Raw genomic sequence first — 56,906 nt, 5'->3', positions numbered from 1 at the left:
ACGGGCGGCGGCCACCCCCTCGCCCTCGCGCACCGCGCGCGCGAACCGCTCCCGCGTGGGTTCGTCGATCCCCGCCGCGTCGTTGAGCATCGCCACACTCGCCCGTTCCCCGGCGGAGTCGCGTCCCAGGTACACCACGCCCAGACGCGACTCGTGCAGTCGGCCCAACAGCCGGTAACCGCCGAGCTGACGTGGATCGACGTCGTTCAGGCCCCTCGTGGGCGCCGTCATGGCTCTTCCCCTCTCCGACACTCCGCGGCCGGCCACCCGTCCGCGCCACGGCCCGTTCCCGTCCCAGTCTCGCGTCGTCTACCGGCCCAAGAGCACCTCAACGGGTAGTGTCGCCACAGGTGATCCACAACCTACTCCTTACGGGCGTCCACGCACGGGGACGCCGCGTCCGGGAAGGACGGGACATGGCACAGACCCCACCCGGGAACGGCCCCGCCGCCGCGCCGGGACCGGAGAGCGCTCCGGGCGAGCCGACCCGGCTTCTGCGCGCCGCGCTGCACGAGGTGTCCACGGTGATCGTGGGCCAGGAGGGCATGGTGGAACGCTCCCTCATCGCCCTGGTCGCGCAGGGGCACTGCCTGATCGAGGGCGTGCCCGGCATCGCCAAGACACTGGCCGTGTCCACCCTGGCCAAGGTGACCGGCGGGTCGTTCTCCCGTATCCAGTTCACCCCGGACCTGGTGCCCTCCGACATCGTGGGCACGCGCATCTACCACCCCTCCACCGAGAGGTTCGACGTCGAGCTGGGGCCGGTCTTCGCCAACTTCGTGCTCGCCGACGAGATCAACCGCGCCCCCGCCAAGGTGCAGTCGGCGCTGCTGGAGGTCATGGCCGAGCGCCAGGTCTCGATCGGTGGCACCACCCACCCCCTGCCCGCGCCCTTCATCGTCATCGCCACCCAGAACCCGGTGGAGTCCGAGGGGGTGTACCCGCTGCCCGAAGCGCAGCGGGACCGCTTCCTCATGAAGGTCAACGTCCACCACCCCAAGGCGCACGAGGAGATGGAGATCCTGCGCCGGATGAGCTCGGCCCCGCCCACCGCCCACCAGGTCCTGGACCCGGTCACGTTGGGCGAGCTCCAGGCCGACGCCGAGCGGGTCCATGTGCACCAGCTCATCGCCGACTACGTCGTACGCCTGGTCATGGCCACCCGGGAGCCGGAGAACCACCAGATGCCCGACCTGCGCGAGGCCCTGGAGGTGGGCGCCAGCCCCCGTGCCACCCTGGGCCTGGTCGCCGCCGCGCGGGCGCTGGCCCTGCTTCGGGGGCGCGACTACGTCCTGCCCGACGACGTACGGGTCCTGGCGCACGACGTCATCGCCCACCGCCTGGTCCTGACCTTCGACGCGCTGGCCGACGGGGTCACCCCCGCCCAGGTGGTCGACCGCATCCTGTCCACCGTGCCCGCCCCCAGGGTCATCTGGGACGAGCCGCCCTCGGGTGAGACCGCCTCCTTCGCGGCGCGGACGTGATCGCGTGAACACGCGCTCCATCGGTACCGATCCCCGGCTGCGCGCCGCGCTGCGCCGGCTGGACCTGCGTATCGTGCAGCGTCTGGACGGGCTGCTGCACGGCGAACACCTGGGCCTGCGGCTGGGGCCGGGCTCGGAGGCGGCCGAGGCCAGGCTGTACATGCCGGGCGAGGACGACGTGCGCCACATGGACTGGGCGGTGACCGCGCGCACCGACACCCCCCACGTGCGCGACGTGGTCGCCGACCGCGAGCTGGAGAGCTGGACCCTGTTGGACCTGTCGCCGAGCATGCACTTCGGTACGGGGATACGGTCCAAGCGGGAGGTCGCGGTGGGCGCCCTGGTGGCGACCAACCTGCTCACGCAGCGGGTCGGCGACCGGTTCGGGGCGCACTTCCTGCACCAGGGGCAGGTGCGGCGCTGGCCCGCGCGGTCGGGCAAGGAGGCCCTGCTGTCGCTGCTGGCGACGGTCGCGGCCGCCCCGGAGGGGGACGTGTTCGCCCCGGGAACCGACCGCGCCACCCTGGCGGACGCCGTGTCCGACCTGGTGCGCACCCGGCGCCGACGCGGTCTGCGGGTGGTGGTCTCCGACTTCCTGGACACACCGGCCTTCGGCGGGGAGGTGCCGTGGGAGCGGCCCCTGCGTCAGCTGGGTTCCCGCCACCAGGTCCTGGTGGTGGAGGTGGTGGACCCCCGCGAGCTGGAGGTGCCGGAGGTGGGTGACGTGCCCCTGCGTGATCCGGCCACCGGGCGGGTACGTGACGTGCGTCTGACCCGTGCGGTCCGTGAACGGTACCGTCGGGCGGCCGCGTCGCAAAGGGCCGCCGTTCGGGGGGCGCTGCGCCGGTGCGGGGTGCACCACCTGGTGCTGCGCACGGACCGGGACTGGGTCCTGGACACCGCCCGGTTCGTGATCGACCAGCGCCGGACCGCGCACCGGCTGGCCCGGCGCACACCGGTGGTTCCGCGGTGAGCGGTCGTGGCGGACTCCACGCCGGGGGCGCCGGAGCGGGCGCGGGAGGGTCCCGCGCCGGTACGGGCAGGGGGGACGTGGAGCGGTCATGACCTTTCTCGAACCGCAGCGGCTGTGGTGGCTGCTGGTCCTGGTGCTGCTCGTGGGCGCCTACGTGTTCGCCCAGCGACAGCGCCGCGAGTACACGGTGCGCTTCACCAACCTGGAACTGTTGGACCAGGTGGCGCCGCACCGGCCGGACGTGCGCCGACACGTGCCCGCCGTGCTCTTCACGTTGGTGTTGGGGGTGTTGATCGCGGCGATGGCGGTGCCCGCGATGCCGGTGGAGGCCCCCCGGGAGCGGGCGACGATCATGGTGGCGGTGGACGTTTCGCTGTCGATGGCCGCGAACGACATCGAGCCGGACCGGCTGAGCGCGGCCAAGGAGTCGGCCCAGGGGTTCGTGGAGACGCTGCCGGACCGGTTCAACGTGGGGCTGGTGTCGTTCTCCTCGACGGCGACGGTGGTGACGGCGCCCACGCAGGACCACGCGGCGGTCACGAGTTCGATCGAGGGCCTGCGGTTGGGTCCGGGGACGGCGATCGGTGAGGGGGTGTTCGCCTCGTTGGAGGCGATCCGCACCTTCGACGAGGACGCGGAGGAGGACCCGCCGCCCGCGGCGATCGTGCTGTTGTCGGACGGGGAGAACACCAGTGGGCGGGACATCCTCCAGGCGTCGTCCGAGGCGGCCGAGGAGGAGGTCCCGGTGTCAACGATCGCCTTCGGCAGCGGTGCGGCGATGATCGAGATCGACGGCTACCAGGTGCCCGCCGACATCGACAAGGAGGCCCTGGAGGGGCTGGCGCAGGACACCGGGGGGCACTTCTACGAGGCCGAGAGCGAGACGGAGCTGAACGAGGTGTACGAGGACATCGGGTCCTCGCTGGGTACGGAGACGGTGCATGAGGAGATCGTCACTCGGTTCGTGATGGTCGCCATCGTGCTGGCGATGGCGACGGCATTGACCTCGCTGCTGTGGTTCCAACGTCTTCCCTGACCGGAGGCGCTCCAATCGCACATGCGAGTGATGTTGGTCACATCCCTTTAGGTGGGGTTTGCACCTTTTCCTCTTCGGCAACGGGTTAGCGTTGGCATGTTTTGTCATGCCCACCCACTTCGAGGAACGATGCCGAACACACCCGCTCTCCCGGCCGCGATCTGTTTCGACCTGGATGACACACTCATCGACGACGTCGCCGCCTCGTCCGTGGGTCTGCGCACGGTCATGGAACGACTCGGCCACCCGGACTTCGGTTCGGCCCGCGCCCTGTGGGACACCCAGACCGAGATCTCCTTCGGCGCCTACCTGCGCGGTGAACTCACCCTGGACGAGCAGCGCCGCGAGCGCGTCCGGGCCCTGGCCCTCCAGGCGGGCCACTCCGACCTCGCCGACCAGCACTGCGACGAGCTCTACCGCATGTACCTGGACGCCCACCGCAGCGCCTGGCAGGTCTACCCCGACACCTTCCCGGTCCTGAGCGCCCTCTCCTCGGCCGGGTACCGCCTGGCCGTGCTCACCAACGGCATGGAGTCCCTCCAGCACGCCAAGCTCCAGGCCCTGGAACTGACCCCGTACTTCCACGCCGTGGTCTGCGCCGACTCCGTGGGCGCGGGCAAGCCCGATCCCCGCATCTTCCACGCGACCGCCCAACGCCTGGGCGTGGAGCCCGGCGCCTGCTGGCACGTGGGAGACCAGATCCAGTCCGACGCCGTCGGAGCGATCGCCTCCGGCATGCGGCCCGTGATCGTGGACCGCCAGGCCCGTAAGCCCGTCGAGGGCGTCACCACCCTCCCCGACCTCGACGGCCTCCTGCGCATGGTGGGGCTTCCCAGCAGCGTGGCCGCGACGGGCCTGCTGTGACCTCCATCGACGACTGGATGGCCCGCAGGGTCACCGTCCACCTCATCACCTCAGGACCGGCCGGACCGGTCCTGAAGGGTGCGCGCGTGCTCTTCGGCCAGGACCCCCAGGACGTGGCCCGGGGCCTGGGCGGCCTGCCCGAGGACGTCCCGCTGGTGGCCCTCGACGTGCTCACCGAGACCGTGAGCCTGCCGCGCGGGCGCGCCCTGCACGTGGACCGGATCGTGTTCGCGGAGCCCCAGCTGGTCGCGGCCTGGCCCTCGGTCGTCCCCACGGAGGGGCTCACGCCCCCGGCCCCCGCGCTGGCCGTCGAGGAGGAGCCCGCCCCAGAGGGCTCCCGCCCGCGGTTGCGCCGCTTCGCCTCCTACGGGATCGTCACCGACCCGGCCGGGCGCGTCCTGCTCAGCCTGATCGCCGACGGCTACCCTGCCGCCGGCACCTGGCACCTGCCGGGCGGCGGTGTGGACACCGGTGAGGACGTGCGCGCCGCACTGCGCCGCGAGGTGCTGGAGGAGTCCGGCCAGGCCGCCGTGGTCGGCGAGCTGATCACCGTGGCCAGCCACCGCCGGGCGCAGAGCACCGGAACCGACGTCTACGCGGTCTGGGTGTTCTCCCACGTACACGTGGCCGAGCCCACCACGCCCCGGGTGGTCGAGGTGGCGGGCTCCACGGCCGACTGCGCCTGGTTCACCCCGGCCGAGCTGACGGAGCTGTCGCTGTCCACGACCGCGCGACGCGGTCTGGAGTTCCTGGTGCGGCACCGGCGCCGCGGCTGAGCCGACCGGTACGCTCCGAGCGGGCCGGGCCGGTGTCGGGCCCGGCGCCCGGCGTCCCCTGCTCGCGGGGCCCCTCCTCGCGGAACCTCGCTAGACGAGGACGTGGCGGCGCAGCCACCACAGACCGGCGCCCACGCCCAGGACGACCACCCCGACACCGACCACGGGCAGGGGCAGGCTGGTCGCCAGGACCACGCACCCGACCAGCCCGCCGACCGGGGCGATCAGCGGCGGCCGGTTCTCGTCGGGGCCCAGCCGCAGTGCCGAGGCGTTGGTGATGGCGTAGTAGACGAGCACGCCGAAGGCGGAGAAGGCGATGGCGCCCCGCAGGTCGGCGACCAGCACCAGGGCGATCACCACGACGGCCACCACCGCCTCCGCCCGGTGCGGGACCCCGTGGCGCTCGCTCATCGCGGCCAGCGGCCGCGGCAGGTGCCCGTCCGAGGCCATCGCGGCGGTGGTGTGCGAGATCCCCATCAGCAGCGGGAGCAGGGCGCCGAGGCTGGCCACGGCCGCACCGGCCACCACGAACGGCACGAGCATCGGGAACCCGGCGACCTGGACGGCGTCGGCCATCGGCGCCTGGCTGTTGGTGAGCTTCTCCCGGCCCAGCACGATGAGCAGGCCGGTACCGATCAGCAGGTACAGGACCAGCACCGTGCCCAGGGAGAGCGTGATGGCCCGGGGGATGGTGGTTCCGGGGTCGCGGACCTGACCGCCGAGTGTGGCGATGCGGGCGTACCCGGCGAAGGCGAAGAAGATCATCCCCGCCGCGCCCAGGACGCCGAAGGAGCCCGGCCAGGGCCCCAGCCCGTCCACCTGCGCGACCGCGGCCAGGCGCCCGCTCATGAGCATGGCGACGAACACCGCGACCAGGACGGCCAGCACCAGCAGGAGCAGCACCTTGATCACCAGGGTGGAGCGGCGCACCCCCCGGTAGTTCACGGCCGCCAGGACGACCACGGCGGCCACCGCGACCGGCTTCTGCCACTCGGGCAGCGTGTAGGCGGCGAAGGTCATCGCCATGGCGGCGCAGGAGGCGATCTTGCCGACCACGAACGACCAGCCCGCCAGGTAGCCCCACAGGTCGCCCAGGCGTTCGCGCCCGTAGACGTAGGTCCCGCCGTTCTCGGGGTGGCGGGCGGCCAGGCGCGCCGAGGAGACCGCGTTGCAGTAGGCGACCAGTCCGGCGATGAGGACGGCGACGGGCAGCCAGGCTCCGGCGCCCAGAGCGGCGGGGGCGAAGACCGTGAAGACACCGGCGCCGAGCATCGCCGCGGCGCCGATGGCGGCCGCGTCGACGGTTCCCAGCGTCCGGGCGGGTCTGGCCTGCGGTCCGGAAGAGGTGGCCAACGGGGTCTCCTTGGGTGGGTGTCTCCGGTCGTCGACCGGCGGGCGCGCCTGGCCCCCTCCTGGTCCGCGGGGGTGCGCGGCCGGTGCCGGCGGACCACGGAGGGCGGGACGAGGGGCGTGCCCGACTTCCGAGTGTGCCCGATACCGGTGACCGAAGGGCGCGAACCCCCGGTCCGGGGCGGCCGGTTCCGGACCCGCCGGGGAGCGCCCCCGCCTCGGCGCGGGCACGGGCAGGGGCCCCCGGTCTCGCTCGGGGACCCCTGCCACCGCGCGGTTTCCGCTCGCTCGGCGGGACCGTGGTCAGATCGGACGCCAGGGCGTCCCCGTGTTGTCGTTGATGTCCTCGGCCGCTACCTGGCGCAGTTGACGTGAGAGGTCTGACAGTGCTCTGGAGACGGCCAGTTCCTCGCCGATCTCCGGCACGTCCAGGTCGGTCGGGTGTTTGCGGGCCATCCCGTGGCCGCGCAGGGCCGTGCCGTCGTCGGCGACCAGCCCGACCTCCGCCCAGGTACGGGCGGCGTCGCCCTCGCTCTCCTCGGCGACGAGCACGTCGACGTTCCACCGTTTCATCGTCTGCATGGCATCCGCTCCCTCTCCGCCCGGTCGCGGTCCGGGCTGCCGTTCGATGTGCGCGTCGGGTCCCGGATGCACCAGAGCCTCGTGCCCCGGTTCGGTACCGTTCCAGTGCACCTGGTAGGGCGGCGACCCCTCCGCACCCCGGACCCGGGTGACCACCCCCGTGCGCCGGTGGGTGTCGGCCTTCGGGCTCTCGACGACCAGTCGGTCTCCTACCTCTGCTCGCATGGGTTCCCCCACAAACCTCGCTTGTCTCCATCTTCGGCGCTGAATCGGCTCCCGGAGGAGGGTTGGCCCATTCGTTCCCGGTGGTATGCGAGGTTTTTGCCGTCCCTTCACCGGTCCCGTGCCTGGTAGCGTCACGGCGTGGCCCAGCACTACTTCGACTCCGATCCGGGCGCCGCCAGTCGGCCCTCCTCCACCGACCTGGTCCTGCCCGACCTCCACCTGCGCCTGCGCACCGACCGCGGGGTGTTCTCGCCCGACAGGGTGGACCTGGGTACCCGGGTCCTGCTGGAGACCGTTCCGCCCCCGCCCTCGGAGGGGCGCCTGCTCGACCTGGGCTGCGGGTACGGCCCCGTCTCCCTCACCCTTGCCTCGCGCGCCCCGGGGGCGCACGTGCTGGGGGTGGACGTCAACGCGCGGGCGGTGGGCCTGGCCCGGCGCAACGCCGACGACCACGGCCTGGGCAACGCCTGGTTCGGGGTGGTGGAGCCGGGGGGCGAGCTGGCCCCGGAGCAGGGTGAGGGCCGCTCCCCCTCGGCCGGGGACCTGCTCGGGCCCTTCGACGCGATCTGGTCCAACCCGCCGATCCGGGTGGGCAAGGACGTCCTGCACTCGATGCTGCGCACCTGGCTGGGCCGGCTCACCCCCGAGGGCGTGGCGCACCTGGTGGTCCAGCGCCACCTGGGTTCGGACTCCCTCCAGAAGTGGCTGGACGCCCAGGGGCTGCCGGCGGAGCGCGTGGCCTCCCGGGCCGGTTTCCGTGTCCTGGCCGTGCGCCGCGCCTCCTGACCCCCGTGACCCCGGTGTGCGTCGCGCCGTGCCCGGACCGCCCGGCGGCCGCGGGCCCCGGAGCCGTCCGAGGCGCGCCCCTTGTCCGAACTCGCCATCATGTGTCCCGGGTCACGCGTGCGCGCGCGACCCCCGACCGGTAATCTGTACCGACCACGCCGGACCGCCCGGCCCACACCTCGAGGAACACACCGCAGTTGAGCACGCAGTTGCGTCCCACGGACGTCAAACGCCTGAACCGCCAGTGGCGCAGGCGCACCGAGGGGCGTCTGGCCCTTCTCGTCGAGTCGGTCACCCAGCCGTACAACCTCGGCTCGATCCTGCGCACGTGCGCGACCTTCGGCGTGGACCAGCTCTGGCTCACCGGTAACAGCGCGGACCCCGACGACCCCAAGGTCGGCAAGACCGCCCTGGGCACCGGCGCGAAGGTCCCGCACACCCGCCTGTCGGGCACCGCCGAGGCCCTGGCGGCCGCGCGTGCGGACGGCTACCGGGTCGTGGCCGTGGAGCTGGCCAAGGGCGCCGTGCCCCTGCACGCCGCGCCGCTGGAGCCGGACGTGTGCCTGGCCGTGGGCGCCGAGGACCACGGTTGCTCCCCCGCCCTGTTGACCGGGGCCGACGCCGTCACCTACATTCCGCAGATCGGCCGGGTCGGATCGCTCAACGTGGCCGTGGCCACGTCGATCGCCCTCGCCGAGGCGCGCCGCCGCGAGTGGGCCGCCTTCGACGACGAGGCCAACGCGCCCGTCGGAGGCTGAGCCCCCCCCCGAGGGGAATCTTTTCCCCTCGCCGGACGTCCCTCCTGTGAACCACAGACCACTTCATTCACACCCGACGCGCACAGGCGCAGAGAGAGGAACAGTGGACCCGTCCCGAAGTACCAGCAGCATCCCTCAGGGATGCTGTGACCCAGACGCCGACGAGCCCCCTTCTGTGAAGGGCGCGCACCTTCGTAGGAACCCCGCCCACGGGCGGACCCAGGCGGTGTGTGCCCGATGATCAGCACCGTCCTCAGTATCGCCTTCGGTGCCCTGGTGGTCTTCCTGATCACCGTGGCGACGGGATACTTCGTCGCCCAGGAGTTCGGCTACATGGCCGTGGACCGTTCGCGGCTCAAGTCGCGGGCCGCGGCCGGTGACACCGGCGCCAAACGCGCCCTGGCCATCACGAACCGAACGTCCTTCATGCTCTCCGGTGCCCAGCTGGGCATCACCGTCACCACCCTGCTGGTCGGCTACGTCGCCGAACCGATGATCGGCCGCGGCGTCGGTGAGCTTCTCGGCGGCGCGGGTGTCCCGGTCGGCACCGGACTCGCGATCGGCCTCTTCCTGGCCCTGCTGTTCTCCACCGTCGTCCAGATGGTGTTCGGCGAGCTCTTCGCCAAGAACCTGGCCATCGCCCGCCCCGAACCGGTGGCCCGCTGGCTGGCCCTGTCCACGGGGATCTACCTGAAGGTCTTCGGACCGGTGATCTGGCTGTTCGACCAGGCCGCGATCTGGTTGCTCAAGCTGGTGAACATCACTCCGGTGGAGGACGTCCAGCACGCGGCGACCCCGCGCGACCTGGAGCGCATCATCGCCGAGTCGCGTGAGACCGGCGACCTGCCCGCCGAGGTGTCCACGCTGTTGGACCGCACCCTCGACTTCCACGACCGCACCGCCGGGCACGCGATGATCCCGCGTCCCGAGGTGACCACCGTGGAGGAGGGGGAGCCGGTCAGCCGCGTGGTGGAGCTGATGGCCTCCGACCACTCCCGATTCCCGGTCCTGGGCGAGGGCGTGGACGACATCGTGGGCGTGATCTGCCTGCGCGACGTGCTCGCGCTGGGCGACCGCGACCTGTCGGACGTGCGGGTCAGCGAGGTGGCGCGGCCGACCGTCATGGTCCCGGCCTCGCTTCCGCTGCCGGGCGTGCTCGACCAGCTGCGCGAGGCGGGCGAGGAGTTCGCCTGCGTGGTGGACGAGTACGGCGGTCTGGCCGGTGTGATCACCACCGAGGACCTCGCGGAGGAGCTGGTGGGCGAGATCGCCGACGAGCACACCCCGGAGGAGGAGGCACCCGCCCACCTGGACGGGGAGAACGGCTACATCGTGCCGGGCGCCCTGCACATCGACGAGGTGGAGCGGCTGATCGGCCATGACCTGCCCGAGGGCGACTACGAGACCATAGGCGGTCTGGTCATCCACGAGCTGCACCGGCTTCCGCAGGTCGGCGACCGGGTGGAGCTGTCGCTGCCCCGCCCCGCCAGTGCCCATGACGGTGACCCGGACATGGCGCTGACGCTGACCGTGAACGCGGTGCAGCGGCACGTTCCCAACACGGTGGAGCTGCGGTTGCGTGAGGTGGTCGAGGACGGCGCACGGGAGGTGCGGGCATGAGCGACATGAACGTGTGGTGGGCCATGGGTCTGACCGTGGTGTTCATCGCGCTGAGCGGTTTCTTCGTGGCGATCGAGTTCGCCCTGGTGGCGGCGCGCCGCTACCGGCTGGAGGAGGCCGCGCACACCAGCGCCTCGGCGCGCGCGGCGCTCAAGAGCGCCCGTGACCTGTCGTTGCTGCTGGCCGGTTCGCAGTTGGGGATCACCCTGGCCACGCTGGCCCTGGGCGCGATCTCCAAGCCGGCGTTCCACCACATGCTGGAGCCGCTGTTCAGCGGTCTTCCGGACTCGGTGGCGTACGTGCTCTCGTTCACGTTCTCGCTGATCATCGTGACGTTCCTGCACCTGGTGATCGGTGAGATGGCGCCGAAGTCGTGGGCGATCTCGCATCCGGAGAAGTCGGCGACGATGCTGGCGATCCCGATGCGGGCGTTCATGTGGCTGACCCGTCCGCTGATCGTGATGCTGAACGGCATGGCCAACTGGGTCCTGCACCGTTTCGGTGTGCAGGCGGTGGACGAGCTGGTGAGCGGGCACAACCCGGAGGACGTGCGCGAGCTGGTGGAGCACTCGGCGAAGGCCGGTGCCCTGGACTCCGAGCGCCGTGACCAGCTGGCCACGGCCCTCGAGGTCAACTCCCAGCCGCTGGACGAGCACTTCACGCCGCGCGAGGAGATCGCGTGGGTGGCGCCGGACGCGGGTGTGGAGGAGATCAAGCGGGTCTCGCGCGAGTCCACGCACCTGCGGCTGGTGGTGATGGAGTCGGACGAGCCGGTCGGTGTGCTGCACGTGCGTGAGGCGCTGACCAGGCCGGACGGGACCACCGCCGCCGACCTCATGCGCCCGGTGCTGACGCTGTCGGTGGGCACCCCGATGTACGCGGCGATGGGCATCATGCGTGACAGCCGTAGCCACCTGGCGCTCGTCGAGGACGAGGGCGCGGTGGTGGGGCTGGTGACGCTCCAGGACATCCTGGACCGCCTGCTGCTGCTGGACACGGCGGCCTGACCCGAGGGTCGGGAAGAACACGGCGGGGGCCGGTCACGGACGTGACCGGCCCCCGCTGCGTGTGTTCGAGGTTCTGCCGTGGGCCTCAGGCGGTCTTCGTGGTGAGGGTGACCTCGATGTTGCCGCGGGTGGCACGGGAGTAGGGGCACATCTGGTGGGCGGCCTCGACCAGCTTCTCGGCCTCGGCCCGCTCCAGGCCGGGGAGGGTGACGACGAGCTCGACGGCGATGTCCAGGCCCTCCTCGGACTTGCCGAGGCTCACCTGGGCGTCGATGCTGGAGCCGTCGACCGTGGTCTTGGCCTGGCGGGCGACGTTCTTGAGGGCGCCGTGGAAGCAGGCGGCGTAGCCGACGGCGAAGAGCTGCTCGGGGTTGGTGCCGGGGCCGTCGTCGCCGCCCACGCCCGCGGGCACGGAGAGGTCGACGCTCAGGCGGCCGTCGTCGGTCGCGCCCGAGCCCTTGCGGCCCTCGCCGGTGACGCTGGCGTTGGCGGTGTAGAGAACGTTGTAGGCCATGTCGGTCCCTCTCTGTGGCCCGGCGCGGCGCCGGGCCCGCGGTGTCATGGTGGGTGATGGGGGTGCGTCCGGCGTCCGGGTCAGGGGAGCCCTGCCGGGCGGCCCGTGGCCGCGGACACCGAGCGCGTGACGTGGTCGAGCAGCTCCCGGAGTTCCTCGACCCTGTCCGCCGGAAGGTCGGTGGCGCACAGGATCTGTTCGGGGACGCCTCCGGCCCGCTCTCGCAGGCGGCCGCCCTCGTCGGTGACGCTGACGCGCACGATGCGCTCGTCCTCGGGTCCGCGCCTGCGGGTGAGGAGTCCGGCGCCCTCCATCCTGCGCAGCAGGGGGGAGAGGGTGCCCGAGTCCAGGCTCAGCGCCAGACCGAGTTCCTTGACCGGAAGGGTGCCGCGTTCCCACAGCACGAGCATCACCAGGTACTGCGGGTAGGTGAGCCCCAGGTCGGCGAGCACCTCCCGGTAGAGGCCGGTCAGGGCCCGGGAGGCCGTGTACAGGGAGAAGCACAGCTGCCGGTCCAGGGCGAGGGGGTCTCCCCCGTCGTCGACGCTCATGGTGCTCCTCCCCTCGACGTCGCGACCACCGTAACAGAATTTGGTTGTGCACAACAGTGTTGTGCACAACCATTGAGGGCGGGATGGGCCGCTCCCGCGTAGGGCTCCCCCACGGGCGGGGCCCCGCCCGTGGGGGAGCCCCGCGTACGGTGCTCCTAGAGGAAGCGCACGCCCTGCGCCAGAGGCAGCTCGCCGCCGTAGTTCACGGTGTTGGTCGCGCGGCGCATGTACGCCTTCCAGGAGTCCGAGCCCGACTCGCGACCGCCGCCGGTGTCCTTCTCCCCGCCGAAGGCGCCGCCGATCTCGGCTCCCGACGTGCCGATGTTGACGTTGACGATGCCGCAGTCGGACCCGGCCGCCGAGAGGAAGCGCTCCGCCTCCGCCTGGTCCTGGGTGAAGATCGCCGAGGACAGCCCCTGCGGGACGCCGTTGTGCAGCTCCACCGCCTCCTCCAGGGTGCGGTAGGTGAGCACGTACAGGATCGGCGCGAAGGTCTCCGTGCGCACCACGTCGGTCTGGGCGGGCATCCGCACCACGGCGGGCTCCACGTAGTAGGCGTCGGGGGCGTCCTTGTCCAGCCTCCGCTCACCGCCCACCAGCACCTCGCCGCCGTCGGACCGCGCCCGCTCCAGGGCCTCGCGCATGGCCGTGTGCCCCCGCTCCCCCACCAGCGGGCCCACCAGGGTGTCCTCGGAGTAGGGGTCGCCGATCCGCTCACGCAGCTGCTGGTAGCCGTCCACGACGCGCTCGACCACCCCGTCGACCACGTCCTCGTGCACGATCAGGCGGCGCAGCGTGGTGCAGCGCTGCCCGGCCGTACCGGCCGCCGCGAACACGCTCCCGCGCACCACCAGGTCCAGGTCGGCGGAGGGCGTCACCACCGCCGCGTTGTTGCCGCCCAGTTCCAGCAGGTACCGACCCATCCGCGCCGCCACCTTCGGCGCCACGGTCCGGCCCATCGCGGTCGACCCCGTGGCCGACACCAGCGCCACCCGCGCGTCGTTCACCAGGACGTCGCCGACCTCGGCCCCGCCCAGGACCACCCGGTGCACGTCGGAGGGCGCGCCGACGTCGGCCGCCGCCCGCATGAGGAGGCCGTGGCAGCCCAGAGCGGTCAGCGGGGTGAGCTCGGACGGCTTCCACACCACCGTGTCACCGCACACCAGGGCCACGCAGGTGTTCCAGGACCACACCGCGACGGGGAAGTTGAAGGCGGTGATGACACCGACCACGCCCAACGGGTGCCAGGTCTCCATCAGGCGGTGGCCCGGGCGCTCCGAGGGCATGGTGCGCCCGTACAGCTGCCGTGACAGGCCCACGGCGAAGTCGCAGACGTCGATCATCTCCTGGACCTCGCCCAGGGCCTCGGAGCGGATCTTGCCCGCCTCCAGGGTGACCAGCTCGGCCAGGTCGGCCTTGTGCTCGCGCAGGAGCTCGCCGAGGCGGTGGACGAGCCGCCCGCGTACCGGGGCGGGGGTGTCGCGCCAGGCGCGGGTGAAGGAACCGTGCACCTCGGCCACCGCGCTCTCGGCGGAGGCGGGGGTGTCGAACTCGATCGGGAAGAGGGTCCCGCCGGTGATCGGCGTACGGGCCCGACCGGGCGCCCCGAGGGGTTCGGGCAGGCGGGTCACGCCGCACCGTTCCAGCGCGGTCCGGGCGCGTTCGGCGAGGACCTCGGTGTCGGGGAGGGCACCAGTGTGCATGTGTGTTCTCTCTCCGTTGAGAGGGGAGGCGGTCATCACACACCTTGCCAACTCCGGGCCCGGCGGTCCACCCCCGGGTGCCCCGCACGGGGGCGTGGCGTACGGCCCGAACACCCGCCCGACCGGGAGAGCGACCCCTTCCGGCCCGGCCCCTCGAGCCCGTACGGATCGTCGTGGGAGACCGTTAGACTCGCGGGGCCCGTTCTCCCCGCCCCCGACCCAGACGGCTGGCCCGTGCACCACGACACCACCCACGAAGAGGCCCGCGCCGACCTTCCCGAGCCCCGCCAGATCCTGGCCCGCTCGGGTTTCGGCGCCGCCGACCCCCTGTTCGCCGCCGACCTGCGTGCGAGCACCGACCTCACCCAGGCCCGGGAGGTGGTCGCCTCCCACGCCTCACGGCTGTGGACCGAGTCCGCGCGCACCGGCCCCGACCCCGTCGACGACCGCCCCCTGTACTGGGCGCGTCTGGTCCTGCGTTCCCGGCTGCGGGCGTGGGAGCCCTCCTTCCCGCTGGGCGCGGACGACCGAGCCGGGCTGCTGCACCTGTTCGAGACCGCCTCCCGGGGCATCACCGACCTCGACTTCCCCCCGGGGGACCGCTGGGTCCGCGTGGTGGTCACCGGCTTCGACCCCTTCCACCTGGACACCGACCCGGAGTGCTCCAACCCCTCGGGAGCGGCAGCCCTGGACCTACACGGGTGGACCTTCCCGGTGGGTGACCGCACGGCCGTCGTGCGCTGCGCGGTCTTCCCGGTCCGCTGGGCGGACTTCGACGCCGGGATCGTGGAGGAGGCGCTGGCCGACCAGTACGGGACCGCCGACGCCGTGATCACGCTGAGCCGGGGCCGCGACCGGTTCGACCTGGAGGTCTGGAACGGCGTGTGGCGCGGAGGCGGCGTGGACAACCTCGGGGTGTCGCGTACCGGTCGCGCGCCGGTGGCCGGGTCCGACGTGCCGGAGTGGACCCGCACCTCCCTGCCCCTGGAGCGGATCGTCGCCGACACGGACGGGCCGCACGCGATGGTGGCCAACACCGAGGTCACCGAGGTTCCCGAGGGCGGCGCCGCGCCGGTGACACGCCCGGACGGTCCCAGCCCGGGTTCGGCGTCGCGTCAGGGCGGCGGTGGCGACTACCTGTCCAACGAGATCGCCTACCGCAACACGCTGCTGCGGGACCGGGCGGGCTCGCGTGTGGCGGCCGGACACGTCCACCTGCCGCGCACCCGACGGCCGGACGAGCACGCCGACACGCTGGCCCGTACACGCGCTCTGGTGGCCGTGGTGGCCTCCGAGGCGTTGTCGGCACCGCCTCCCGAAGACGACCCGGGAGACCCCGGGGGGCTGTGAGGTACGGCGGGAGCGGGGGGTCGGAGTGGCCCGAAGGGCCGTGGTGACACGCCCGGACGAGGGGCGACTTCGTAAAACTCACCTTCCGGCCACAGTCGGGCATTTCATCGCTCTGAGAGCACGCGCCATTACTCTGTGTCCGCCTGTCGGATGTGTGGCTCCGATAAGGTCCCCCACGTGGCTGACACCTCTCTGCGACGAAAACTCACTGTCAGTGCGGCTCTGGGCCTGCTACTCGTCCCGGGCTGCTCCGCGGAACAGGACCTGCCCTACGCCGAGGCGATCCAGCTCTCTCCGGACACCCTGGAGGGACTGGCCACGCGCACGGTGGCGGTTCAGGTCGACCACAGCGCGGTGAGCTACCGCTATCCGATCCTGGGCGAGTCCCACCCGCTGACCACGGAGGTCCGCACCAGGATGGCCGAGCGGCAGACCGCGTTCCTTGAGGAGCTGCCGGACCACGGCAGACCAGAACTGGTTCAGGACGTCGAACTCCTGGCCGCCTCCGAGGACGTGATCGGCGTCCGCACGTCCGCCGTCACGTCGGGCGTGCGCGAAGGCGGCACCGAGACCTCGACGCTCTGGTACGACTCCGCCTCCGGAGAGGTCCTGCCCTGGACCTCCCTGTTCAGGGACGAGAGTGCCCTGGAGGCGGCGCACCTGGCTGTGGCACGGGTGCTGCGCGACGGGTACCAGCTTTCCGCCGAACAGCTGCCCGGGCTCCTGGGGAAGATCGCCCAGCGCGCCGAGGCCGACCCGGACTCGGTGTCGGCGGGGGCCTCCGGGTCGGAGCGGGAGCCCGACCAGGACACCGGGGCCGAGGCGGACGGTACCGGTGCTCGGGACGCCGAGGCGCGGGAGGATGCCGACGCGGAGGCGCCCACTCCCGGCGACGCCGACCTGGCCGACCCCGAACAGGCCTGGGAGGCGGCCGAACGCTGGGCCGAGTCCCCGCTGGCCGACCTGGCCTTCAGTACGGCGGGGGGCCTGGCCGTACGGATGGACCCGGCCGATGTCCCGAACGCGGGACGGAGCGGCGAGGTCCTGTTGCCGGTGGAACCGGAGGAGGCCGAGGAGGTCCTCTCCGAACTGGGCTACCACGCACGCGGCGCGGCCGTGGGGTCCAACGCGGACCCCGGGGACTTCCCGTTCGACGGCACCCTGACGGCCGAGGGCAACACCCTGGACTGCGAGCGCCTCAAATGCGTGGCGCTGACCTTCGACGACGGGCCGGGAGAGTACACCGAGGAACTCCTGGACCACCTGGGCGAGTACGACGCCCGGGCCACGTTCTACGTGCTGGGCTCGCTCGTGGGCGAGTTCCCCGAGGTGGTGGAGCGCACGCACGCCGAGGGACACGAGATGGGCAACCACACCTGGAAGCACGACGACCTCACCACGCTGTCGGCCGACGGGGTGGCCAAGGACCTGGAGCGCACCGACCAGGCGGTCCAGGAGGTGACCGGAGAGGCCCCGCCCACCCTGCGTCCGCCCTACGGCGCGATGAACGGAACCGTCAGCGACGCGACGGAGCATCCCATCATCCTGTGGGACGTGGACACCATGGACTGGCAGAGCCGGGACACCTCGGCGGTGGCCGAGCACGCGCTGAGCGAGACCAAGCAGGGCAGCGTGGTCCTGTTCCATGACATCCACCAGTCGAGCGTGGACGCCATCCCGGACGTGCTGGAGGGGCTGCACGACCAGGGGTTCCACTTCGTGACGGTCAGCGAGATCTTCGGTGACGGGCTCAGGCCCGGCGAGACGCACACCGACGCGCGGGTGGAGTGACCCGCCAACGCCTCACGGGCCCCGGTCGCCGCGGCGGCCGGGGCCCGTCCGGGTCCCGCTCAGAGCAGCCGGCGCAGGATGCGCTCCTTCGCCTGGCTGACCGGCGCGTAGGCCACCCGCATCGTGTCCATGAGCAGCGACTTGTCCAGCACCGACTTGGTGTGCGAGAAGGTGTCGATGGAGGCCGCCGAATGGTAGGCGCCCATCCCGCTCTCCCCCACCCCGCCGAAGGGAAGGTCCGGCACGGCCAGGTGCGCGATCGGCAGACCGAACCCCAGCGCTCCCGAAGAGGTCTCGGTGGTCAGGCGGCGCTTGGTGGTGTCGGAGTCGGTGAACGCGTACAGGGCCAGCGGCTTGTCCCGTTCGTTGACGAACCGGATCGCGGCGTCGAGGTCGGGGACCCGCACGACCGGCAGGATCGGGCCGAAGATCTCCTCCGCCATCACCGGCGTGTCCGGTTCCACGTCGCCGAGCACCGTCGGGGCGATGTAGAGCTCCTCGCGGTCGGTCCGCCCGCCCGCGACCACCTTGCCGCTGTCCAGCAACGCGCTGAGCCGGTCGAAGTGGCGCTCGTTGACGATGCGTCCGTAGTCGGCGCTCGTCGCCGGATCGGTGCCGAACATCTCGGTGACGGCGGCGGCAAGTTCGCGCTGGAGCGGCTCGGCGGTGTCCCCGACGGCCAGCACGTAGTCGGGGGCCACGCAGGTCTGCCCCGCGTTGGTGAACTTGCCCCAGGCCAGCCGTCGGGCCGTGGTGGCCAGGTCCACTCCGGGGTCGACGATCGCCGGGCTCTTGCCGCCCAGCTCCAGGGTGACGGGGGTCAGGTGCCGCACCGCGGCCGCCATGACGATCCGGGCCACGGCCGCGTTGCCGGTGTAGAAGATGTGGTCGAAGCGTTCCGCCAGGAGCGCGGTGCTCTCGGGCACGCCCCCCTCGACCACCGCGACCGCCGAGGTGTCGAGGTAGCGCGGGAGGAGGTCGGCCAGCGCGGCCGACGTCGCGGGGGCGAGTTCGGACGGCTTGAGCACCGCGGCGTTGCCCGCCGCGATCGCGCCGACCAGCGGGGCCAGGGAGAGGTTGACGGGGTAGTTCCACGGGCTGACGACCAGGACCACGCCCAGGGGTTCCCGGACGCGCCGGGCCCGGGCCGGGGCCAGCGCCACCGGCACGGACACCCGCTGGGGGCGCAGCCACGAGGCCAGGTGTCTGAGGGTGTGGTCGATCTCGTTGACCACGAACCCGATCTCGGTGGTGTGCGCCTCGACCGGGGGCTTTCCCAGGTCGGAGCGGAGCGCCTTCTCCAGGGTGGGGCGCTCCTCCGTGAGCATGCGCCGCAGCGCGCGCAGCTGCGCGCGGCGCCAGGAGAGCGGCTTGGTGCGGCCGCTGTCGAAGGTGGCACGCAGCCCGGCCACGATCTGGGGGATCTCGGAGGTGAGCGTGAGCGATTCGGAGGCGTTGGTGTGAGCCATGGCCCCAGAGTAAACGAAAACGTTTCGTTTCCAAGTGTCCGATCACCTACGATTTGAGCCATGACGACGGACCATCTGCCGGAGACGTCCGCCGGGGGCGCCCCACGGGGCCGCCCCCGCGACGCGAGCCGGGACCGCGCGCTGATGGACGCCACCCTCGCCGAGCTACAGCTGCACGGTTACAGCGGCCTGACCACCGCTGCCGTCGCACGCCGCGCGGGGGTCTCCACCGCCACCCTGTACCGACGCTGGCGCTCCAAGGAGGACCTGGTGGTCGGTGCCGCCAGGGCCTGGGCGGAGAACCTCGGCCCCGACCACGACCACGGCGACCTCACCGCCGACCTCGGGGCCCTGCTCCGGGACAAGGCCTCCGCCCTGGAGGGCCCCTCCGGGCGGCTGCTCCGCGCGGTCCTCGGCGAGGCCGCCCACAACCAGGCACTGGCCGACGTGCTCTTCGACGCCTTCGTGGTCCCTCTCCAGGAACGCGTACTGGCCGTCCTCGACCGGGCGGTGGAGCGCGGGGAGATTCCCCTGGTGGAGGACCCGCTGGTGGTCGCGGAACTGGTCATCGGCCCGATGGTCAGCCACACCTTCCTGGTCCCACCCGGGAGCGGCGGCGGGGCCGCCGCCACCCCCGGAGCCGACATCGCCGAACGCCTGCTCCCCTACCTACTCCGGGCCCTGGGCGTCCGCGCCGCCTGAGCGCCGTGGGTCGGGGAGGCGGTCAGCCCACGGCCCCGCGCACCGGGTCGGCCAGAGGATCACCGCACCCGCGTGGGACACGGACGTGCTGGCCCGCCTAACGGCGCATGACCCGGCGTGCCAGCGCGTTCCCCACCACCTGCAACGACTGAACGAAGACGACGACCACGACCACCGCCAGCCAGGTCACCTCGGGCCGGAACCGGTTGTAGCCCTCCACGATGGCGAAGTTGCCGATCCCACCGCCCCCGATGATGCCCGCCAGCGCGGACATATCGGTGATCGCGATGACCACGAACGTGTAGCCGAGCACGAGCGGCCCCAGCGCTTCGGGCAGCAGTACCGTGAGGACCACGCGTATCCGCGAGGCGCCCATGGACCGGGCCGCCTCGATCACGCCCGGGTCGACCGACACCAGGTTCTGCTCGACGATCCTCGCGATCGCGAAGCTGGAGGCGCAGACCATCACGAAGACGACCGCGTCGTTGCCGATGCCGCTGCCCACCACCTGGATGGTGACCGGTTGCAGGGCGGCGATGAGGATGACGAACGGGACGGGACGGACCAGGTTCACCAGGACGTTGGTCAGGTGCCACACCGGCCGGTTGGCGTACAGCCCGCCCTCGCGCGTGGTGTAGAGCGCCAGACCGATCACCAGGCCGAGCAGGCCGCCGATCAGGAACGCCCAGCCGACCATGTACAGCGTGTCGAGCATCGCCCGGACCAGCGCGGGACCGTAGTACTCCCAGTCCAGACCACGGTAGGCCTCGACCATCAGTCCACCTCCTGGACGGGACCGGCCGCGGCCAGCGCCTCGATGAACCGCCGGGCCGCGGCGTCGGGCCCGCCGACCGCCAGGGTGACCAGGCCGTAGGACGCGTCCTTCGTGGTGCTCATCCCGCCGTGCACGATCTCGAAACTCGCCCCCAGACCTTCGGCGCGCCCGAGCACGGACCCGACCGCGCCCGGGTCGCCCAACGACACCGTGACCAGCCTCCCCGAGGTCGTCCTCCTGATCCGCGCCACGTCCTCGGGCGTGGGCCGCCCCTTCAGCGCGCGGGACACGAAGCCGGTCGCCTCACCGGCGCGCGGGTCCGAGAAGAGCGCGTGGACCGTTCCGGTCTCGACGACGCGGCCCCGGTCCATCACGGCCACCCGGTCGGCGATGGCACGGATGACCTCCATCTCGTGGGTGATGGCCACGATGGTCACGCCCAGTTCCTCGTTGGCGCGCCGCAGCAGGGCCAGGACCTCCCCGGTGGTGGAGGGGTCCAGGGCCGAGGTGGACTCGTCGGCTAGCAGGATGTCCGGCTCCGCGGCCAGGGCGCGGGCGATGCCGACCCGCTGTTTCTGCCCTCCGGAGAGCTGCTCGGGGTACTGGTCGGCCTTGTCCGTGAGGCCGACGAACTCCAGGAGTTCGGCGACCCTGCCCCCGCGCCGCCGCCGGTCCCATCCCGCGACGCGCAGGGGGTAGGCGACGTTTCCGGCGACCGTGCGGGACGTGAACAGGTGGAACTGCTGGAAGACCATCCCGATGCGGGAGCGGACCCTGTTCAGGCTCCGCTCCGGAAGGGCGGAGATCTCCTGGCCGAGCACGTGGACCGACCCGGACGTGGGCTTCTCCAGACCGTTGACGAGCCGGATGAGGGTGGACTTGCCCGCACCGGAGAAACCGATGACCCCCAGGACCTCGCCCCGGTGAACGCTCAGCGACACGTCGTCGACGGCCGTGACGGCCCGCTCCCCCTGGCCAAAGGTCCGGGTGACGCCCCGCAGCTCGATCAGGGCCGTGCCCGGCGGCGGACCGCCGCCGGGGTGCGCCGTGCTCATCTATTCACCGTCTCCGATGGCGACCTGGTAGTCGGACAGGGCCGTGCGCAGCTCGTCGACGTCGACATCGGCCGGTACGGAGGTGCCCTCCGACAGTTCCGAGGCGATCTCCAGGACGCGGTCGTCGTGGTAGAGCGCGGCGATCGCCGCCAGGGCCTCGTTGTCGCCGTCCTCGGCGCGCACCACGAAGGCGTTGACGAAGGGGAACGCGGCGGGGTCGCCGGGGTCGTCGCCGAACAGGGCCGACTTCGGGTCGATTCCGGCGTCGTTGAGGAAGCTGTTGTTGATGACCGCGCCCTGGACCGACTGGAGGGCGTTGACGGTCTGTTCGGCCGAGAGCGGGGTGACGGTGACCGTGGAGGCGTCCTCGTCCACGTCCCGCGGCTGGGGCTGCGGGGTGTCCTCCCTGAGCTCGACCAGCCCGGCCTGGGCCAGCACGTTGATGGCGCGCCCCTGGTTGACGGCGTCGTTGGGGACGGCGATCTCGTCGCCCTCGCGGAAGTCGTCGACCGCTTCGTAGTCGGCCGAGTACAGGGAGAGCGGGACGATCTCGGTGGGCCCGATCGGGGTCAGGTCGTCGCCGGAGGCGGCGTTGTAGTCGGCCAGGTAGGCGATGTGCTGGAACCAGTTGGCGTCGAGGTCGCCGTTGGCCAGCGCGGGGTTGGGCTGGTTGTAGTCGGTGAAGTTGACCAGCTCGACCTCGTGGCCGAGCTCCTCCTCCGCGAGCTGGGCCAGGAGCCGGTGGGTCTCGTTGACTCCCACGACCCCGATCCGGAAGGGCTCCCCCTCGGCTCCGGACGAACCGCCGTCTCCCCCGTCGGGTCCGCAGCCGGTCAGGGCCAGGGCGAGGGCCGAGGCGGCGGCGAGCGCCGAGGCGCCGTGCGGGTACAGGGAGGAGCGTTCGGTGGTGGACATGGGTGTTCTCTTTCGCATGGGTACGGGCACGCCGCGCGGGAGCGGCGCCGGACAACGTTCCGGAGCGGGCGGTGAGGAATTCCTGGACGAAAGGAGAATAACCCAAAAAGGCAAACCGCACTTCAGAAATATTTCGGCAACAATACAGTGTGCGCGTCATGTTAACGCCCCTTGAACAACGTTCCCTGTTTCCCTTTCGCCTCCGGACCGGCCACCAGCCCTGAAGGGGTTACACTCGACGTGACCAGGGGAGAACCGTGAGGCGACTCACAGATCGGAATCGACCGAAAGCGCGGGGGCAGCCTTGTTGCTTTCACCGATTCCCGACTACCTCGACGCCATCGTCGACCGCAGCGGACACGTCGTTTCCGGAGAACGGGCCGACTACATCCCGGAACTGGCGTCGGCCGATCCGGACCGCGTGGCCGTGACCCGTGCGCGGACAACGGGGCCGTTGACGCGAGCGGAGACGCTGACCACGCGTTCGGCGTCCAGCCATCCCCCCACCCTTCGCCCAGGCCCGGGCGATCGAGGACCACGGCGTGGAGTTCGCCCTGGAGCGCGTCGGGGTGGAACCCAGCGGCGAGGCCTTCACCGGGGCGGGCCACTCCCGGGCACGTGAACCGCGTGATCCACAGCCCCGCCGAACGACTGGACAGGAGTTCGAAAACATGTTCGAATAACGCCCATGCGCTGGGAGAACCTTCGTGAGGAAACCGACCACACCGGGCAGCGGGCTCTGTTCGCCCCCGCCGCACCCGCACCCTCGCGCGGCACCGGAAGGGCCGGGCTGGGCGCACCGGCCCCCGGTCCGGTACTCGCGGGACAGGACGGCGAGGCGGTCGCCATCGAGATCCGCGCCCGGTCCGTCATCAACCGGGTCCCCGGAGACGACCCCATGTTCCGGTGGACCCTCAACCCCTACCGGGGCTGTTCGCACGCCTGCGTGTACTGCTTCGCCCGCCGCACTCACGAGTACCTCGACCTGGACAGCGGACACGACTTCGACACACGCATCCTGGTCAAGGTCAACGCCGTCGAGCGGCTGCGCGCCGAACTCGCCCGCCCGTCCTGGACCGGCGAGCACATCGCGATGGGCACCAACACCGACCCCTACCAGCGCGCCGAGGGCCGCTACCGGCTGATGCCGGGGATCATCTCCGCGCTGAGGGACACCGCCAACCCGTTCTCCATCCTCACCAAGGGGACCCTGGTCCTGCGCGACCTACCCCTGCTCGAACAGGCGGCGCGGGTGACCCGGGTGGGCATGGCGGTCTCGGTCGGCTCCGTGGACCCCCGGGTCTGGCGCACCGTCGAGCCGGGCACGCCCAGCCCCCGCGCCCGTCTGGGCGTGGTCCGCGCGCTGAGCGAACGCGGCCTGGAGTGCTCGGTACTGATGGCACCGATCCTGCCCGGGTTGACCGACTCCGCCGAACAGATCGAGGAGACGGTGGCCGCCATCGCCGATGCCGGGGCGAGGCGTGTCTCCCCGGTCGTGCTGCACCTGCGGCCGGGCGCCCGGGAGTGGTACCGCGCCTGGCTGGCCCGGGAGCATCCGCGCCTGCTGCCGCTCTACCGCGAGCTGTACGGGGGCGGCTCCTACGCGCCCCGGTCCTACCAGCGGATCGTCACCACGGCCGTGCGCGAGATCGCCGCCCGGTACGGCCTCAACAGACCGGGTTCCCCCCGGGGCACCGAAGGCGCGGGCGGAGACGAGGCCGGAGAAGGCAGGAGCGGGGAGGCCGGGGGCGGGGAGGCTCCCGCGGGAGGAGCGGCCCGAGGTGACGAGCAGCTCCGACTCGATCTCCCCGTGGCCTAGCGGCGTGCCCGGCGCGGGGGCGCTCGCACGCCCCACCGGTACGGCCCCCGCTCCCCCGGGCCCTCGCCCGGCTGCCGCCGCGGCCCGGTGTACGGGTGCCGGTGATCAGTGCCGGTGTCAGTGCCGGGGAACGGCGGCCAGGGCGGCCGGGGTGACCACGCGCAGGAAGGGCACGACGGTCAGCAGCGCCGCCACGGCGAAGAACGCGAAGGCCGCCCGTATCCCCACCAGTTCGGCGAGCACACCCACCAGCGCCGCGCCCAACGGCATGGCTCCCCATCCGAACAGGCGGAACGCGGCACTGAACCGGCCCAACATGGCGTCGGGCACCATCCGCTGGCTGATGGTGCGGGTGTTGACGGTCCACAGGGTGCCGCCCATACCGCCCAGGAACGCGGCGGCGCCCACCACCCACAGGTTCGCGCTCAGCACCGGAACGGCCATCATCGCGGCGGTCCCGAGCAGATCGGCGAACATCGCCCAGCGCCTGCCCAGCAACCGGTTCACCCATCCCACGGTGAGCGCTCCGACGATGCCTCCGGCCCCGAGCGCGCTCATGAGCACACCGAACTCGGCCGCGCCGAGGTCCAGCAGTTCGGTGGCCACGAGCGGCATGAGCGCCAGCCACGCGCCCCAGCAGGCGCACAGCACGGTGAGCAGCAGTGCCATGCCGCGCAGCATCGGCTGCCGCCACAGGTAGGCCAGCCCCTCGCCGATCCGTTCGTGGACCGACCCCTGCGGGCGCGTTCCCCCCGCGTGCGGGGCGAAGCGCCCCACCAGGAACAGCAGCACCAGCATGCCCACCACGTACGCGGCCCCGGTGGCTCCCAGAGCGAGCCCGGCACCGACGGCCACCAGTACACCGCCGACGAAGGGACCGGTGAACTCCCCGCAGGCGGTCTCGGCTCCGGCCATCCAGGCGTTGGCGCGTTCGCGGCCCGGTGGGGTGACGGCGGCGGGGACCAGGGCCACCGACGCGGTGGTGGCCACGACCTCGGCCACCCCCATCAGCGCGGCGCCCGCGTAGAGCGGGAGGAGCGAGAGGGAGTCGGCGAGCAGGGCCGCCACCAGGCCCGCCATGGTCGTCACCCGGACCAGGTTGGCGGCGAGCAGCAGCGCGCGGCGGTCGAAGCGGTCCACCAGCACGCCCACGTGTAGAGAGGTGAGCAACCAGGGCAGCGTGAGGACGGTCGCGACCGCCGCGACGAGCCCGGGCGAGGAGGTCAGCGTGGTGGCGACCAGGGGCAGGGCCACCTTGAGCACGCCGTCCGCGAGGTTGGTGAGCGCGGTGAAGGCGACCAGGACACCGGTGTTGCGCGCGTCCGAACGGGCACCGGAACGCGTCGTGGCGAGGAGCTTCGACATGACTAACCACCTTAAGCTTTTTGGTGGATAGTAGCCCGGAATGGGCGGCACCGACAGTGGGTTTGCACCAGAACAGACCCGTAACCGCTAACCTTGGTTGACCAGTTACTCGAAGGAGGCGAACATGGAACGCCCGCCCGCTGCCGCCCGCGTCGAACTGTTCACGAACACCTTCGACCTGGAGAGTGGCCGCGACGAGCTGTCCACGCCCGAGGACCTGACCCGCTGGCTACGCGAGCAGGGCCTGGTCGGAGCCGGAACCCGGGCCGACGAGGCCGACCACCGGGCCTTCACGGACCTGCGCGCCGGGCTGCGGGCCGCCCTGGACGGCGCCGACGCCGATCCGCACGCGCTGGCGCGGGGAGACGCGCTCCTGGCGGAGCTGCCGCTGCTGGCCTCCCTCTCCCCCTGCCAGCGGACACTCGTCCCCGACCCGGACCTGGGCCCGGTGCGCGCGGCGTGCGCCTCGCTGGCCCTGGACTGGGTACGGCTGGTGACCACCGGGGACGTGGCGCGGCTCAAGAGGTGCGCGGAGCACACCTGCCTGTGGGTGTTCTGGGACGGCTCCCGCAACCAGAGCCGCCGCTGGTGTTCGATGCGGGTGTGCGGGAACCGGACCAAGTCCCGTCGGCACTCCGAGCGGGAGCGCCGAGCGCGCACGCGGGACTGAGGTTCTTTGGAGAACGGCTCTCCTGTGGAGAGGCGATGGAGGGGTTGGAGCGATTGCTATCGACCCGAACCGACACCTTTACGTTGTAGATTCGCATGGGTGGCGCCGGGTGTCTCACCCGAGCTTTCGCGCCTCCTCGGCGCGGCGTACCATCTCCCCGATCCACACCGGCGCGTACGGGGTGAGGCACCCGGGCGGGGTCGGGTAGTCTTCCAGGACCCGCAACCGCTCCCCGATCGCCACCGCCCGCTCGCGGTACTCCGGGTGGTCGATACCGATCCGCGCCAGGCAGTTGTTCATCTCCCACTGCAACCGGTCGGGGGCGTCGGCCATGCCGTCCTCGATGGTGTCCAGCAACCCCGGTAGGTCCAGCCCGTCGGGCCGCTTCCCGACCCGCTCGACAGTCAGCGCCCAGCCCGCGCTCGCCACCACCGGGTCGGGGTCGTCGAACCAGGCCAGGCGCAGCTCCTCGGCGTGCGGGCCCTTCTTGACCACGTAGTTGACCAGCCAGTCGTGCACCTTGGGAGTGCGCGCCCCGCGCAGCATGGCGTCCAACTCGTCGCGGCCGAACTCCCGGGGGCGGCAGACGAGCAGCGCGAGCAGCCGCGCGGCGCTGTCGCCGGTCGCCCAGAGCTCCACTGCCAGGTCCTGTCGCTTCTTGAGCCGTTTCGCCACGGCCCGCAGCTTGGTGAGGTTCACACCGTGGTCGTCGCCGTGCCTCTCGTTGACCGCACGGACCCGGGCGTCCTCCAACCCGGCCAGCTCCGCCATGACCTCGTCCACCGTCGTCTCGACCACCTCGACCACCCCTCCCCCACTCGACGCACCCAACCTACGCCGGGCGGAGGACCCGAACGCACAGGTCGGTGCACACGTCGTGGAGGGGGTGCCCCGGGATCACCACGACGCGACGACCGGGTCCACGTGCCCCTCGCGCGACCACGCTTCGGAGAAGCGGCCGAGCCGCTCCGCTGAGGCGGTTCCGACCACCTCCGCGATCCGTCCGTCCCGCATCCCCAGGGCCATGACCCCCACGACCCGATCACCCAGGGCGACGACCATGGCGGGCGAACCGTTGACCACGGTGGCGTGGACCGACGGTGATCCGCCCACCAGGCGTCTCTTGGCCTCGGTGGGCCGGAACCCGGCACGCAGCACGGAGGCGACCTTCTGCGCCCCGGAGTGCCACCGCACCCTTCCGAAGCCCCCGGCCCCGTCGCTGACCACGGTCGCGTCGTGCGTGAGCAGCGCCACCAGCCGCTCGGTCCGACCCGAGGAGGCGGCCTCCACGAAGGCCTCCACCACACGCCGGGCGACGGCGCGGTCGACCTCGCGGGTCTCCCGCTCGGCGCTGACCCGGCGCCGTGCCCGGTGGGCGTGCTGTTGGCTCGCCGACTCGCTGATGTCGAGGATTCCGGCGATCTCCGCGTGTGTGTAGGAGAAGGCCTCCCGCAGCACGTAGACGCCCCGTTCCACGGGAGTGAGCCGCTCCATGAGCAGCAGGACCGCCAGGTTCACCGAGTCGCGCTGTTCGGCGGTCTCGGCGGGGCCCAGCATCGGGTCGCCGTCCAACAGGGGCTCGGGGAGCCAATCCCCCGCCGCCCGCTCGCGGCGTGCCCGCGCCGACCGCAGCCGGTCCAGGGCCAGGTGGGTGACGACCCGGGTGAGCCAGGCCTCGGGGACCTCGACGCTCTCGCGGTCGGCACCCTCCCAGCGCAGGAAGGCGTCCTGCACGGTGTCCTCGGCGTCGGCGGCGGAGCCGAGTAGACGGTACGCCAACGAGGCCAGCCGGTCCCGGTTGGCCTCGAAGCGCGCCACTGCGGCGGTGTCCACGCGGGTCACGTTAGTCGGCGACCGCCCCGGCCGGCCTGACCGTGGCGGTCAGGCGAAGCCGGCGCACCGGCAGACCGTAGGTGGGGTGACCCATGGTCCAGGCGACGGTGGAGATCACGCACCTCTTGAAGAACGCGACACCCCGGCCGCGCAGAGAGGAGGCCTTCGCCCGCGCCTGCTTGTCGACGCCCTGGTAGATCGCGTTGTCGCGGCCCAGGCTGACGCAGTTGCCCAGGTAGCCGAGCGGGGTGGGCCAGGACCGGTGTCCGGTGAGGTCCGCGATGATCGCGGCGGTGGCCCGCATACGGGTGAACCCGGCCGAAGCGCAGGACATCGGCAGCGGGAGGCCGTTGTCACCGACAGCCAGGACGCTGTCACCCGCGGCGTAGACCTCGGGATGGGAGACCGAACGCATTCCTTCGTCCACGATCATCCTGCCCCGCTCGTTTACGGCCAGTCCGCCGTGCGCGGCGATCGGGTGGACGGCGAACCCTGCCGCCCACACGATCATGTCGGCGTGCAGCGTCTCTCCCGTGTCGGTGGTCGCCCGCCCGCGTTCGACCCGGGTGACCGCGCTGTTCTCACGCACGGTGACACCCAGCCGTTCGAAGGCCGCCAGCGTGCGGGAACGGGCCTGATCCCCCAGCCATCCACCCAGTTCACCACTGGTGGCCAGGGTGACACGCAGCCCGGGGTGAGCCTGCGCGACCTCGGTGGCCGTCTCGATGCCGGTGAGGTTGCCCCCGACGAACAGCACCCGCCCCGTGCCGTTCAGTTCCCGGAGCCGGTCGCGCACCCGCGACGCGGCCTCCCTGTCGGCCACGTGCAGGGTGTGCTCGGCGGCGCCGGGCACCCCACCGTGGCCGACGGTGCTGCCCAGGGCGTACAGGAGGGTGTCGTACCCCAGCTCCTCGGTACCGGACCCCGAGTCCACCGACACCGACCGCCGGTCGGCGTCGACCGACGTGACCCGTGCGACCCTCAGTCGGATGCCGGTGCCCGCGAACATCTCGGCGAGTTCCCGGCTCCTGGTGTCGCGACCGGCGGCCACCTGGTGCAGGCGCATCCGCTCGACGAAGTGGGGGGAGGAGTTGACGACGGTGATGTCCACGTCGTCAGAGTGCAGGCGGCGGGCGAGAACCCCGGCTCCGGCCGCTCCGGCGTACCCGGCCCCGAGAACCATGACGCGGTGTCGCATGATCGTGCTCCTGTCCGTTCGTGTACGCCTTGAACGGGACGGCTTCCGTATCCCTGACAGCTCCGCGATGTGATCTGACCCACATGCCCATGCGCCACCACCTTGACGTCGTCGATCTCCCTTCGAAGGGGCCCGCGTCAACGCGTGGCGGTATCCGCGCGTGACCTCCTGGCGTAGATGGGGAGGCGCAACCACCCCGTCACGCCCGGGCGAGCCGTCACTCACTCAGCCGAAGCGACCACGACTCCTCCGTCACACTCGGACTTCGGAGGCGATCGCGTACGTGGTCGATGAGGCCGTACCACAAACTGGTACTCCGTCGCAGGAAGACTGACCTCCATGCCCACATGCGGCCAGATATCCGCCTTCCACACCACGGAGGGCCCCAGATTGCTAGCGTCTCGTGCCAGACCCCCAGACGTCACTGCCGCACCAGTGGTCGTCACCGAACTCGGACACCCGGAGGCCGTGTGCCCACCCCGTGGACACTCTCCCCTGCCCCCTCGGCCCTCACACACCGCACCCGGTCACTGACCCCGTCCCAGCTGGCCACGCCTCGAATCAGACGGGCGCACCCGGGCCGCTCGTCCCGAACGGCCGCCCAGGCCTGAGCACCGAGCACGGTCGGCCCCGACTCTCGGCACGGCCGTCCGGCCCCTGCCCGGCAGGAAACCCACCGCGTCGTGACCGCTCCGACGTCCGTGCTTCCTGTTCGCCCCCGGAATCCCTGCCCCTCACCCGGAACGGACACGTATGAGCCCGAACGACCACGACCTGGTCGTCATCGCCCTCTCGGGGGTACAAGCCTTCATTACTGAGTCCCGGACCACGATGGACCTGTGCGCTGCGAGCCAGATCGTCGCCCGCCTTGTGGAAAGGGCGGTCGACCACCTGGCCGGTGACCACGGCGCGGAGATGGTGTTCCCCCAACACCCTGGCAACAGCGAAGTCCGCAGGCGCGAGGCTCAGGACGGCATGCCCAACCGAGTGGTGGCCCTACTGCCCGGGGGAACCGGACCAGTGGCGGCCCGGTCCACCCACGACCTGGTCACAAGGACCTGGGAGTCCTGGGTACGGGCGGTCTTCGATCAGCAGGACCGTCCCACGCCCGGCTGGCCCACGGTTCAGTGGGTGAGCGTGCCGGTCGACAGCTCCTACGAGGACGCGTGGACCACGGCGCAACGCGCCCTGGCCGCACGCAAGAACACCCGTGACTTCGTCCAGCCCACCGATGACGGCGTCCGGGAGCTCTGCGTCCTCTCTCCGCGATGGCGTTCGGTCGATCCTCCGTCCGAGGTCAAGGCGGCCGCCACCACCGGTCGGTACGATCACCTGCGTTCGGAGAACCTGGCCACGGCCAACTGGGTGAAGCGGTTCTGGCATCGGAAGTCGGGCGAACCAGCTCCATCCGGCTTCCCCTCCACACACGCGATCGCCTCCGGGCCCTTCCGTCGTGGGGTACTCGAGCGCTACTCCTCGGACAAGCGGGTCGCCGACGCCGTTCAGTTCCTGGAGTTCTGTGCCACAACCGTGACCGGCAAGGACACGGACAACAAACAGATCCCGGAACGCCCGATGAACTGGCCCGGGGTCGCACACGGAGACGACGTCACCACATGGTTCCGCGGACTGGGTGCCCGTTGGGTGTATCCGGAAGCGTGGCATGTCGAAAGCCTGGCGCAGGAGTTCCCGCACGCCTCTTCCCACACCGAATTCATCGATACGGTCCGAGCGGGCCGTGAGGCCTCCCTCGACCTGATCACGGCCATGCGTTCCCAGCCCGTGCGCTTCCCCGACCCGCACCTGGCGGTCCTGGTCCAGGACCTGGACTTCATGGGCTCCTACCTCTCCGGCCGGGAGAAGGGACAGGACGGGAAGCCGCTGAAGGTCTCGGTCGAGAACCACACGAACGTCTCCCGGCTCCTGTCCGAGATCGCCCGCGAACAGAGCGAGATCATACGTTCGTTCGGGGGAACGGTCGTGTACGCCGGAGGTGACGACCTACTCGCCCTGGTTCCGGCCTCCGTCGCTCTGGACGCCGCACAGGCCTGCCACGATTCCGTCCCCGAGCAGCTCCCCACAGCCAGCACGGGGCTCTCCTTCTTCCACAACGACTCCCCCCTTCAGCAGGCGGTCCAACGCGGGCAGGAACTGTTAGCCAAGGCCAAGGAACGCAGGGACAAGCACGCGCTCGGTGTGGGGGTCCTCCGGAACAGCGGCGCACGCTTCGAGTGCGTCCTCAACTGGTCCGACGATCCGGGCCCGCTGAGAGCGCTCCGAGTCTTCACCCGTAGGGACACGGCGTTCCACGTTCGTGTGACCCCGGGCCTCCTGAACGACGTCCAGGCCGAACACCGGCACCTGAACCCGAGCACCCCCGACCAGCCGGGCGAGGTCCTGCCCGTGTACGCGGCTCGCAAGGAGCTGCGCCGGTTGGTCCGACGCCACACGCGGACGGAATCGGTCGATGGCGGCGCCACCGGCCGTGACAGGGGCACCGCACGTGAGGCGTTCGTCGAGGACACGGCCACGGCCCTGGAGTGGATGGCTCCGGCAAGGGACCTCGTCAGTGCGGACGCCGTCCGTGTCGCCCTGTTCCTACTCGAGGAGGCCTGATGCCCGATACCGCGCCCACCTCCTGGCTGGCCGTCACCCCCCACGACACCATCCAGATCCGGGACGGCCGCACCTTCGACGCCGGATCTGGGGGGATGGCTCAGACGGTGCACCCATGGCCCTCCACCATCGCCGGTGCCCTGGTTCCGGCTCTCGGCGGCGAACCCGAGAGCGTGCGCGGACCGATCCTGGCCAACCGAGTGTTGGACGAGTGGGAGCTCCACTTCCCGACGCCGCTCGACCTGGTCCGGGTGACCGACCGCACGAAGCAGCGGGAGGACATCCAGCGGTTACGCTTCCCCACCGAACCATCACGGGCCAGCACTGACCTGACCTCTGGCGAACGCGGGAAAGCCACTGCGGGGTTGCGCCCCCTGCTCCTGCCCGAGGAAGATGACGCCGAACAGATGACGGGCGTGATCCGTGGCGAGACCCTGTCCGTCTATCTGCGGGGAGAGCTCGAGGACAGGAAAGAAGACTCGTTGGTGTCGGCCTCCGACCTCGACGAGATCGACCTGCCGCTGACCCCCGAGACACGTGTGGGTCTGGGGTTGGACCCGAGCACCCGCACGGCCCGCACGGGACACCTGTACAGGAGCGTGCATCTGCGGTTGCGGGAATCCTGGGCGTTCTGCGCCGAGATCACCCCCTCCGAGAGGCAACGCCGGCGCGGGACCGCGGAACGTCCCGACGGACCGGTGCGCTTCGGCGGTCTGGGACGTCTGGCGGACGTGTGCCCCGCGCCCAGCGCCGCTTGGCCCGAAGCTCCCCGAACGTTCCCTGACGGGCGGGTCCTGGTCTACGTGGCCACCCCCGCCGTGTGGCCCGACGGCTGGCTGCCCCCCATACCCGAGGGGGCGGAGCTCCTCTCCGCCTGTGTCGGCTCCCCCCTCCCCGTGGCCACCGCGTCTCAGAGGCGCGGACACAGTCGTCTGGGCAAGCGTTCCCTGATGTGGGCCGTCCCTCCGGGGTCGGTCTACTACCTGAAGTTCACCCATCCTGACGACGCCGCCGCCTGGTCCGTCTCCGCGCACGGCCGAGCGCTCTCTCCAGCGGGCCAGGACCGTATGGACACGGCTGGGTTCGGCGTCATCCTGACCGGAGTGTGGTCGTGAGAGAGTACCTGCTGTATCTGTACGCCGAATCCCCCGTGCACGCGGGCGGCGCCGAGTCCGACGGGCTGGTGGACCTGCCCATCCAGCGTGAGGTCTCCACCGGCTATCCCGTCATCTGGGGGCAGAGTCTCAAGGGGGCGCTGCGCCAGGCGGCCCACGACGCCCAATGGAACGCCGGGAGGGAAGCAGGTTCCGGCGAGCACCAGCTGTCAGCGGTGGAACAGGTCTTCGGCAGAATGGCGAGCGGTGGTGACGACGACGTCCGCAACACGACCGCCGGGCTGCTGTCAGTCGGTGACGCCCAACTCGTGGCTCTGCCGGTTCCGACACTCCAGCGGGGTTTCGCCTGGGCCACCTCCCGGCTGGCCCTCTCGCGCCTGGCCCGCAAGCACGCTCGCCTGAACTCCGGCCACACGCCCCCGGACGTCCCGGAGGTCGGGGAGGACTACGGCCTGTGCGCCAATGTGGAGTGGACTCACTCCGGGCAGGTGATCGGTCCCTGCGTGGTGAACATCCAGGAGGAGGAAGGGGAGCGGCGGCTGGCTGCCTGGGCCGGACTGATCGCGCGGGAAGGCATCGGAACCGAGCCGCACATGTCGGTCCCCGGGGCCAAGTTCCGGGAGGACCTGCTGATGGTGGGCGAAGCGGTGATGGCACAGCTCCTGCGTGAGTGCACCGAACACTCGGTCCGCGTCCAGTTGGAGCAGAACAGCAAGGTCGTCAAGGAGGGCCCCTTCACCAGCGAATACCTGCCGACCGAGACCCTGATGGTCTCGGTTCTCACACTGCGGGAGCGCGGTGGTTCCGAAGACCTCGAACATCACCACGAGCTCCTCCGAGAACTACTCCACGGCCGGGTCCTCCAGATCGGTGGAGACGAGACCCTCGGCAAGGGGCTCATGTGGGCTCGACTCGTGGAGGCCACATGAACAGGGCCCCTGCCAGGGTGGACCAGAACCTGGCCTCGATCGCAGTCAAGATTCTCACCAATACCAGCACGGGGGAAACGAATTCCGACACCGATACGGTGACTCAGGAAGTGCGCACCCGTATGCGGCAGCTCCCCTCCCAACTCCGTGGCAGCGGTCTGACCGCCACCTATGCGTTCGTTCTCGCCAAGGCGGAAAAGGAGGGGAACGAACCTCTACGTAGCGCGTACGCGGGACTCGCGGACGCGATCGCGGAGCAGGCGTTCGCCAACGGCTACCTCCCCCGCCCCCAGAACGACCCGAATCGACACGGGTCAGCGAAGGGCCAACAGGACGCGGGACGGCGAGACTTCATGAGCGCCCTCTGTCAGGCCTCCCCCGCCCAGTACAGCCGGGTGTCGGCCGCCGTCGACGCACTGGCCGTGTGGCTGAGTCGCCTGGCCGAGGCCTACTACGAACCGGCGGCGGGAGCGGGTGACGACCATGGCGAAGAACAAGGCGACCGGTAGGAAGAAGGGCGACCGCCCCCTGTCCATCGATCCTCGGGACGCCGCGCTCGGTCCCCTGGGGACTCAGGTGTGGGCTTTCCAGAAGCGCCACACGAAGAACACCAAGGCGCCACAGGAAGTGACGGGTCGGAAGGGGAAGACGCTCCACCCAGGCGAGACATCGATCAAGTTCGGGCGCTCCACCGTGGAGGGCGACGGCAATGCGCTGATCATCCTCCGACGCCTGTACTTCGAGGACCGACCGGGAGAACCGAAGAATTCGGAGAAGGGGCGCCTCGACGGTTGGATCGCCCACGAACCACTGCACACCTGGGCCAGCAGCCACGCCCTCGGAACGCACCACACCTACCTGAACTGCGTTCTCGAGCGCAGGAGCGCGATGTTGCGACAGTGGTCCGGCGCTCCCCCGACCAGCGGGGACGGTACCCCCGGGAGGTCGGCCCGCCGACCCCACGTACGTCGGCTCCGAATCTCGGCAGAATGGCGACTGGTCACCGGTCTGGGTCTTCGATTCGGTGTGTTGGACAGCGGTCTGGCCCTGCACGGCACCTACGGGTGGCCCGTGATCCCCTCATCAACACTCAAGGGACTGCTCGCCTCCCACGCCCATCAGACAGAACAGGACCAGGAGCTCGTCCGCCGTCTACTGGGGGACCCGCGTCCCGGGCTCTCTCCCGCTCCGGGGAGTGAAGGGTCCGGAGGGCGCGGATCGGTGGTCTTCCTCGACGCCCTGCCCGAGCCCGGGGCGGTGGGTGTCCACCGTGACGTCATCACACCGCACCAACAGCCCTACTACACCAGCGCCTCTCGCCTCGGGGACGAGGCGGAGTCCGTGGAACCGTCGCCAGTTCCGGTGACACCGCCAGCTGAACACCACAATCCGGTGCCAGCGCCCTTCCTGTCCATCAGCGGACACCTGCTCGTGGACCTGGTGGGGGAATCGGTCGAGGACCTGAACACGGTCCGGGACTGGCTCGTGTCCGCAGGAGAGGACATCGGCATCGGAGCTCGCACCAGCGCGGGATACGGCTATTTCACCTGTGAGGACGTCAAGGAGGAGTCCTGGTGATCGCCCAGAGGAAATCCTTCCACCTCGTCACGGTGGGGGTGAGTATCATCGATCACTTGCAGACGCCCCGAGCCGAACTGAAGAAATACATTCCCGACACTCACGAAGATCACCATCAGCTGCGGGCGAGGATCTGGAAGAGGAACGCAGCGATCTACGACAAGCAGAGCGAGGAGATCGATCTCGAGAAGGACAGCGAGCTCGCTTCCGAAGAGCTGGAAAACATTCTGACACGAAGGTCCGGGGAGGAATACTCCACAAGCATCGAACTGATCGAATTCATCAAACCCAAGCTGTGGCCCCGGGAAGTCAGTGCAGAACTCTCCGCGGTTGCCAGTCTGAACGGGACCACCCAGATCCCTTCGGACGATACCGCCATCCTCGTCGCCAGCGACACCAGAAAGGGCCTCCGGGCCGCCCTGCTGAACGCCGCCGCCATGGCCGGAGGCAGGCTGGACCGGGTCCGCTACTTTCCCGAACCGACCTCGGACATCGCCGAAGAGGAGGGAAACGTCATCGTCGTGCGCCTCCCCGGCCTGGACGCACGGGACGAAGACCGGCTCATCGAGGCCATGCGCGGATTGGGCGCACTGGGTCTGGGAATCCGGGACCTTCTCCATCAGCACATGGGAAGCATGGCGCACTTCCACCTCTCGGGTGGTTTCAAGACGGCGCTCCCCTTCTTCCTGGGGCTCGCCGAGGCGATGCAGGGGTTGTGCGGTAGGGGCCGGATCAGGGCACACACCATCCACGAAACCAGCCGGGACCTGCGGTCCGTGGTCATACCTCTGCGCTCGCATGACGCCGAACTGCTGAGGGAACAACTCGCCAGCGCGAGGTACGACGGCTACTACGACGACGATCCACCGAACGGAAGGCCTCTCAACGGGTACGCCTACACAAGGGAGGATTCGAAATGGAGGCTGACTCCCTACGGGTTCATCCTGCGTCCTCTCTTCGTCGATCACGCGATCCCGCCCCACGAATCATGAGCGAGGAAGACCCACCCCTAGTCGACATCAGCGCGACCCTGGCCAAGCGCCTTTCCCGGGGATTCGGAGCCGCAGACGAATCCCGAACCGCCCTTGCAGAATCAGACAGGAGTTCATTCGAGGCAAAAAGCCTCACATCCCTCGTCAAGGACTTGGACGAAGAACAAGCGAACGAGAGGACACCGCTCACTCTCAACCCTAACTTTCACAGCTTATTCGACAGGAATCCCCACCTGGTCCGCGCTTTGATCCATCGTCCACACGAGTTCCTCCGGGGGCTCGATTCGACCATGAACACAGAGAACGAGAACTTCGGATCGCTGCGAAAATGGGCCATCTTCGCTTTCATTGCCCAGGCACTCTGGGACTATGTCGACTCAGGGCCATCCGCCAGCAGAGCCCACCGCAGGCTCCTTCCGCAGGTTTCCAGAATTCGGTTCCTCGCGCTTTCGGAACCCTTTCGCCACAGACCCGAAGAGATCAGGGACGGCGGGTCCCTTTATCAGGAGATGACACAGGTCTTCGGGCCGATCAGCTCACACCTCCTCCTACGCAACGCCTGGGAGGCCCGAGATGTCTGGAGGTCACACGTGGACCTCTACCAAACCGTCCCCGCATTCCATCACGCTCCCCCCGAAGCCCTGGAAACCGAGGTCCGCGATCTGGCTTTCACGTCCTCCGACTCCAGATCGCCCCTGATCCTCGCCGCACCCATCCGACTGGAAAAGAGTGACGCGAGCCCCAGGAAGGGCGAAGGACTCCAGACGCCCCCCGCAGACCAGGCCGTGGTGGAGTGGGCAGTAGAACACCACCTTCTCCCCAGATTCGCTCTCCGCGAGGCCAGAGTGGCCACCATAGGGAAGTCAGACCCGCTGCTCTGGGCGACACTGGTACTTACGGCGGTTACGTTTGTCGCGGCTATCATCTCACTCTCTCCCCCTTTCCCCCCGTCGAACTGGATATCCTCCGTTCCCTCCCTGTACCTCTCGCTCATCACTGGCGCCCTGGTATATGCCATGATCGCTTGGGGAACACTTTCCCGAGGCCGAACATGGGCCATGCCCATGATGCTGAGGCTTCCCGCAGCAGCCACTCTGGGCATGATCGTCCTGATCGCCCTGCCTCCCCACTGGTGGATGAGGATGACATCCATCCTGGAGATCGTTCCCCTTGTCTTTCTGACGCTCGGCGTGTGTTTCGGCTACCTGTTGTTGGAAGCGCGCAACCACAACACCGGCCCCGCCAAGGAGAGGAAGACGGGTGATCACACCAGGTCCAGGCCGGAGGTGGAAAGGGAAGGACGTTCGACCAGCAGGACCATGGCGGCACGAGCGGCCCTGGTACTGGCGATCGGGCTGGTGCATTCCTTCTTGGTGGCCCTGCTCGGGTTGGGCGTCGTGGCGCCCGTCTTCTCCCAAGAAGGCGAGCAGCTAGCCATGATCCTGCAGAACCCGGGAACCTCCGTGGTCCTCGACCCGCCCGCAACCGGATCGGAGGATTCCGTCCCCTGTCCCTTGGCGATCCTGCTCGCAGCCACCGTCTGGTGTCTGGCAGCCGGAGTCTTCTCCCAGATCCTCTGGGATGACCAACCCGTGACCGCGCCTCTCGGCCATCGACGCTGGCGCTCAGAAAAGTAGGACGACATGGCGTGGACCGAATTCAACCTGACCGTGACCAGTCCCCTGTTCAACGGTAACGCCCTCGACACGGGCCTTCATGTCTCCTCCATGCGCGGAGTGCTGCGCTACTGGTTCCGAGCGCTGGCCGCTCACCACGCGGGAAACGACATCGCCGCACTCGCCCAAGGGGAACGGAAGGTGTTCGGCAGCACACGAAACCCCTCTCCGGTCCGGATGCGTCTGTCCGGACAGCCCGACCCCAGCACGTTGATCGGCGCCGGGGACACCGCTTTCCCACGGGACGCGAACGCCACGTGGGTGGACTACCTGCTCGGGCAGGGACTGAGCCCGTACGGATCAGGCCAGACACTCAGAAAACGTCCGTTCACCGAACCGGGACACAGGTTCACACTGAAGATCAGGTTCAGCGGGAACGAAGTGGTGAACTCGCTGTTCCTCGCGTCCTTGTGGTTGGCATGCGCCTACGGAGGGTTCGGCGCCCGCACCCGGAAGGGCTTCGGCGGTGTCAGGCTGACCCACAAGAAGGGGTACCTGCCTCCCGCATGGAACGAGGACACGGTCAGCACCCCCGGCCTGCAGCACTACCTGGACTTGGGACACCTGCCGGTGGTCGGCCCGCTGGAAGCGTGCGCGAACCTGTTGCCCGATTTCATGCCAGTTCGCAGAAGCGATCTCGCCGCCGAAAGGCCCCACTATCCGGCGATAGGAGAGGGACACACGAAGGCGGCCACCAGCACCTTCCATGGGCGGACCTGGCGCGAGGTGGCGGGCGCGACCGGCGAACGTTATCGAAGGTTCCGTGCGAACAGGCAGCATTCGACTGCCTCCTACGATCTTAAGTTGAAGACCTTCGAGCACCAGGACGTGGTCATCGACGGAGGAGACCACTTCCGCTTGGGAGCTCTCGGGCTTCCGGTGAACTTTCCCGGCTACGGCGCGGTCAACGTGTTCGAGAACGATGTCAGCCTGCGTCGCGCCTCTCCCCTGTGGTTCCGCTTCGTGGGCGGTGACGGTGACGAGTACCGATTGTTCTCCTTCGCCTTCCTGAACACCTTTCTCCCCACCACGGAAGGCGCGCGGGTCGAGTTCCAGGCGCAGGGGGCCAGGCGTCGACGCCCCCTGCGGGTCGATGACGTCGACGTGCTGACGCAGGTCAGCGCTTGGATGGAATCGACCCACCACGACGAGATGCCGGACAGGATCAGGTGAGAGGGGGCGGGGTGCTCGCCGCACCGCCGCCCCGCCGTTCACGTCCCTCCCCCTACCTCGCCGGGAGAATCCTGCCGGTGACCTCGCCGAAGTCGACCCTCGAACCGTCCGGGCCTGGCGCGGTCGCGGTGATGGTGACCTCGTCGCCGTCCTCCAGGAAGGTGCGCTCGGTGCCGTCGGGCAGCCGCAGCGGCTCCTTGCCCGACCACGTGAGCTCCAGGAAGCAGCCGCGCTGGTCCGCCTCCGGGCCGCTCACCGTCCCCGACGCGTAGACGTCGCCGGTGCGCAGCGACGCCCCGTTGACGGTCATGTGCGCGAGCTGCTGGGCGGCGGTCCAGTACATCTCGGAGAAGGGCGGCGTGGCGACGAGGTGTCCGTTGAGCCGCACCTCCAACCGCAGGTCCAGGCCCCAGGACCGCGCGCCCCGCAGGTAGGGCAGCGGTTCGGGGTCCTGGGCGGGCTGCTCGACGCGGGCCGACTCCAGGGCGGCGACCGGCACCACCCACGGGGAGACGGACGTGGCGAACGACTTGCCCAGGAACGGGCCCAGCGGGACGTACTCCCACGCCTGGAGGTCGCGCGAGGACCAGTCGTTGAGGAGGAACACCCCGAACACGTGGTCGGCGAAGTCGTCCACCGCCACGCGCTCCCCCATCGGGCTGGGGGTGCCGACGACGAAGCCCACCTCGGCCTCGATGTCCAGGCGCGCCGACGGCCCGAACACCGGGGCGGGTTCGGTCGGGGGCTTGCGCTGGCCGGTGGGGCGGACGATGTCCGTGCCCGAGACCACGATGGTGCCCGAGCGGCCGTGGTAGCCGATGGGCAGGTGTTTCCAGTTGGGGGTGAGCGGCTCCTGCTCGGGGCGGAAGATGCGTCCCACGTTGGTGGCGTGGTGCTCGGAGGCGTAGAAGTCGACGTAGTCGGCGACGGTGAAGGGCAGGTGCAGGGTCACCGTGGCGCGGTCGACCAGGTGCGGGCGCACGGCCGCCTCGTGGGCGGGTTCGGTCACCCACGAGGTGAGAGCCGCCCGGACCTGCTCCCACACGGGCCGCCCGGCCGCCAGGAGCGCGTCCAGGTCGGGCCCGGAGACGGACTCCGCGAAGGGGGCGCCGAGATCGCGGGCGACCGCTCCCAGGTCGAGGACGTGGTCGCCGATGGCCACACCGACCCGGGTTCCGGGGGTGCCCTCGGTGGAGAACACGCCGTAGGGCAGGGTGGCCGGGCCGAACTGCGTCTCCGGGGCGATGTCGAGCCAGCTGTCAGGCATGGAGTGTGCTTTCTGCGAGTGGGTGGGGTCAGGTGTGGAGCGCCCCGAGGACGAGGAGGTCCTCCAGGGGTTCGGCGATGCTGCATGTGCCGAAGGAACGGAATCTCGACCGGATACGGGCCGCCTCGGTGACGGTGAGCGCCCCCGCCCGCGCGGCCAGGGCGGGGCCGTCGCGGTCGGCGAGGTCCCGCGCGGCCTCGGTCCGGTCCCCGCTGGTGAGCAGGGTGTGGGTGGCCAGCAGCACGTTGAGGAAACCGTGCTGTTCGAAGCCCTCCCCGGTGGTGTGGCGGACGGCGTGGTGGAGCCCCGCCGTGCACTTGAACGCGACACCGGCGGTGACGGCGGCGGCCATCAGCGCGGCGAGTTCGGCCTCATCCGGGTGCGCCTGCGGGGTGAGACCGCCGGTGCGGAACTTGGCGTGCGCGCCCGTTCCGGCCAGGGCCGCGACGTCGGCGGCGGCGCCCGCCCCACGGGCGACCTCCACGTAGGCGTCGGCCTCGCCCGCCAGCGCCCGCACCACCGTGTCGGCGGTGGCGGCGGCCGCGCCGGGAGCGGACGCCACCTCCACCCCGGCCAGGGTCAGGGCGGGGTCGGCACGCACGGCGTCGACCGCCGCGGCCACGCCCTGGGTCCCGCCGGGGACGGTGACCACGAGCGCGAGCGCGGCGTGGTCACCGTCCTCCCGGGAGAGCACCGCGCGCAGTTCGGCCAGGCGCGCGTCCGCGACCAGGAAGGGGCCCACGTAGGGCGCCCGGCGCGAGGCCAGGTGGTCCCGGTGGGCGGGGATCGCCTCGCCCAGGGGCGCGTTACCGGGCGGGAACAGCGCGGCGTCGTCGAACAGGGCACCGTAGAGGGTGCGGGCGGTGTCGCTCACGCCTGCCCCTGTTCCCGCTGGGCCCGCCGCCCCTTGGCCCAGGTCCACGCGTAGGTGCCGTCGTCCACGGCGGCGCCGCCCTCGCCCAGGTCCAGGGGACGGAAGGTGTCGACCATGACCGCGAGCTCGTCGAAGGCCTCCGCGCCCACGCTGCGCTCGTAGGCGCCGGGCTGCGGTCCGTGCGAGTGGCCGCCGGGGTGCAGGGAGATGGAGCCCTGGCCGATACCGGAGCCCTTGCGGGCCTCGTAGTCGCCCCCGCAGTAGAACATGACCTCGTCGGAGTCCACGTTGGAGTGGTAGTACGGCACCGGGATGGCCTCGGGGTGGTAGTCCACCTTGCGCGGCACGAAGTTGCAGATGACGAAGTTGTGGCCCTCGAACACCTGGTGGACGGGCGGCGGCTGGTGGACACGGCCGGTGATGGGCTGGAAGTCGTCGACGTTGAACACGTACGGGTACAGGCAGCCGTCCCATCCGACCACGTCGAAGGGGTGGGTGGGGTAGGTGTAGCGGGTTCCGGAGATCCCGCCCGGCCCGTCGCCCCGGTGCTTGATGAGCACGTCGACGTTCTCGCCCTCGACCAGCAGGGGACCCTCGGGGCCGCGCAGGTCGCGTTCGCAGTAGGGGGCGTGCTCCAGCAGCTGGCCGTAGCGGGACAGGTAGCGCCTGGGCGGGGCGATGTGGCTGTTGGCCTCGACCACGTAGGCGCGCAGCGGTGCGTCGCCGGTGGGCACCCAGCGGTGGGTGGTGGCGCGCGGCAGGATCACGTAGTCGCCGCGGCCGACCTCCAGCAGGCCGAACACGGTCTCCACGCGGGCCGTGCCCGACTCGACGTACACGCACTCGTCGCCGATGCCGTTGCGGTACAGCTCGGAGGGCGCTCCGGCGACCACGTAGGAGATGCGCACGTCGCCGTTACCGAGTACAAGGCGTCGGGACTCGACGACGTCGTTGGTCCGCCACTCCTCTCCCTGGAACAGGTCGTGGAGTTTGAGGTGGCGCGGCACCATCGGGGCGTTGCGCCGCAGGGACTGGTCGGGGACCTCCCACTCGGCGGCGTCGACGATCGCGGACGGGATCGCCTTGTGGTACAGCAGCGAGGAGTCGGCGGAGAAGCCCTCCTCCCCCATCAGCTCCTCGTAGTACAGGCCGCCGTCGGGGTTGTGGTGCTGGGTGTGGCGGGTGCGGGGCACCGCGCCGACGCTGCGGTAGTACGCCATGTCCGGTCTTCCTCCTTGGTTGGGTCCGGTGGTCTGTCGGGAGCCGCGCGGTCTAGGCGGGAACGGTGTCGGTGGCGGGGCGGCCCAGGGCGGTGCGGACCGCCGCGCGGACGGCGTCGGGGTCGTGTCCGGACACCACGGCGGCGACGTGGGCGTCGGGTCGCACGAGCCAGACCTGCCCGGGCAGGGGGTCGAGCGCCCCGCGCAGGGCTCCGGTGGTGTCCACGTCGTCGAGGAGCAGGGTGGTGACGGGGGCCGGGGTGGCGCCGGTGGCGGCCGCGTGAACGGCGGCGCGGTCGGCGTCCCGGCCCAGCAGCAGCGTGAGCCCCTCACGTAGGAGTGGGCGCAGGCGGGTGAGTTCGGGGCGGCCGGGGACGGTGACGGGGGCGTCGGGCAGGATCACGCCGGGGCAGGGCGCGGGAGCCTGGCCGCGCGGGGGGCGGCCTCCGAAGGGGCGTTCGGGGCAGGCCGTGGTGAGCGCGGAATCGGTGTACCAGAACGGTTCGGCGAGTCGCCCGGAGTCGACCATCGGGTGGGCGACGGGGTCGTTGACCGCCCTCTCCAGGACGCTGACGCGGAGCTCGTGCTCGGCATCGTCCTGCGGCACCAGGAACCGCATGGTGGCGCTGGTGACCTCGGCGTTCTCCAGAGCGGCGGCGTGACGCTCGGTGTGGTAGCTCTCCAGGAGCGCCTCCCCTGCCCAGCCGTCACGCACGTAGGCCAGTTTCCAGGCGGCGTTCTCCGCGTCCTGGACCCCGGAGTTGAGGCCGCGCGCGCCGAACGGGGCGACCAGGTGGGCGTTGTCACCGGCGAGCAGAACGCGCCCCGAGCGCATGCGGTCGGCAACGCGGGTGTGGAAGCGGTACACCGAGTGCCAGACGATCTCGTAGGGGGTGTCGCCGATGATCTGCCGGATGCGGGCGTCCAGGCGGCCGCTGGACTCCTCCGCCTCCAGGTCGAAGTCGGAGGGCACCTGCCAGTCGATGCGAAAGACCGAGTCGGGGCAGGGGTGGATGAGGACCTGGCGCCCCGGGTTCCACTCGGGGTCGAAGTAGAAGCGGCGTTCCCGCTCCCAGTCGCCGAGGTCGGCCCGGATGTCGCAGATGAGGAAGCGGTCGTCGAAGCTCGTGCCGGAGAAGTCCAGGCCGAGGGCCTTGCGCACCACGCCGCCGTGAGCCCCCATGCACGACAGCGCGTGCGAGCCACGCAGGCGTACCGGGCCGCGCGGGGTGGCGCACTCCACGGTGACGCCGTCGGCGTCCTGGTCGATCGCGGTGACCTCGTGGCCCCAGCTGATCCGCACCCCGGCCTCGGCCAGGAGCCCGTCGAGGACCTCCTCGGTGCGGGACTGGGAGATGTTGACGAAGGAGGGCAGGGAGGAGGCGCCGGGGTCGGGCAGGCGCACGCTGAAGAGCTCGTGCTCCCGGTAGAAGGTGCGGGCCGTGTCCCAGGTCAACCCCTCCTCGATGATCCGTCCGCCGCCGAGCCACTCCCAGACGTCGAGGACGTCGCGCTGTTGGCAGATGGCCTTGGAACCGACCGCGTCGCGTTCGGGGCGGCCGTCGACGACCAGTACGGGGACCCCACGGCGGGCCAGCAGCAGGGCCGCGGTCTGACCGACCGGCCCCGCGCCGAGCACCAGGACGGGGTCGGTGCCGGTGTCGGCTGGGGTGCGAGGCGCGGGGGGGCGCATGATGGACTCCGTTCGTGGGGCGCCCCGTACGGGCGCGGTCGATGGGGTGGGGGCGGTCAGCCCTGGAGCTGGGCCCAGACCTCGCGGTCGCGGTCGGCGGTCCAGATGACCGGGCGCTCGATACCGGAGAACTCGTCCCACAGGCGGGAGACGTCGAAGGGCAGGCAGTGCTCGAAGATCGGCCAGTGGCCGTAGCCGTCGACCAGGGCGGCGTGGGTGGCGGTGAAGGCCTCCTTGAGGGTGCCGCCGCGTTCGTGGACGGCGCCGACCTCGCGGATCATCACGTTGAGGAAGGCGCGGGTCTGCTCGATGGCGGCGTCGACCTCGTCGCGGCCCCGGCTGACGGCGCCGCGCCCGCCCACGAGCATCTCGGCGCCCAGGGCCTTGACACGGTCGAGGGTGGACCCGGCCCAGTCCTTGTGGAAGGCGTCGCCGGTGTAGAGGGCGGCCTGGGCCTCGACGAGGTCTCCGGCGAAGAGGATCTTCTGCCGAGGCAGCCAGGCGACGACGTCGCCCTCGGTGTGGCCCCGCCCGAAGTACTCCAGGACCAGTTCGCCCCGGTCGCCGCCGAGGTCGATGGTGGTGCGGTCGGCGAAGGTCTGGGTGGGCCAGGTCAGCCCGGGCACGGAGTCGGCGTCCTTGGCCAGTCGCGGCATGCGACCGAACTCGCTGGCCCAGTCCTCCATGCCGCGTTCGCGGATGAGCTCGTGGGTCTTCTCGTGGGTGAGGATGACGGTGGCGTCGAAGGCGCTGGCGCCCAGGACGCGGACCGCGTGGTAGTGCGAGAGCACCAGGTAGCGGACGGGCTTGTCGGTGTGCTCGCGGAGCTTGGCGAGCCACTCCTTGGCGGCGGTGGGGGTGGCCAGGGCCTCGAAGGCGACCACGAAGTCCTCGCCCTCGATGGCGCCGACGTTGGGGTCGCCCTCCGCGGTGAGGGCGTAGACGCCGTCGGCCAGGACCTCCAGGGTCTGCTCCTTGACCTCGGTGTCGGCGGATGAGGCGAACGGCTTGGCTGCCATGGTCGGTGCGCCCTTCACTCGTCGCGGGCGGCTGCCGCCGCCCAAATGATCAAACGTTTGATGAAAAAGACCATAACGTGCTCCGCGCCACAGGGCCAAGAGGCCCAGAACCCCCGGAGCGGTGATGCAGATCACTCCACCAGGCTACCCACCGTGCCCCCTCTGTCACGGGCCGACCTCCCCGACGGAGGGCGATCGGGAGGTGACGCCCGAGCCGCGACGGGACGGACGCCGATCACTCCCCGTACTAGGCTGGTCCGCGTGACTCACAACACGGCACCCCCCGACGAGCTCACCTTCTGGTCGTTCGTGGACTACGCGGTCCACAAGGCCGAACGAGAACTCCCCACGGTCAACGCCGAGGCCATGCGCATGGTGCTGACCCTGAACCGGGCGACGAGCATGGTCGTCTACGACCTGGAGTCCACCGTGCACCGCCCCCGGGGGTGGACCTGGCCGGGGTTTCGCGTGCTGTTCGCCCTGTGGCTGGCGGGGCCGATGGAGGCCAAGACCACGGCGGAGATCTCCGGCATGAGCCGCGCAGCGCTGTCCGCGCTGCTCAACACCCTCGAACGCGACGGGCTGCTGACCCGCGAACGCGCCGTCCACGACCGCCGCGCCCTCCAGCTCAGCCTCACCGAGGCCGGATACGGGGCGATCCTCGGAGTCTTCCGCGCCCACAACCGCAGGGAGAGCGCCTGGGCCGAGGCGCTCGAACCCGAGGAGCGCCGCGAGCTGGTACGCCTGCTCAACAAGCTGATGGCCGGTTCCACCGACGCCCAGGCCAAGTTCCGCAGCTGAGACGGTCGACGCGGTCGACGCCGCAGGACGCGAAGGGAACCGAGAACCCGTGAGCCCGACCCGAACCCGGCGCGCGGTGGCCGCCGCCACCGCCGTCGCCGCCTCCCACGGCCTGGCCGCGGACGACGCCGTCGTCCTCCAGGCGTCGAACCGGATCACCCTGCGACTCCTGCCCTGCGACATCCTGGCCCGGGTCGCTCCCCCGGGCGTGGACTCGACGCGGACCGAGGTCGAACTCGCCCGGCGGCTCGCTCTGACGGGTGCGCCCGTTGCCGCGCCCGACCCCCGCGTCACGGCCCGCGTCCACGAGCACGACGGACTCGACGTCACCCTGTGGACCCACCACGCGGCGGTAACGACCTCGCGGGTCCCCGCCCCCGACTACGCCCTGGCCCTCACCCGGCTGCACGACGGGCTGCGCGGGATCGACCTCGACACCCCGCACTTCACCGACCGCGTCGCCGAGGCCCGCGCACTCGTGGCCGACCCCCACCGCACCCCCGCCCTCTCAGGTCCCGACCGACGACTGCTCGCCGACACCCTGCGCGACACGGAGCGCGGCATCGCCGAACACGACGCCCCGGAACAACTCCTGCACGGCGAGCCGCACCCCGGAAACCTGATCGCCACCGCACGGGGGCCGCTCTTCGTCGACCTGGAGACCGTCTGCCGGGGGCCGGTCGAGTTCGACCTCGCACACGCACCCGAAGCGGTCGCCGACCACCACCCGGCCTTCGACCCCGAACTGCTGCGCCGGTGCCGCCTCCTCGTGCTGGCGATGATCACCACCTGGCGCTGGGACCGCCACGACCGGTTCCCCGACGGACACCGACAGGGCGCCGCGTGGCTGGACCAACTGCGCACCGCGACCGAGGGCTCGGGCTCCCGCTGAACCGCCCCGGGCCCGGCACACCCGAAAGAGTCCAATCACGGCCGATTGGACCTTGAACCACCCCCGGGCGCCTGTGAACATGCGGTCCATGAACCAGACCGCACGCACGAGCCTCAGCCAGGCACGGACCCAGTTCTCCCCCCAGGGCACCTACCTCAACACCGCCACGCACGGCCTCCTGCCCCACCGCGCCCGCCAAGCCCTGGAGCAGAACCTCCACGAGGTGGCGACCGGCCGGTTCTCCCCCGGGTCCGTCGACGCCGCCGTCGACGCCGCGCGCGCCTCCTACGCCCGACTGGTCGGCGTCGACACCGAGAACGTCGCCGTCGGCACCCACACCGCACAGTTCGTCGGAACGGTCGCGGCGAGCCTGCCGGCGGGCTCGGAGGTCCTGCTCGCCGAAGGCGAGTTCACCTCCGTGGTCTTCCCCCTGATGGCCCGGCAGGCACACGGCGTGCGGGTCCGGGAGGTGCCCCTCGATCAGCTGCCCGAGGAGGTCGGCCCGGCCACCGCACTCGTGGCCGTCGCCGCCGTGCAGTCCGCCACCGGCCGCGTCGCCCCGATCAGGGAACTGCGGGCCGCCTGCACCGACCACGGCGCCCGGCTCCTGCTCGACACCAGCCAGTCCGCCGGATGGCTCTCCACCCCGGTGCACGAGGCGGACTACGTCGTGTGCAGCACCTACAAGTGGCTGCTCGGCCCCCGCGGGGCGGCCTTCCTGACCGGCACCGAGGAGGCCCTGGCCGCGCTCTCGCCCCTCGCCCCGGGCTGGTACGCGGGGGCCGACCCGTGGGACTCGCTCTACGGGGGGCCGCTACGACTCGCCCACGGGGCGCGCGGGCTCGACCTGGCGCCGGTGTGGCCCGCCTGGATCGGGCTGGCCCCGGGGCTCGCGCTCCTGGAGGAGATCGGGGTGGAGGAGGTACACGCGCACGACGTCGCCCTGGCGGACCGGTTCCGCAACGCCATGGGTGAGGAAGCCGGGGGCTCGGCGATCGTGTCCCTCCCCGTACCGGAGGGCACCGCCGGACGCCTCGAAGAGGTCGGGATCTCCGCCGCCCTGCGCGACGGCCGCCTGCGGGTGGGCTTCCACCTGTACAACACCGAAGAGGACGTCGACCGGCTGGTCAGCGCCCTGACCTAGGCCGACCGGCCAGCCCCGGCCCGGTCAGCTCAGGCCGACCGGGCCGTGACGCGGCCAACGGGCACGGTGGCGGGGCACGACCGATGCCCTGTGAGGAGGCGTCGGCCGTGCCCGGCCGCGTATCGCGGTCAGTCCACGCGTTCGACCACGAACACGGGGATGACCCGGTCGGTCTTCTCCTGGTAGTCGGCGTAGGGCGGGTAGGCGCTCACCGCACGATCCCACCACCGTCGCCGCTCCTCGCCCTGGACCTCCCGGGCACGGGCGGCGAACGGGGCCGGGCCGTCCTGGAGCGCGACCTCATCGGGCGCCGCGCGCAGGTTGCCCACCCACGCCGGGTCCTGCGGCGCCCCGCCCTGGGAGCCGATCACCGCGTAGGCGCCGTCGTGCTCCACCCGCATCAGGGCGGTCTTGCGAACCTTGCCGCTGCTGCGGCCGCGCGTGCTCAGGATGATCACCGGCATCCCGGTGTCCATGAGGGTGTCGCCCTCCCGACCGCCGGTGCGCTCGTACAGCTCCACCTGGTCTCGGACGAACTTCGACGAACTCGGCTCGTACTCGCCCTGGAGTACGCCACTGGCGGTCATCGCTCTCCCCGGTGCTCGGTTACGGAGTCCTCCCCGATCGTGCCACGCCCGCGAACCCCGGCGGAGGCCCGACGCGCCTCCCCTCCTGGGCCGTGCTCAGAAACCCTGGTCGCAGAAGGGCGACTCGGGACGGAACAGCGCGGCGTCCCACGCGGCCACGGCTCCCGGGGTGTGCTCGACGAGCAGCCCGTTGCGCAGGAACCCGGTGAGCGTGTTCCCGCCCAGGTGGACCGCGCCGAGGCGGGCCACGTCCAAGGAGACGTCGGGCGCGTCGCGGGTGGTCTCGCAAGCGGCGCCGGAAGCGTCGGCGCTCAGCCGCCAGCGGCCCTCGTTCCAGGGGGCGTGCCGGTCGGTGACCTCCAGGACCAGGTCGACCGGGGCGGCGTAGGAGCGTTCGGCCAGGGCGGTGCGCACGTCCACCAGGCGCACCCACAGGGAGTCGTCGTAGGTGGTGACCAGCCGTTGGGGGTCGACCAGCAGGAAGTGCGCCGGGTCGTCGCCGGCCATGCCGTCGAAGACCAGCCGAGCGACCAGGTCGCGGCTGGCCAGGTGCTCGAACAGCGTGGTCCACGCGGCGGGGGTGACGGCGAGGAGCTCCTTCACATGGACCTCGGAGCAGGGGTTGGCGTCCTCCCACCGGTTACGGGTGCGGTACAGCGCATAGCCCACCGGCCCCTCCATGCCGTGGACCACGGCGGCCTTGAGAAGGCTGCGGCCCTCCCGATCGTCGGCGAGGTCCCTCAGGGCTCTGTCCCAGAACGCCGGGGAACGCCGGAGCCGACCGACCTGGCGGGCGGTGACGGCGGCGTGGACCAGCTCCAGGTCGGCGCGCGCCCTGGAGGCGTGGGTGAGCTCGACGAAGAGCGCGGGATCGCGCGGGGCGTCGGGGCGCAGACCGGTGTGCGAGGTGGCGAGCCTACCCGTGTACTCGCTGGTCGCCGGGGCGTAGCCGAAGCGGCCGTAGATGGAACCCTCGGAGGCCCACAGAACCGCGAGGGACTCACCGCGCGCGTGGACGTCCGCGAGCTGTTGGCGCATCAGGGCGGAAAGGACGCCCTGACGGCGGTGGGTGGGCCACACACCGACCCCGGTGACCCCCGCGACCGACCGGGTTCCGCCAGGCAGGGTCATCTGGAAGGGGAAGGAACTCACCGACCCGATCACCCGGCCGTCGCCGACGACCCGTTCGTCCTCGGTGGTGCGGTGCCGGTGGGGCCAGTCCGCCTCCACGGCCACCAGGAGGCGGTCGAAGCCGTTCTCCTCGAAGAGCGGGGAGAGCCGGGCCTGGGAGGTCGCCCGCTCGTCCGGGGCGAGGAGTGCCTCTCCGACCGTCTCGACGACGGCGGTGAAGTCGTCCCTGCCTCCGGTACGGACCGTCCAGCCCTGTGGTTCTGCCTGGCTCATGTGTGTGTCGCCCTCCTGGGGGTGTGGCCGGTGTGTGGAGTCGTTCTACCAGCCGGTCGGAGAGCGCGGCCAACGGTTTTCCGGGATGCTGGGAGGGGAAGTGGAGGTGCCGAGGTGACGTCGCCCCGGTTTCTGGAAGGATGAGCGCACAGCGGGAGCCGCCGTTGGCGGTCAACCAGGCCAAGCGGAGACAACGAGCCGCGTTGTCGCAGGTCATGAGGCGCAAGCCCCACGCACGTGGGGATGGACCGCACCAGGCCGACGAACTTGCCGGGCGAGTCGAGCGAGCCCCACGCACGTGGGAATGGACCGCTGAGATACCCCTGGTCACGGTTCTGCGTGTCGCAAGCCCCACGCACGTGGGGATGGACCGACCAGTCTGGCTGCTGGCGCACTCGTGCTGCGGAGGAAACACCCGCCATCCGGGGCCGTTCCACCTCCGACTGTGGAACGGGAACCCCCTGGTCGCGATGCACCACGCTGTCCCTTCCGGGCATCCGGGTGCTTCTGATCGGGTTGAGGACACCGAGAGGTTGGAAGGAAGTGATGGTGACCTCCACCCCCTGATGACGAGGACCTCCATGTCGCCCTCCCTGCCGCGTGCGCAGTACCAGGCCCTGATCCTCGACTTCGTCGGGGTCCTCACCGAGGGTGTGCGCGAGGCCCTTCAGGGGTGGTGTGTGGAACAGGGGCTCGCGCCACGTGCCTGGGGCACGGCTTTGAACCATCACCCCGAGGGACGCCGTCTCTACCTGGAACTGGAGGCCGGGCGACTCACGCAGCAGGAGTGGAACAGGTCCACCGCCCGCCTCCTGGGGGTCGACGAGCACGAGAACCTCATGGGGCGGGCCTGGGAGAGGGTACGCCCAGCTCCTGACATGATCGGGCTGGCGCTCGCAGCGCGACAGTCGGGGTTGAAGACCGCGCTGTTGTCCAACAGCTTCGGGTTGGACCCCTACGACCCCTATCGGAGGCTGGGGGTGCACGAGTTGTGCGACGTCACGGTGCTCTCCGAAGTGGAGGGGGTCGCCAAGCCGCACCCGGAGATCTACCGGCGGACACTCGAGCGCCTGGGTGTGCGGGGTGAGAGGTGCGTCTTCGTCGACGACAACCCCGACAACCTTCTCCCCGCACAGGAACTGGGGATCACGACGGTTCTGGCGGACGGTCGGCCAGGTCTGGCCTCGCACGTCAGGGGTCTGCTGGGCGTCCCCGACCCGGTCGGGGGCGGATGACCCGGACCGGCGGAGGCCACTCGTAGCTCCGGCTCAACGGTCGGGCCGGGCTCCTCGCACAGTGAGCGTCCGGGAGTTCCTCCGCGCTGGTCGGGGGACGGTGGGCCGCGCCCTGGCGGGGAGGCAGAATCGGCGTATGCGAAGAACTCCGGCATGGCCCCCCACCGCGACCCGAGAGGCCCCCGCCCCGGCGCCACGAACGCCCCTGGCGGACTCCGCTCGTCTCCCCCGATTCCGCTCCCGGCGCGGGTGATCGGGTTGGCCGACGACCACGCCGACGACCACGCACGCGACGTCCACGGGCCGTCCCTCCCGGCTGGTGGCGCCCACGAACAGGCCGACGTCGACCCTCCGGGCACACTGCCGGTGCCCGGGTGGGTGGACTCGGCTGTGCCCGTCCGCCAGCACGCGGTGGGCGACCTGTTCGCCGACGTCCGCGTTCCCGGCTCCGAGGACACCGGGTTCCCGCCCTACGTGGCCAGGGACGTGGACCCCCAGCTCGACTCGCTCCTGGCCACGGCAGCCGCCGCACCGCGCGGAGAACTGGTCCTGGTGGCCGGTCCCCCGAACGTGGGCAAGACCCGCCCCCTGGCCGCCGCGCTGGGCCGTGTCCTGCCCGACCGGGTGCTGCTGGCCCCGCCCCGGGGCACCGACCTACGCCCCCTGCCCGCGTGGCTCAACGCCAGGGCCGAGCGCGCTCCTCGGGGGTGGGTGATCTGGTTGGACGACCTGGACCACCACCTGGCCTCGGAACTGCCCCAGACTCTGGTCGCCGCACTCGGCGCGGCCGACGCGGTGGTGGCGGCCACCATCCGGCGTGACCGGCTGGAGGACCTGCGCCCGGGCGACGTCGACGAGGACCGTCCCCGGTTGTGGACCGGGTTCTCGGCGCTCGACGTCGCACCGGTCGTCGTCGCACGCCGCTGGAGTCCCTGGGAACGCGAACGCGCGCGTGCCAGCGGCGACGAACGCCTGGCGGAGGCCGTGACCGCGGCCGACGAGCGGTTCGGGGTGACGGAACGGCTCGCGGCGGGCCCCGTGCTGGAGCCGATCTGGAGCGGCGGCCCCGACAACGGCCATCCGCGCGGGTACGCGCTGGTCGCGGCGGCCGTGGTGCTGGCACGGATCGGCGTGTCCGGCCCGTTGACGCGGGAAGAGATCGAGGCCGCCCACACCGCCTACCTGCCCGATCCACCGCCCCTCTTGGAGGACGCCGACCAGGCCTGGGCATGGGCCACCCGCCGACGCGACGGGCTGCCCGGATTGCTGGTACCCGCCGGTCGGCAGGGCCGGTGGCGGGCGTTCGGTTCCCTCACCCTCAGGGGGATGCCGCCCGAGGGCGTGTGGCGCACGGCCCTGGACCTGGCCACCGAGCGGGAGCGGATCACCGTCGGGGTCACGGCGCTGAGCGCCCGCAGGTTCGACATCGCCGAGGCGGCCTTGGAACCGTTGGCTCGCCAGGGGGACCTCGAGGCGATGTACCACTACGCGGACCTGACGTCCCAGCGGGGGACCGGCAAGTGGAAGTGGATGGCCCAGGAGTGGTTCGAGAAGGCGGCCGAGCGGGGGCACGTCGACGCGATGGTCGAGCTCGGCCGTCTGCTGTGGTTGGAGGAGGGGCTGGAGTCGTGGGCCGAGGAGTGGTACCGCAAGGCCGCCGACCACGGTCATCCCGACGCCGTGTGCGCGCTCGCGACACTGCTGTCGGAGGAGCCCGGCCGGGAGGAGGAGGCCGAGGAGTGCTACCGGCGGGCCATCGACCAGGGTGACCCCGACGCGATGCAGGGGCTCGGATACCACCTGAGGGACGCGGGGCGGGAGGAGGAGGCCGAAACCTGGTTCCTCCGAGCCGCCGAACAGGGCCTGAGCGACGCGATGGAGCAGCTGGCGGGAATGCTGGCGAAGAAGCCCGGTCGGGAGCAGGAGGCCGCCACGTGGAACCGGCGAGCCCGGGCTCAGCACGCGGCGATGCGCGAGCGGTTCGCCGACGCCGAGTGGTGGCTGGAGCCCGGCTCCTGGAAATGATCTCTTGCGGCAACGCCACCGGCGTGGAGTGAGTTCCCGCTGGGCCCGCTCCGCCTCCGTGCCGTCGTGGTGGTCGGTCGGGCACCCACGGGCGCCTACGGGCACGGCGGCCTCCCGCGCGCGCTGACAGGCCGGTCCGGGTCGGACCTGCCTCCAGCGGGCTCCAGGGCCGGTTCTCCGGCCGGGTCCGGTCATGGCCCGCACCGGCCACACCGGCTCCGGTCCGGTCGGCAGGGGGTAGAAGAGGGTGAGGCGGGCGCGCCGCGCGCCCGGGAGCGGGAGGCGAAACGTGTACAGAGCCAAAGGCGGCCCCTCGGTGGGGGTGCGCCGGGGCGAGGCGCCCCTGGAGCCGGTCCCCGAGCCGGAACCGGTCCCGGAGCCCGAGGAGGGCGGGAAGCCGGAGTGATCCCCGCCCCCGCCGGCCGGCGGGGGCGGCCCCGTACCCGTGCGTGCTCCCCTCGCCCCGGGTGCCCGCCACTCCCGGGGCGAGGGGATGTCACACCAGGAGCGGCACGGCGACAGGGCGGGCGATCACGGCGACGCCCAGCTGAGCGAGAGCGACCGGTCCGGCACCGAGGCGCCGCCCGGCACGGTGCGCCACCGGCCGTCGGCACGGCGACGACGCCGAGGGCATCGCCGGGATCACCAGCGGGCCGGTCGTCGGCGCGCGAACACCCCAGGTGCGGTTCGCTAACCTGCGGGGACGGCGGGGGCCGCCACCAGCAGCATCAGGGGTGCCGCGGCCAGCGACACCCATCGGATCGCGACCTCCACCGGCGACCGGCCCGTGTGGAACGCGACCGGGGACCGGAACATCCACCACCGCTTCCCGTTCACCTTCAACGGCCACGCCAGCGGCACCCCCGAGCGGGTCAGCCAGTCCCCCAGCACGTGGGTCAGCGACCCCACCGCCACGGTCAGCCCGATCAGCCACGGCGCACCGCCCGGCGCGTACACCGCCGTCGTCGCGCACACCACCGCGAGGACGGCCGCCGCGATCGCCCGCTTCCGTTTCGGGCCCCACCCCTTCAACGACCGGGCGACCGTGCCAGCGCCCAGGGCCGCCATGGCGAACACCACCAGCGCGGTCCCGAGCGGCGCGACGGCGGCGACGACGTACCCGAGGAGGCCGAACACCAGTACGGCGGGGACCGTGTGCGTGAGGTGGCGGTGCCCGCCGTCCTTGCCCGCCTCCAGCTCGTAGCGGGTGCCGGTGGCCGCGTACACCCGCCGTGACAGGGCGCGCAGCCCCTCCGACACCTTCTCCGACACCAGCCCGAGCGACCGGCCCACGGACGACCCGGGCTCGTCCAGGTCGGGGAGCAGGGCGGCGCCCGCGCCGACGGCCGCGCACACGAGAACGTCACTGACCTGAGCGCCGGCGAGCGCGCCGACGGCGGCTCCGGCCAGCACACCGGTGGCGGCGTGCGAAGAGCCCATCATGGGGGGACCTCCAGGGGTGGGGGGAACGGGGGGCACGACCTCTGGGGTAGAGCGTCCCAGGAGCGGCGGGGGGACGCCAACCGCTCCCCTCCGTCCGGAGGACATGACGGACGACGTCATGGCGCTGGGGGCACGGGTGTCCCGGCCGGTCGGGACACCCGTGTGCCTAGAAGATGACCCCGCAGTAGGGCGCGTCCACGCGGTGCAGGGCCGTGTCAAGCCGGGCGACGGTTCCCGGGGTGTGCTCGGTGACCAGACCCGCGCGGAGGAAGCCCGTGAGTGTGGTCTGGCCCAGGTGGGCGGCCCCCAGGTGGTGTACGTCCAGCGACAGGTCGGGCTCGTCGTCGGTGAGCTCCACCCGGGCACCGTCCGTGTCGGCCTTGATCCGCCACCGCCCGGCGTTCCACGGCGCGAAGCGGTCCGTCACGGCCACGACCCCCTCGAAGGGGGCCGCGTAGGGCCGCTCCGAGAGCGCTCCGGCCACGTCCACCAGCCGCAGCCACAGCGACGGGTAGTGCACGGCCACCGCGCGTCCCCGGTCGGGGAGGAGGTGGTGGAGCGGGCAGTCCGCGGGCAGGAACGGGAAGAACACCTTCGTGACCAGGTCACGGCTGAACAGGTGGTCGAAGAGGGCCGCCCAGGCGGCCGGGGTGGTGGCGGTGATCTCCTGGACGTGCGCCTCGCCCTGCGCGCCGTCGTCCTCCCACTTGGCCTTGACCCGGTACAGGGCGTAGCCGAGGGGGCCGTCCGGTCCGCTCACCACGGCCGCCATGAGGGGGGCCTTGTCCCCGCGCCGGGCGGGGCCGTCGAACAGCGCGCGGTCCCACCAGGGCTCCGTGCGGCGGAACTGGCCCACCTGGACGGCGCAGACGTCCTCGTGGACGCGTTCCAGGTCGGCGCGGAGCCGGGCGGGTTCGCGCAGCACCACGCGCAGTTCGGGGTCGCGGGGGGCGTCGGCGCGCAGGGCGGCGTAGGGGCGGGTCAGGGTGGTGTCGAGTTCCGTGCAAGCGTTGCCGTAGCCGAACCGCTCGTAGATGGCTCCCTCGGAGGCCCACAGCGCGGCGTAGCGCACGCCCTCGGCGCGGATGTCGGCGAGCTGGCGGCGCATCAGCGAGCTGAGCACGCCCCGGCGGCGGTGGGTGGGCCACACACCGACTCCGGTGACCCCCGCCACGGGCACGCGCCCCTCGGGCATGGTCATCTCGAAGGGGAAGCGGTTGGCGGTACCGATGACCTCGGGTTCGTCCTGGGTCTCGTCCACGGCCACCAGGACCCGGTCGTAGCCGACGGCGCCGTGGAGCGGTCTCATCCGCTCCAGCAGCGAGTCGATGTCCTCGGGGAACAGCAGGCTCTGCCCGAAGACCCTGGCCGCCTGGGCGAACTCGTCCGTGTCGGTGCCTCGTACGGTCCAGCCCCGGGTCGGTGCGTCGGGGTTCACCCTCGTGTCGTCAGTCATACGGACAGGCTTACCAGGGGCGGTGAAGCGGCGGCCAGTGGTTTTGGGCGTGGTGTGGGGCTCCCTTCGGGCGGGCCGGGTGAGTAAGTCGGCCGGGCCCGGGGCACGCTCAAGTGGTGACGACACGACGAATCCCCTCCCCCTCCCCCGCGCTGGTCGTCGGGGTCGACGCCGGGGGCACCACCACACGCGCCCTGGTGACCACCCTGACCGGCGAGCGGCTCGGACGGGCCCGTTCCGGCGGCGCCAACCCCAACACGCACGGCCCCGACACGGCGGCCGAGCGGCTGACCGAGGCGATCGGCGCCGCGCTGGACCGGGCCGGACCCGACGCCCGTGACGCCGTGGCGGCGACCGTGGTGGGGCTCGCCGGGTACTCCGGGCTGCGTGACCCGCGCGTGCGGTCCCGGTTGGACACGGCGTTGGTCAAGGCCGGGCTGCGCCCCACCGGTGAGGAGTTCTCCGGTGACGACGCCGTGGCCTTCGCCTCGGGCAGCTCCGAGCGCGACGGTACGGTCCTCATCGCTGGGACCGGGGCGATCGCCTCCCGGGTCGAGGACCGTCGGCGGGTGAGGTCGGCCGACGGCATGGGTTGG

At 71.2% G+C, this 56,906-nt stretch carries 51 protein-coding genes (2 of these 51 only partly in view); 28 read left to right on the top strand and 23 right to left on the bottom strand.

Annotated elements, in window-relative coordinates; all coding sequences use genetic code 11:
* Positions 1-231: the start of a hypothetical protein gene (locus tag ACFYL4_RS08735; RefSeq protein WP_387517565.1), read on the bottom strand. 483 nt of this gene lie to the left of the window's left edge; 231 of the gene's 714 nt are visible here — the first part of the coding sequence; it begins with the start codon at positions 229-231; the stop codon falls past the left edge of the window.
* A gap of 185 nt (positions 232-416) precedes the next feature.
* Here ACFYL4_RS08735 and ACFYL4_RS08730 point away from each other — a divergent pair, with 185 nt between their 5' ends.
* The 5 genes from ACFYL4_RS08730 (at position 417) to ACFYL4_RS08710 (ending at position 5,133) form a co-directional block, all read left to right on the top strand.
* Positions 417-1,484 (top strand): AAA family ATPase, encoded by a 1,068-nt coding sequence (locus ACFYL4_RS08730; RefSeq protein WP_357764666.1) that lies wholly within the window; start codon positions 417-419, stop codon positions 1,482-1,484.
* A gap of 4 nt (positions 1,485-1,488) precedes the next feature.
* Complete coding sequence (locus tag ACFYL4_RS08725; protein WP_387517563.1) at positions 1,489-2,457, top strand: DUF58 domain-containing protein; 969 nt, start codon at positions 1,489-1,491, stop codon at positions 2,455-2,457.
* Positions 2,458-2,545: 88 nt separating this feature from the next.
* Entirely contained in the window at positions 2,546-3,493 is a 948-nt protein-coding gene (locus tag ACFYL4_RS08720; RefSeq protein WP_357764661.1) for a VWA domain-containing protein, read from the top strand.
* A 129-nt stretch (positions 3,494-3,622) separates the two neighbouring features.
* Positions 3,623-4,357, top strand: coding sequence for an HAD family hydrolase (locus tag ACFYL4_RS08715; RefSeq protein WP_357764659.1), 735 nt, complete (start codon positions 3,623-3,625; stop codon positions 4,355-4,357).
* Positions 4,354-5,133, top strand: coding sequence for an NUDIX hydrolase (locus ACFYL4_RS08710; RefSeq protein ID WP_387517560.1), 780 nt, complete (start codon positions 4,354-4,356; stop codon positions 5,131-5,133). Before ACFYL4_RS08715 ends, ACFYL4_RS08710 begins: the two co-directional genes overlap by 4 nt.
* A gap of 90 nt (positions 5,134-5,223) precedes the next feature.
* Here ACFYL4_RS08710 and ACFYL4_RS08705 read toward each other — a convergent pair whose 3' ends face one another.
* The gene (locus tag ACFYL4_RS08705) at positions 5,224-6,486 is read right to left on the bottom strand and encodes an APC family permease (RefSeq protein ID WP_357764653.1); all 1,263 of its coding nucleotides are present in this window, start codon (positions 6,484-6,486) and stop codon (positions 5,224-5,226) included.
* A 300-nt stretch (positions 6,487-6,786) separates the two neighbouring features.
* Positions 6,787-7,290 (bottom strand): dsRBD fold-containing protein, encoded by a 504-nt coding sequence (locus tag ACFYL4_RS08700; RefSeq protein ID WP_387517558.1) that lies wholly within the window; start codon positions 7,288-7,290, stop codon positions 6,787-6,789.
* A gap of 138 nt (positions 7,291-7,428) precedes the next feature.
* Here ACFYL4_RS08700 and ACFYL4_RS08695 point away from each other — a divergent pair, with 138 nt between their 5' ends.
* From ACFYL4_RS08695 to ACFYL4_RS08680, 4 genes are all read left to right on the top strand, one after another.
* Positions 7,429-8,076 (top strand): class I SAM-dependent methyltransferase, encoded by a 648-nt coding sequence (locus tag ACFYL4_RS08695; RefSeq protein ID WP_387517556.1) that lies wholly within the window; start codon positions 7,429-7,431, stop codon positions 8,074-8,076.
* A gap of 197 nt (positions 8,077-8,273) precedes the next feature.
* The gene (locus ACFYL4_RS08690; protein ID WP_357764645.1) at positions 8,274-8,834 is read left to right on the top strand and encodes a TrmH family RNA methyltransferase; all 561 of its coding nucleotides are present in this window, start codon (positions 8,274-8,276) and stop codon (positions 8,832-8,834) included.
* A gap of 237 nt (positions 8,835-9,071) precedes the next feature.
* Positions 9,072-10,454 (top strand): hemolysin family protein, encoded by a 1,383-nt coding sequence (locus ACFYL4_RS08685; RefSeq protein WP_357764643.1) that lies wholly within the window; start codon positions 9,072-9,074, stop codon positions 10,452-10,454.
* Positions 10,451-11,461, top strand: a complete 1,011-nt coding sequence (locus tag ACFYL4_RS08680; RefSeq protein ID WP_357764640.1) for a hemolysin family protein — start codon at positions 10,451-10,453, stop codon at positions 11,459-11,461. Before ACFYL4_RS08685 ends, ACFYL4_RS08680 begins: the two co-directional genes overlap by 4 nt.
* Before the next feature lie 85 nt (positions 11,462-11,546).
* Here ACFYL4_RS08680 and ACFYL4_RS08675 read toward each other — a convergent pair whose 3' ends face one another.
* From ACFYL4_RS08675 to ACFYL4_RS08665, 3 genes are all read right to left on the bottom strand, one after another.
* Positions 11,547-11,975 carry an organic hydroperoxide resistance protein gene (locus ACFYL4_RS08675; protein WP_357764637.1) on the bottom strand — a complete coding sequence of 143 codons (429 nt, stop codon included), beginning with the start codon at positions 11,973-11,975 and terminating at the stop codon, positions 11,547-11,549.
* Between the two features lie 80 nt (positions 11,976-12,055).
* Positions 12,056-12,526, bottom strand: a complete 471-nt coding sequence (locus tag ACFYL4_RS08670) for a MarR family transcriptional regulator (RefSeq protein WP_357764634.1) — start codon at positions 12,524-12,526, stop codon at positions 12,056-12,058.
* A gap of 155 nt (positions 12,527-12,681) precedes the next feature.
* The gene (locus ACFYL4_RS08665; RefSeq protein WP_387517553.1) at positions 12,682-14,229 is read right to left on the bottom strand and encodes an aldehyde dehydrogenase family protein; all 1,548 of its coding nucleotides are present in this window, start codon (positions 14,227-14,229) and stop codon (positions 12,682-12,684) included.
* A gap of 234 nt (positions 14,230-14,463) precedes the next feature.
* On the opposite strand from ACFYL4_RS08665, the gene ACFYL4_RS08660 reads away from it, so the two are divergent.
* Together ACFYL4_RS08660 and ACFYL4_RS08655 are read left to right on the top strand one after the other, a co-directional pair.
* Positions 14,464-15,579, top strand: a complete 1,116-nt coding sequence (locus ACFYL4_RS08660) for a pyroglutamyl peptidase (RefSeq protein WP_357764629.1) — start codon at positions 14,464-14,466, stop codon at positions 15,577-15,579.
* Between the two features lie 177 nt (positions 15,580-15,756).
* Complete coding sequence (locus ACFYL4_RS08655) at positions 15,757-17,370, top strand: polysaccharide deacetylase family protein (RefSeq protein ID WP_387517550.1); 1,614 nt, start codon at positions 15,757-15,759, stop codon at positions 17,368-17,370.
* Between the two features lie 59 nt (positions 17,371-17,429).
* On the opposite strand, the gene ACFYL4_RS08650 is transcribed toward ACFYL4_RS08655, so the two are convergent.
* Entirely contained in the window at positions 17,430-18,839 is a 1,410-nt protein-coding gene (locus tag ACFYL4_RS08650; RefSeq protein ID WP_387517549.1) for an aldehyde dehydrogenase family protein, read from the bottom strand.
* Positions 18,840-18,899: 60 nt separating this feature from the next.
* On the opposite strand from ACFYL4_RS08650, the gene ACFYL4_RS08645 reads away from it, so the two are divergent.
* The gene (locus ACFYL4_RS08645; RefSeq protein ID WP_387517547.1) at positions 18,900-19,541 is read left to right on the top strand and encodes a TetR/AcrR family transcriptional regulator; all 642 of its coding nucleotides are present in this window, start codon (positions 18,900-18,902) and stop codon (positions 19,539-19,541) included.
* 97 nt (positions 19,542-19,638) lie between these two features.
* Here the strand turns inward: ACFYL4_RS08645 and ACFYL4_RS08640 are convergent, their stop codons facing one another.
* From ACFYL4_RS08640 to ACFYL4_RS08630, 3 genes are read right to left on the bottom strand one after another with little or no spacing between them, the layout of a single operon-like run.
* Entirely contained in the window at positions 19,639-20,316 is a 678-nt protein-coding gene (locus ACFYL4_RS08640; protein WP_357764619.1) for an ABC transporter permease subunit, read from the bottom strand.
* Positions 20,316-21,371, bottom strand: a complete 1,056-nt coding sequence (locus ACFYL4_RS08635) for a methionine ABC transporter ATP-binding protein (RefSeq protein ID WP_357764616.1) — start codon at positions 21,369-21,371, stop codon at positions 20,316-20,318. The genes ACFYL4_RS08640 and ACFYL4_RS08635 overlap by 1 nt, the downstream gene beginning before the upstream one ends.
* Positions 21,372-22,286 (bottom strand): MetQ/NlpA family ABC transporter substrate-binding protein, encoded by a 915-nt coding sequence (locus tag ACFYL4_RS08630; RefSeq protein ID WP_387517544.1) that lies wholly within the window; start codon positions 22,284-22,286, stop codon positions 21,372-21,374. It abuts the gene before it with no gap.
* 688 nt (positions 22,287-22,974) lie between these two features.
* Here ACFYL4_RS08630 and ACFYL4_RS08625 point away from each other — a divergent pair.
* Complete coding sequence (locus ACFYL4_RS08625) at positions 22,975-24,105, top strand: Rv2578c family radical SAM protein (protein WP_387517542.1); 1,131 nt, start codon at positions 22,975-22,977, stop codon at positions 24,103-24,105.
* 117 nt (positions 24,106-24,222) lie between these two features.
* Here ACFYL4_RS08625 and ACFYL4_RS08620 read toward each other — a convergent pair whose 3' ends face one another.
* Positions 24,223-25,470: an MFS transporter gene (locus ACFYL4_RS08620; protein ID WP_387517540.1), complete on the bottom strand. Its 1,248-nt coding sequence runs from the start codon at positions 25,468-25,470 to the stop codon at positions 24,223-24,225.
* Positions 25,471-25,594: 124 nt separating this feature from the next.
* On the opposite strand from ACFYL4_RS08620, the gene ACFYL4_RS08615 reads away from it, so the two are divergent.
* Positions 25,595-26,140 (top strand): CGNR zinc finger domain-containing protein, encoded by a 546-nt coding sequence (locus ACFYL4_RS08615; RefSeq protein WP_387517538.1) that lies wholly within the window; start codon positions 25,595-25,597, stop codon positions 26,138-26,140.
* Positions 26,141-26,254: 114 nt separating this feature from the next.
* On the opposite strand, the gene ACFYL4_RS08610 is transcribed toward ACFYL4_RS08615, so the two are convergent.
* The 3 genes from ACFYL4_RS08610 to ACFYL4_RS08600 form a co-directional block, all read right to left on the bottom strand.
* Positions 26,255-26,911 (bottom strand): DNA alkylation repair protein, encoded by a 657-nt coding sequence (locus ACFYL4_RS08610; protein ID WP_387517801.1) that lies wholly within the window; start codon positions 26,909-26,911, stop codon positions 26,255-26,257.
* 126 nt (positions 26,912-27,037) lie between these two features.
* A complete protein-coding gene (locus ACFYL4_RS08605) occupies positions 27,038-27,973 on the bottom strand; it encodes a sigma-70 family RNA polymerase sigma factor (RefSeq protein WP_357764601.1) in 936 nt (311 codons plus the stop codon).
* A 10-nt stretch (positions 27,974-27,983) separates the two neighbouring features.
* On the bottom strand, positions 27,984-29,171 hold the full coding sequence (locus tag ACFYL4_RS08600; RefSeq protein WP_387517536.1) for an NAD(P)/FAD-dependent oxidoreductase: 1,188 nt from the start codon (positions 29,169-29,171) through the stop codon (positions 27,984-27,986).
* A gap of 753 nt (positions 29,172-29,924) precedes the next feature.
* Between ACFYL4_RS08600 and ACFYL4_RS08595 the strand changes: the two genes are divergently transcribed.
* The 8 genes from ACFYL4_RS08595 to cmr1 are packed head-to-tail and all read left to right on the top strand — an operon-like array spanning position 29,925 to position 39,250.
* Complete coding sequence (locus tag ACFYL4_RS08595; protein WP_387517534.1) at positions 29,925-31,787, top strand: type III-B CRISPR-associated protein Cas10/Cmr2; 1,863 nt, start codon at positions 29,925-29,927, stop codon at positions 31,785-31,787.
* Entirely contained in the window at positions 31,787-32,902 is a 1,116-nt protein-coding gene (locus tag ACFYL4_RS08590) for a type III-B CRISPR module-associated Cmr3 family protein (RefSeq protein WP_387517532.1), read from the top strand. Before ACFYL4_RS08595 ends, ACFYL4_RS08590 begins: the two co-directional genes overlap by 1 nt.
* Positions 32,899-33,831: a type III-B CRISPR module RAMP protein Cmr4 gene (gene cmr4 / locus ACFYL4_RS08585; protein WP_387517530.1), complete on the top strand. Its 933-nt coding sequence runs from the start codon at positions 32,899-32,901 to the stop codon at positions 33,829-33,831. Before ACFYL4_RS08590 ends, cmr4 begins: the two co-directional genes overlap by 4 nt.
* Before the next feature lie 17 nt (positions 33,832-33,848).
* Positions 33,849-34,340, top strand: a complete 492-nt coding sequence (gene cmr5, locus ACFYL4_RS08580) for a type III-B CRISPR module-associated protein Cmr5 (protein WP_387517528.1) — start codon at positions 33,849-33,851, stop codon at positions 34,338-34,340.
* Positions 34,315-35,409: a type III-B CRISPR module RAMP protein Cmr6 gene (gene cmr6 / locus ACFYL4_RS08575; protein WP_387517526.1), complete on the top strand. Its 1,095-nt coding sequence runs from the start codon at positions 34,315-34,317 to the stop codon at positions 35,407-35,409. Before cmr5 ends, cmr6 begins: the two co-directional genes overlap by 26 nt.
* On the top strand, positions 35,406-36,401 hold the full coding sequence (locus ACFYL4_RS08570; RefSeq protein WP_387517524.1) for a hypothetical protein: 996 nt from the start codon (positions 35,406-35,408) through the stop codon (positions 36,399-36,401). The genes cmr6 and ACFYL4_RS08570 overlap by 4 nt, the downstream gene beginning before the upstream one ends.
* Entirely contained in the window at positions 36,398-38,038 is a 1,641-nt protein-coding gene (locus tag ACFYL4_RS08565; protein ID WP_387517522.1) for a hypothetical protein, read from the top strand. Before ACFYL4_RS08570 ends, ACFYL4_RS08565 begins: the two co-directional genes overlap by 4 nt.
* Positions 38,039-38,044: 6 nt before the next feature.
* Positions 38,045-39,250, top strand: a complete 1,206-nt coding sequence (cmr1, locus tag ACFYL4_RS08560; RefSeq protein WP_387517521.1) for a type III-B CRISPR module RAMP protein Cmr1 — start codon at positions 38,045-38,047, stop codon at positions 39,248-39,250.
* A 52-nt stretch (positions 39,251-39,302) separates the two neighbouring features.
* On the opposite strand, the gene fahA is transcribed toward cmr1, so the two are convergent.
* The 5 genes from fahA to ACFYL4_RS08535 are packed head-to-tail and all read right to left on the bottom strand — an operon-like array spanning position 39,303 to position 45,323.
* Complete coding sequence (gene fahA, locus ACFYL4_RS08555; RefSeq protein ID WP_387517519.1) at positions 39,303-40,517, bottom strand: fumarylacetoacetase; 1,215 nt, start codon at positions 40,515-40,517, stop codon at positions 39,303-39,305.
* A gap of 28 nt (positions 40,518-40,545) precedes the next feature.
* Positions 40,546-41,391 carry a hypothetical protein gene (locus ACFYL4_RS08550; protein ID WP_387517517.1) on the bottom strand — a complete coding sequence of 282 codons (846 nt, stop codon included), beginning with the start codon at positions 41,389-41,391 and terminating at the stop codon, positions 40,546-40,548.
* A complete protein-coding gene (locus tag ACFYL4_RS08545) occupies positions 41,388-42,611 on the bottom strand; it encodes a homogentisate 1,2-dioxygenase (protein WP_387517515.1) in 1,224 nt (407 codons plus the stop codon). The genes ACFYL4_RS08550 and ACFYL4_RS08545 overlap by 4 nt, the downstream gene beginning before the upstream one ends.
* A gap of 52 nt (positions 42,612-42,663) precedes the next feature.
* Positions 42,664-44,304: an FAD-dependent monooxygenase gene (locus ACFYL4_RS08540; protein ID WP_357764586.1), complete on the bottom strand. Its 1,641-nt coding sequence runs from the start codon at positions 44,302-44,304 to the stop codon at positions 42,664-42,666.
* 56 nt (positions 44,305-44,360) lie between these two features.
* Positions 44,361-45,323, bottom strand: coding sequence for an MBL fold metallo-hydrolase (locus ACFYL4_RS08535; RefSeq protein WP_357764583.1), 963 nt, complete (start codon positions 45,321-45,323; stop codon positions 44,361-44,363).
* A 261-nt stretch (positions 45,324-45,584) separates the two neighbouring features.
* On the opposite strand from ACFYL4_RS08535, the gene ACFYL4_RS08530 reads away from it, so the two are divergent.
* The 3 genes from ACFYL4_RS08530 to ACFYL4_RS08520 all read left to right on the top strand — a co-directional run bounded on the left by ACFYL4_RS08530 (position 45,585) and on the right by ACFYL4_RS08520 (position 48,160).
* Complete coding sequence (locus tag ACFYL4_RS08530) at positions 45,585-46,124, top strand: MarR family transcriptional regulator (RefSeq protein WP_357764580.1); 540 nt, start codon at positions 45,585-45,587, stop codon at positions 46,122-46,124.
* Between the two features lie 49 nt (positions 46,125-46,173).
* Positions 46,174-47,016, top strand: a complete 843-nt coding sequence (locus ACFYL4_RS08525; RefSeq protein ID WP_387517512.1) for a phosphotransferase — start codon at positions 46,174-46,176, stop codon at positions 47,014-47,016.
* 88 nt (positions 47,017-47,104) lie between these two features.
* Complete coding sequence (locus tag ACFYL4_RS08520; protein WP_357764576.1) at positions 47,105-48,160, top strand: aminotransferase class V-fold PLP-dependent enzyme; 1,056 nt, start codon at positions 47,105-47,107, stop codon at positions 48,158-48,160.
* Positions 48,161-48,288: 128 nt separating this feature from the next.
* On the opposite strand, the gene ACFYL4_RS08515 is transcribed toward ACFYL4_RS08520, so the two are convergent.
* Together ACFYL4_RS08515 and ACFYL4_RS08510 are read right to left on the bottom strand one after the other, a co-directional pair.
* On the bottom strand, positions 48,289-48,747 hold the full coding sequence (locus ACFYL4_RS08515; RefSeq protein WP_357764573.1) for a nitroreductase family deazaflavin-dependent oxidoreductase: 459 nt from the start codon (positions 48,745-48,747) through the stop codon (positions 48,289-48,291).
* A 96-nt stretch (positions 48,748-48,843) separates the two neighbouring features.
* Complete coding sequence (locus tag ACFYL4_RS08510; RefSeq protein WP_387517509.1) at positions 48,844-50,151, bottom strand: GNAT family N-acetyltransferase; 1,308 nt, start codon at positions 50,149-50,151, stop codon at positions 48,844-48,846.
* A 566-nt stretch (positions 50,152-50,717) separates the two neighbouring features.
* Between ACFYL4_RS08510 and ACFYL4_RS08505 the strand changes: the two genes are divergently transcribed.
* Positions 50,718-51,386, top strand: coding sequence for an HAD family hydrolase (locus tag ACFYL4_RS08505; protein WP_387517507.1), 669 nt, complete (start codon positions 50,718-50,720; stop codon positions 51,384-51,386).
* 258 nt (positions 51,387-51,644) lie between these two features.
* Positions 51,645-53,411: a sel1 repeat family protein gene (locus tag ACFYL4_RS08500; protein WP_387517505.1), complete on the top strand. Its 1,767-nt coding sequence runs from the start codon at positions 51,645-51,647 to the stop codon at positions 53,409-53,411.
* Between the two features lie 690 nt (positions 53,412-54,101).
* Here ACFYL4_RS08500 and ACFYL4_RS08495 read toward each other — a convergent pair.
* Positions 54,102-54,854: a metal-dependent hydrolase gene (locus ACFYL4_RS08495; protein ID WP_357764563.1), complete on the bottom strand. Its 753-nt coding sequence runs from the start codon at positions 54,852-54,854 to the stop codon at positions 54,102-54,104.
* Between the two features lie 166 nt (positions 54,855-55,020).
* A complete protein-coding gene (locus ACFYL4_RS08490) occupies positions 55,021-56,310 on the bottom strand; it encodes a GNAT family N-acetyltransferase (RefSeq protein WP_387517503.1) in 1,290 nt (429 codons plus the stop codon).
* 116 nt (positions 56,311-56,426) lie between these two features.
* Here ACFYL4_RS08490 and ACFYL4_RS08485 point away from each other — a divergent pair, with 116 nt between their 5' ends.
* Positions 56,427-56,906, top strand: partial view of a BadF/BadG/BcrA/BcrD ATPase family protein gene (locus tag ACFYL4_RS08485; protein ID WP_357764557.1) — the 5' end (the start) only. Its footprint extends 561 nt past the window's final position; the window shows 480 of its 1,041 coding nt (coding positions 1-480); the start codon lies at positions 56,427-56,429; the stop codon falls past the right edge of the window.

The organism is Nocardiopsis sp. NPDC006938 (assembly GCF_042869555.1).
Lineage (GTDB): Bacteria > Actinomycetota > Actinomycetes > Streptosporangiales > Streptosporangiaceae > Nocardiopsis.
The sequence above is the reverse complement of the archived record's forward strand: the minus strand, read 5'-3'. Positions and strand labels throughout refer to the sequence as shown.

Excerpts from the sequence above, each read along its gene's own strand:
- ACFYL4_RS08730 (WP_357764666.1), top strand. The coding sequence starts at position 417 with ATGGCACAGACCCCACCCGGGAACGGCCCCGCCGCCGCGCCGGGACCG.
- ACFYL4_RS08720 (WP_357764661.1), top strand. The coding sequence starts at position 2,546 with ATGACCTTTCTCGAACCGCAGCGGCTGTGGTGGCTGCTGGTCCTGGTG.
- ACFYL4_RS08715 (WP_357764659.1), top strand. The coding sequence starts at position 3,623 with ATGCCGAACACACCCGCTCTCCCGGCCGCGATCTGTTTCGACCTGGAT.
- ACFYL4_RS08700 (WP_387517558.1), bottom strand. The coding sequence starts at position 7,290 with ATGCGAGCAGAGGTAGGAGACCGACTGGTCGTCGAGAGCCCGAAGGCC.
- ACFYL4_RS08685 (WP_357764643.1), top strand. The coding sequence starts at position 9,072 with ATGATCAGCACCGTCCTCAGTATCGCCTTCGGTGCCCTGGTGGTCTTC.
- ACFYL4_RS08680 (WP_357764640.1), top strand. The coding sequence starts at position 10,451 with ATGAGCGACATGAACGTGTGGTGGGCCATGGGTCTGACCGTGGTGTTC.
- ACFYL4_RS08675 (WP_357764637.1), bottom strand. The coding sequence starts at position 11,975 with ATGGCCTACAACGTTCTCTACACCGCCAACGCCAGCGTCACCGGCGAG.
- ACFYL4_RS08670 (WP_357764634.1), bottom strand. The coding sequence starts at position 12,526 with ATGAGCGTCGACGACGGGGGAGACCCCCTCGCCCTGGACCGGCAGCTG.
- ACFYL4_RS08665 (WP_387517553.1), bottom strand. The coding sequence starts at position 14,229 with ATGCACACTGGTGCCCTCCCCGACACCGAGGTCCTCGCCGAACGCGCC.
- ACFYL4_RS08650 (WP_387517549.1), bottom strand. The coding sequence starts at position 18,839 with ATGGCTCACACCAACGCCTCCGAATCGCTCACGCTCACCTCCGAGATC.
- ACFYL4_RS08645 (WP_387517547.1), top strand. The coding sequence starts at position 18,900 with ATGACGACGGACCATCTGCCGGAGACGTCCGCCGGGGGCGCCCCACGG.
- ACFYL4_RS08640 (WP_357764619.1), bottom strand. The coding sequence starts at position 20,316 with ATGGTCGAGGCCTACCGTGGTCTGGACTGGGAGTACTACGGTCCCGCG.
- ACFYL4_RS08635 (WP_357764616.1), bottom strand. The coding sequence starts at position 21,371 with ATGAGCACGGCGCACCCCGGCGGCGGTCCGCCGCCGGGCACGGCCCTG.
- ACFYL4_RS08630 (WP_387517544.1), bottom strand. The coding sequence starts at position 22,286 with ATGTCCACCACCGAACGCTCCTCCCTGTACCCGCACGGCGCCTCGGCG.
- ACFYL4_RS08625 (WP_387517542.1), top strand. The coding sequence starts at position 22,975 with ATGCGCTGGGAGAACCTTCGTGAGGAAACCGACCACACCGGGCAGCGG.
- ACFYL4_RS08620 (WP_387517540.1), bottom strand. The coding sequence starts at position 25,470 with ATGTCGAAGCTCCTCGCCACGACGCGTTCCGGTGCCCGTTCGGACGCG.
- ACFYL4_RS08615 (WP_387517538.1), top strand. The coding sequence starts at position 25,595 with ATGGAACGCCCGCCCGCTGCCGCCCGCGTCGAACTGTTCACGAACACC.
- ACFYL4_RS08610 (WP_387517801.1), bottom strand. The coding sequence starts at position 26,911 with ATGGCGGAGCTGGCCGGGTTGGAGGACGCCCGGGTCCGTGCGGTCAAC.
- ACFYL4_RS08600 (WP_387517536.1), bottom strand. The coding sequence starts at position 29,171 with ATGCGACACCGCGTCATGGTTCTCGGGGCCGGGTACGCCGGAGCGGCC.
- ACFYL4_RS08595 (WP_387517534.1), top strand. The coding sequence starts at position 29,925 with ATGAGCCCGAACGACCACGACCTGGTCGTCATCGCCCTCTCGGGGGTA.
- ACFYL4_RS08590 (WP_387517532.1), top strand. The coding sequence starts at position 31,787 with ATGCCCGATACCGCGCCCACCTCCTGGCTGGCCGTCACCCCCCACGAC.
- cmr6 (WP_387517526.1), top strand. The coding sequence starts at position 34,315 with ATGGCGAAGAACAAGGCGACCGGTAGGAAGAAGGGCGACCGCCCCCTG.
- ACFYL4_RS08565 (WP_387517522.1), top strand. The coding sequence starts at position 36,398 with ATGAGCGAGGAAGACCCACCCCTAGTCGACATCAGCGCGACCCTGGCC.
- cmr1 (WP_387517521.1), top strand. The coding sequence starts at position 38,045 with ATGGCGTGGACCGAATTCAACCTGACCGTGACCAGTCCCCTGTTCAAC.
- fahA (WP_387517519.1), bottom strand. The coding sequence starts at position 40,517 with ATGCCTGACAGCTGGCTCGACATCGCCCCGGAGACGCAGTTCGGCCCG.
- ACFYL4_RS08545 (WP_387517515.1), bottom strand. The coding sequence starts at position 42,611 with ATGGCGTACTACCGCAGCGTCGGCGCGGTGCCCCGCACCCGCCACACC.
- ACFYL4_RS08540 (WP_357764586.1), bottom strand. The coding sequence starts at position 44,304 with ATGCGCCCCCCCGCGCCTCGCACCCCAGCCGACACCGGCACCGACCCC.
- ACFYL4_RS08535 (WP_357764583.1), bottom strand. The coding sequence starts at position 45,323 with ATGGCAGCCAAGCCGTTCGCCTCATCCGCCGACACCGAGGTCAAGGAG.
- ACFYL4_RS08520 (WP_357764576.1), top strand. The coding sequence starts at position 47,105 with ATGAACCAGACCGCACGCACGAGCCTCAGCCAGGCACGGACCCAGTTC.
- ACFYL4_RS08515 (WP_357764573.1), bottom strand. The coding sequence starts at position 48,747 with ATGACCGCCAGTGGCGTACTCCAGGGCGAGTACGAGCCGAGTTCGTCG.
- ACFYL4_RS08510 (WP_387517509.1), bottom strand. The coding sequence starts at position 50,151 with ATGAGCCAGGCAGAACCACAGGGCTGGACGGTCCGTACCGGAGGCAGG.
- ACFYL4_RS08505 (WP_387517507.1), top strand. The coding sequence starts at position 50,718 with ATGACGAGGACCTCCATGTCGCCCTCCCTGCCGCGTGCGCAGTACCAG.
- ACFYL4_RS08495 (WP_357764563.1), bottom strand. The coding sequence starts at position 54,854 with ATGATGGGCTCTTCGCACGCCGCCACCGGTGTGCTGGCCGGAGCCGCC.
- ACFYL4_RS08490 (WP_387517503.1), bottom strand. The coding sequence starts at position 56,310 with ATGACTGACGACACGAGGGTGAACCCCGACGCACCGACCCGGGGCTGG.